43 protein-coding genes (2 of these 43 cut by a window edge) are annotated in these 57,671 nt (G+C 61.5%); 22 read left to right on the top strand and 21 right to left on the bottom strand.

The window, feature by feature from the left end:
• Positions 1 to 494 carry the 3' portion of a peroxiredoxin gene (locus tag FYJ85_RS14980; RefSeq protein ID WP_106054719.1) on the top strand. 97 nt of this gene lie to the left of the window's left edge, so the window shows 494 of its 591 coding nt (coding positions 98-591); the start codon falls outside the window, past its left edge; the stop codon is at positions 492 to 494.
• A 50-nt stretch (positions 495 to 544) separates the two neighbouring features.
• Here FYJ85_RS14980 and FYJ85_RS14975 read toward each other — a convergent pair whose 3' ends face one another.
• The 5 genes from FYJ85_RS14975 to FYJ85_RS14955 are packed head-to-tail and all read right to left on the bottom strand — an operon-like array spanning position 545 to position 6,391.
• Positions 545 to 2,113 carry a hypothetical protein gene (locus tag FYJ85_RS14975; RefSeq protein ID WP_106054718.1) on the bottom strand — a complete coding sequence of 523 codons (1,569 nt, stop codon included), beginning with the start codon at positions 2,111 to 2,113 and terminating at the stop codon, positions 545 to 547.
• A gap of 9 nt (positions 2,114 to 2,122) precedes the next feature.
• Positions 2,123 to 2,758, bottom strand: coding sequence for a histidine phosphatase family protein (locus tag FYJ85_RS14970; RefSeq protein WP_154419369.1), 636 nt, complete (start codon positions 2,756 to 2,758; stop codon positions 2,123 to 2,125).
• A 56-nt stretch (positions 2,759 to 2,814) separates the two neighbouring features.
• On the bottom strand, positions 2,815 to 3,270 hold the full coding sequence (locus FYJ85_RS14965; protein ID WP_177996432.1) for a V-type ATP synthase subunit K: 456 nt from the start codon (positions 3,268 to 3,270) through the stop codon (positions 2,815 to 2,817).
• Between the two features lie 2 nt (positions 3,271 to 3,272).
• A complete protein-coding gene (locus tag FYJ85_RS14960; RefSeq protein ID WP_154419368.1) occupies positions 3,273 to 5,087 on the bottom strand; it encodes a V-type ATP synthase subunit I in 1,815 nt (604 codons plus the stop codon).
• 26 nt (positions 5,088 to 5,113) lie between these two features.
• Positions 5,114 to 6,391 carry a glutamate-5-semialdehyde dehydrogenase gene (locus FYJ85_RS14955; RefSeq protein WP_206213220.1) on the bottom strand — a complete coding sequence of 426 codons (1,278 nt, stop codon included), beginning with the start codon at positions 6,389 to 6,391 and terminating at the stop codon, positions 5,114 to 5,116.
• Positions 6,392 to 6,687: 296 nt separating this feature from the next.
• Here FYJ85_RS14955 and FYJ85_RS14950 point away from each other — a divergent pair, with 296 nt between their 5' ends.
• The 11 genes from FYJ85_RS14950 to FYJ85_RS14900 all read left to right on the top strand — a co-directional run bounded on the left by FYJ85_RS14950 (position 6,688) and on the right by FYJ85_RS14900 (position 22,522).
• A complete protein-coding gene (locus FYJ85_RS14950; protein ID WP_106054715.1) occupies positions 6,688 to 7,956 on the top strand; it encodes an adenylosuccinate synthase in 1,269 nt (422 codons plus the stop codon).
• Positions 7,957 to 8,034: 78 nt separating this feature from the next.
• Positions 8,035 to 9,222 (top strand): FtsW/RodA/SpoVE family cell cycle protein, encoded by a 1,188-nt coding sequence (locus FYJ85_RS14945; RefSeq protein ID WP_106054714.1) that lies wholly within the window; start codon positions 8,035 to 8,037, stop codon positions 9,220 to 9,222.
• Positions 9,223 to 9,802: 580 nt separating this feature from the next.
• Entirely contained in the window at positions 9,803 to 10,180 is a 378-nt protein-coding gene (locus FYJ85_RS14940; protein WP_106054713.1) for a hotdog domain-containing protein, read from the top strand.
• Positions 10,177 to 11,628 (top strand): metallophosphoesterase, encoded by a 1,452-nt coding sequence (locus FYJ85_RS14935; protein ID WP_206213219.1) that lies wholly within the window; start codon positions 10,177 to 10,179, stop codon positions 11,626 to 11,628. Before FYJ85_RS14940 ends, FYJ85_RS14935 begins: the two co-directional genes overlap by 4 nt.
• Before the next feature lie 76 nt (positions 11,629 to 11,704).
• Positions 11,705 to 11,950: a hypothetical protein gene (locus FYJ85_RS14930; RefSeq protein ID WP_106054711.1), complete on the top strand. Its 246-nt coding sequence runs from the start codon at positions 11,705 to 11,707 to the stop codon at positions 11,948 to 11,950.
• Between the two features lie 295 nt (positions 11,951 to 12,245).
• Positions 12,246 to 13,370: a GntR family transcriptional regulator gene (locus FYJ85_RS14925; protein WP_106054710.1), complete on the top strand. Its 1,125-nt coding sequence runs from the start codon at positions 12,246 to 12,248 to the stop codon at positions 13,368 to 13,370.
• Between the two features lie 674 nt (positions 13,371 to 14,044).
• Complete coding sequence (locus tag FYJ85_RS14920; RefSeq protein ID WP_106055776.1) at positions 14,045 to 14,806, top strand: prepilin-type N-terminal cleavage/methylation domain-containing protein; 762 nt, start codon at positions 14,045 to 14,047, stop codon at positions 14,804 to 14,806.
• Between the two features lie 70 nt (positions 14,807 to 14,876).
• Positions 14,877 to 17,990 carry a beta-galactosidase gene (locus tag FYJ85_RS14915; RefSeq protein ID WP_154419366.1) on the top strand — a complete coding sequence of 1,038 codons (3,114 nt, stop codon included), beginning with the start codon at positions 14,877 to 14,879 and terminating at the stop codon, positions 17,988 to 17,990.
• On the top strand, positions 17,987 to 20,470 hold the full coding sequence (locus tag FYJ85_RS14910; RefSeq protein WP_154419365.1) for a glycoside hydrolase family protein: 2,484 nt from the start codon (positions 17,987 to 17,989) through the stop codon (positions 20,468 to 20,470). Before FYJ85_RS14915 ends, FYJ85_RS14910 begins: the two co-directional genes overlap by 4 nt.
• A 136-nt stretch (positions 20,471 to 20,606) precedes the next feature.
• Positions 20,607 to 21,476 (top strand): peptide chain release factor N(5)-glutamine methyltransferase, encoded by an 870-nt coding sequence (gene prmC, locus FYJ85_RS14905; RefSeq protein WP_106054707.1) that lies wholly within the window; start codon positions 20,607 to 20,609, stop codon positions 21,474 to 21,476.
• Complete coding sequence (locus FYJ85_RS14900) at positions 21,473 to 22,522, top strand: LacI family DNA-binding transcriptional regulator (protein WP_206213218.1); 1,050 nt, start codon at positions 21,473 to 21,475, stop codon at positions 22,520 to 22,522. Before prmC ends, FYJ85_RS14900 begins: the two co-directional genes overlap by 4 nt.
• On the opposite strand, the gene FYJ85_RS14895 is transcribed toward FYJ85_RS14900, so the two are convergent.
• Together FYJ85_RS14895 and FYJ85_RS14890 are read right to left on the bottom strand one after the other, a co-directional pair.
• Entirely contained in the window at positions 22,512 to 23,162 is a 651-nt protein-coding gene (locus FYJ85_RS14895) for a prepilin-type N-terminal cleavage/methylation domain-containing protein (RefSeq protein ID WP_206213217.1), read from the bottom strand. The genes FYJ85_RS14900 and FYJ85_RS14895 overlap by 11 nt on opposite strands.
• The gene (locus FYJ85_RS14890; RefSeq protein ID WP_154419363.1) at positions 23,159 to 25,978 is read right to left on the bottom strand and encodes a hypothetical protein; all 2,820 of its coding nucleotides are present in this window, start codon (positions 25,976 to 25,978) and stop codon (positions 23,159 to 23,161) included. The genes FYJ85_RS14895 and FYJ85_RS14890 overlap by 4 nt, the downstream gene beginning before the upstream one ends.
• A 118-nt stretch (positions 25,979 to 26,096) precedes the next feature.
• On the opposite strand from FYJ85_RS14890, the gene FYJ85_RS14885 reads away from it, so the two are divergent.
• Complete coding sequence (locus tag FYJ85_RS14885; protein ID WP_154419362.1) at positions 26,097 to 27,029, top strand: helix-turn-helix domain-containing protein; 933 nt, start codon at positions 26,097 to 26,099, stop codon at positions 27,027 to 27,029.
• 33 nt (positions 27,030 to 27,062) lie between these two features.
• Positions 27,063 to 27,971, top strand: coding sequence for a DUF4886 domain-containing protein (locus FYJ85_RS14880; protein ID WP_154419361.1), 909 nt, complete (start codon positions 27,063 to 27,065; stop codon positions 27,969 to 27,971).
• Positions 27,972 to 28,037: 66 nt separating this feature from the next.
• Here the strand turns inward: FYJ85_RS14880 and FYJ85_RS14875 are convergent, their stop codons facing one another.
• The 5 genes from FYJ85_RS14875 to FYJ85_RS14855 all read right to left on the bottom strand — a co-directional run bounded on the left by FYJ85_RS14875 (position 28,038) and on the right by FYJ85_RS14855 (position 36,519).
• Positions 28,038 to 29,399 (bottom strand): glycoside hydrolase family 1 protein, encoded by a 1,362-nt coding sequence (locus FYJ85_RS14875; protein ID WP_158704202.1) that lies wholly within the window; start codon positions 29,397 to 29,399, stop codon positions 28,038 to 28,040.
• A gap of 13 nt (positions 29,400 to 29,412) precedes the next feature.
• Positions 29,413 to 30,285, bottom strand: coding sequence for a D-psicose 3-epimerase (locus FYJ85_RS14870; protein WP_106054700.1), 873 nt, complete (start codon positions 30,283 to 30,285; stop codon positions 29,413 to 29,415).
• 755 nt (positions 30,286 to 31,040) lie between these two features.
• Positions 31,041 to 31,982 (bottom strand): hypothetical protein, encoded by a 942-nt coding sequence (locus FYJ85_RS14865; RefSeq protein WP_106054699.1) that lies wholly within the window; start codon positions 31,980 to 31,982, stop codon positions 31,041 to 31,043.
• A 39-nt stretch (positions 31,983 to 32,021) separates the two neighbouring features.
• A complete protein-coding gene (locus FYJ85_RS14860; protein ID WP_154419360.1) occupies positions 32,022 to 35,801 on the bottom strand; it encodes a glycoside hydrolase family 2 protein in 3,780 nt (1,259 codons plus the stop codon).
• 13 nt (positions 35,802 to 35,814) lie between these two features.
• A complete protein-coding gene (locus FYJ85_RS14855) occupies positions 35,815 to 36,519 on the bottom strand; it encodes a type II secretion system protein (protein ID WP_106055775.1) in 705 nt (234 codons plus the stop codon).
• Positions 36,520 to 36,735: 216 nt separating this feature from the next.
• On the opposite strand from FYJ85_RS14855, the gene FYJ85_RS14850 reads away from it, so the two are divergent.
• Positions 36,736 to 37,893: a substrate-binding domain-containing protein gene (locus tag FYJ85_RS14850; protein ID WP_154419359.1), complete on the top strand. Its 1,158-nt coding sequence runs from the start codon at positions 36,736 to 36,738 to the stop codon at positions 37,891 to 37,893.
• A 141-nt stretch (positions 37,894 to 38,034) separates the two neighbouring features.
• Positions 38,035 to 39,831: a glycoside hydrolase family 2 protein gene (locus FYJ85_RS14845; protein WP_154419358.1), complete on the top strand. Its 1,797-nt coding sequence runs from the start codon at positions 38,035 to 38,037 to the stop codon at positions 39,829 to 39,831.
• 131 nt (positions 39,832 to 39,962) lie between these two features.
• On the opposite strand, the gene FYJ85_RS14840 is transcribed toward FYJ85_RS14845, so the two are convergent.
• Positions 39,963 to 40,982 carry a LacI family DNA-binding transcriptional regulator gene (locus FYJ85_RS14840; RefSeq protein WP_154419357.1) on the bottom strand — a complete coding sequence of 340 codons (1,020 nt, stop codon included), beginning with the start codon at positions 40,980 to 40,982 and terminating at the stop codon, positions 39,963 to 39,965.
• Between the two features lie 165 nt (positions 40,983 to 41,147).
• Between FYJ85_RS14840 and FYJ85_RS14835 the strand changes: the two genes are divergently transcribed.
• The 4 genes from FYJ85_RS14835 (at position 41,148) to FYJ85_RS14820 (ending at position 46,526) form a co-directional block, all read left to right on the top strand.
• A complete protein-coding gene (locus tag FYJ85_RS14835) occupies positions 41,148 to 43,433 on the top strand; it encodes a glycoside hydrolase family 2 protein (protein WP_154419356.1) in 2,286 nt (761 codons plus the stop codon).
• 74 nt (positions 43,434 to 43,507) lie between these two features.
• Positions 43,508 to 44,266, top strand: a complete 759-nt coding sequence (locus tag FYJ85_RS14830; RefSeq protein WP_106054693.1) for a prepilin-type N-terminal cleavage/methylation domain-containing protein — start codon at positions 43,508 to 43,510, stop codon at positions 44,264 to 44,266.
• A gap of 12 nt (positions 44,267 to 44,278) precedes the next feature.
• Complete coding sequence (locus FYJ85_RS14825; RefSeq protein ID WP_154419355.1) at positions 44,279 to 45,340, top strand: metallophosphoesterase family protein; 1,062 nt, start codon at positions 44,279 to 44,281, stop codon at positions 45,338 to 45,340.
• 1 nt (position 45,341) lies between these two features.
• A complete protein-coding gene (locus FYJ85_RS14820) occupies positions 45,342 to 46,526 on the top strand; it encodes a glycoside hydrolase family 99 protein (protein ID WP_154419354.1) in 1,185 nt (394 codons plus the stop codon).
• An 18-nt stretch (positions 46,527 to 46,544) separates the two neighbouring features.
• On the opposite strand, the gene FYJ85_RS14815 is transcribed toward FYJ85_RS14820, so the two are convergent.
• On the bottom strand, positions 46,545 to 48,050 hold the full coding sequence (locus FYJ85_RS14815) for a glycoside hydrolase family 5 protein (protein ID WP_154419353.1): 1,506 nt from the start codon (positions 48,048 to 48,050) through the stop codon (positions 46,545 to 46,547).
• A 12-nt stretch (positions 48,051 to 48,062) separates the two neighbouring features.
• Positions 48,063 to 48,782: a prepilin-type N-terminal cleavage/methylation domain-containing protein gene (locus FYJ85_RS23205; protein WP_235903208.1), complete on the bottom strand. Its 720-nt coding sequence runs from the start codon at positions 48,780 to 48,782 to the stop codon at positions 48,063 to 48,065.
• A gap of 63 nt (positions 48,783 to 48,845) precedes the next feature.
• Here FYJ85_RS23205 and FYJ85_RS14805 point away from each other — a divergent pair, with 63 nt between their 5' ends.
• Positions 48,846 to 49,010 (top strand): hypothetical protein, encoded by a 165-nt coding sequence (locus FYJ85_RS14805; RefSeq protein WP_154419352.1) that lies wholly within the window; start codon positions 48,846 to 48,848, stop codon positions 49,008 to 49,010.
• A 317-nt stretch (positions 49,011 to 49,327) separates the two neighbouring features.
• On the opposite strand, the gene FYJ85_RS14800 is transcribed toward FYJ85_RS14805, so the two are convergent.
• From FYJ85_RS14800 to FYJ85_RS14775, 6 genes are all read right to left on the bottom strand, one after another.
• Positions 49,328 to 51,331, bottom strand: coding sequence for a hypothetical protein (locus FYJ85_RS14800; RefSeq protein ID WP_154419351.1), 2,004 nt, complete (start codon positions 51,329 to 51,331; stop codon positions 49,328 to 49,330).
• Positions 51,328 to 52,077, bottom strand: coding sequence for a hypothetical protein (locus tag FYJ85_RS14795; protein WP_154419350.1), 750 nt, complete (start codon positions 52,075 to 52,077; stop codon positions 51,328 to 51,330). The genes FYJ85_RS14800 and FYJ85_RS14795 overlap by 4 nt, the downstream gene beginning before the upstream one ends.
• 28 nt (positions 52,078 to 52,105) lie before the next feature.
• Positions 52,106 to 54,793: a glycoside hydrolase family 2 TIM barrel-domain containing protein gene (locus FYJ85_RS14790; RefSeq protein ID WP_154419349.1), complete on the bottom strand. Its 2,688-nt coding sequence runs from the start codon at positions 54,791 to 54,793 to the stop codon at positions 52,106 to 52,108.
• 30 nt (positions 54,794 to 54,823) lie between these two features.
• Positions 54,824 to 55,555: a type II secretion system protein gene (locus FYJ85_RS23200; protein ID WP_177996025.1), complete on the bottom strand. Its 732-nt coding sequence runs from the start codon at positions 55,553 to 55,555 to the stop codon at positions 54,824 to 54,826.
• A 27-nt stretch (positions 55,556 to 55,582) separates the two neighbouring features.
• Positions 55,583 to 56,659, bottom strand: coding sequence for a LacI family DNA-binding transcriptional regulator (locus tag FYJ85_RS14780; RefSeq protein ID WP_106054685.1), 1,077 nt, complete (start codon positions 56,657 to 56,659; stop codon positions 55,583 to 55,585).
• Positions 56,660 to 56,811: 152 nt separating this feature from the next.
• Positions 56,812 to 57,249, bottom strand: a complete 438-nt coding sequence (locus tag FYJ85_RS14775) for a hypothetical protein (protein ID WP_154419348.1) — start codon at positions 57,247 to 57,249, stop codon at positions 56,812 to 56,814.
• A 282-nt stretch (positions 57,250 to 57,531) separates the two neighbouring features.
• Here FYJ85_RS14775 and FYJ85_RS14770 point away from each other — a divergent pair, with 282 nt between their 5' ends.
• A protein-coding gene (locus FYJ85_RS14770) for a hypothetical protein (RefSeq protein ID WP_154419347.1) crosses the window boundary here: on the top strand, positions 57,532 to 57,671 show its beginning. The gene runs 655 nt beyond the window's last position; 140 of the gene's 795 nt are visible here — the first part of the coding sequence; its start codon is at positions 57,532 to 57,534; the stop codon falls past the right edge of the window.

Below are 57,671 nucleotides of genomic sequence, written 5' to 3'. Positions count from 1 at the left end.
GCAGATACATCGTGCTGTTCTTCTACCCGATGGACTTTACGTTCGTCTGCCCGACCGAACTCATCGCATTCGACAACGCAATCCGGAAATTCGAAGAACTCAACACACAGCTCGTCTCCGTCTCGGTCGATTCGGAGTACAGCCATTTCGCCTGGAAGCAGACCGAGCGCAGCAAAGGCGGCGTCGGCAAGCTCCGCTATCCGATGGTCGCCGACTTCACGAAGCAGATCTCGCGCGACTACGGCGTCCTGATCGACGAAGCCGTTGCCCTCCGCGGACTCTTCATCATCGACAAAGAGGGCATCGTCCGTCACGAGACGATCAATGACCTCCCGCTCGGACGAAATGTCGAAGAGGCGCTTCGCGTGCTCAAAGCGCTGCAGTTCACCGAAAAATACGGCGAAGTCTGCCCGGCCAACTGGAGCGACGGCTCCGAAGGACTGAAGCCGACCGCCGAAGGAATCTCGTCTTATCTCACCAAACACGAGAAATAAGAGGTTCCGTAGCCGAAAAGGTCTCCGCGGTTCGTCGCGGAGACCTTTTTTCATGGTTCAACCGGCGCTTCCAGCCGCGGAATTCCGTCCGGTTTTCCGGCATGGAGCGGCTCATCGAGCTTGAACAGCCACCCTTCGTCACTCTGCCAGGCGATCACGTAACCGTACAGATAAAGACGCTTCGCCGCGACCTCTCCGACCCGGGAAACCCAAAGCCAGCGACTCCCGATCAACTCCGCCAACCGGTCCGGCTTCGTAAATTTCGTTCCCCGGCGCAGCCCCTCAAGAAGCAGCATTGTCTTCCGCTTCTCCCCGGCCGCAAACATCGGGTCCAGTCCGCAGAGGAAACGATAGTCCGGCATCGCATAGAACAGTTGCGGGAAATCTCCCCAACTCAGATGCCCGATCACAGTACCCGGCGGAATCCCTTTCTCATGCAGCCAGTCAGCAAGTCCCCAATACGGATACAACGTCTGTTTCGGAGCCCGGGCAAAATATGCCGCACTCCATAAAAACGCCAGAAGCACCCATATCATGCAAACCCGGCGGACCGCTGGATCGCACTCCGTCCGACGCTCCCAGACCGCGAATGCCGCAACAATCGCGGGAACTCCATATTCCGCCATACGGTAGTAAAAGCACATTCCGATTCCGGTCCCAAGCGCAAGCAGACATAAAAACAGCTGTTCCCGATTCATCCGGAGACCTGCAATCCGGCGACGGCGACAGGTCACCCAGGTCGCCAGAAGCGGCAGGAAGAGCAGAAACGGCGACTCCAGCAGGCCCTCCCATCCGCTGCTCAACAGCTCCTCCCCCACCCGCAGACCGGACCCCAGCCCCAACATGCCGAGCACGACATCCACTCCCTGAAGCTTCCAGATCAGAAAGCTGTTCGGAAACTGCGGATGCAGCAGCAGAGCGACAAAAACGCCCCCCAACGCAACCAATGGATACCCGAGCGCCTTCCAGTCGCGATCTTTCCAGAGCACTGCCAGCGCATACGCCCCGACCGGCATCAGAATGAAGTGCGGATTGCTGTAGCAATAACCGAACGCCAGACCCGCAAGCGCCAAAACACCCCAGCGCCGGTTCCCCTTCATCAGCCGCGGCGAGCAGAAGCACCAGGCAGCCAATACGAACAAGGTTATCGCCAGCAGATGCGGACGCAGCGCCGTCAGGCGCAGCGTGAACGTCGACGACACCGTCACCAGAAGCAGCGTCCAACGCCACAGATTCCTGATCCGGAAGCGGTGCAGCAGCAGTGCGAACGCCGCAAGCAGCAGCGCACATAAAACCAGACTCGGCAGATGAAACGGAGGCGCATTGCCGAAACCAAGCCAGTCATTGACCCGGAACATCCCCCAGAGAAGCAGGTGGAACCCGAGCTCCTTATCGCTGAACCGCTCCTGCCAGACCGACAACGTCACATTCGGGAACTCTTTCGCGGCAAAAAACTCCGGCCCGAATTCCGCCATCGCCGCATGATAGAACGAATCGGAATCATACTCTCCATCCGGACACAGAACATAAACACGGACAAAAAGCAGAAAGGCCAGCGGAATCACAATCGCCGCCGTCAATTCCAGCAATCGCAACACATGCGGTTCCAGCCGTTTCATTTTTTCCTCTCAGTATCCGCCCGCCGGGGCGGAGGGCATTGTCAGGTGGCTGAGATCGTTCCAGGTGCCGAGCTGCCAGCGACCGTCGAAACAGATCAGCCGGGAGAGCGACGTATTGCCGACCTCCGGCACACACGGAAACGAGTGTACGCCGCCGAGCGCAAACCGCAGCATGGCCCGGATCACACCGCAATGGGTGACCACCAGAACCCGCCTGCCCTCCTCCCGTTCCGCCAGCTCTGCCAGACAACGGGAAACCCGGTCGTACACCTGACGCTTCGACTCGCCGCCGGAAATCTGAAAATCCGCCCGGTCCTCACGAAGCGCCGCCACTTCGTCCGGATAGCGGCGCTCGACCTCCCCGAACGGGAGGCCGACCCAGTCGCCGAGATTCCACTCCCGCAATTCCGGGAGCGGAACGACCGCCGCACCGGGAGCAATAATCCGTGCGGTCCGCATCGCCCGGCTGAGATCGCTCGCATAAACCGCGTCGAAATGCACCGCCTTCAGCCGCTCCGCCAGCCGGGCGGCCTGCGCCAGCCCGGTTTCGTTCAGAGGAACATCGTTCTGCCCCTGCACGACGTTCCGGCTGTTCGCAGCCGTCTCGCCGTGGCGGACAATATAAAATTCCGTTCTGTTCATCATAAAAAAACACCCTCCGGGTGAGTTCCCGAAGGGTGCCGCTTCCGTCCTGAAAACGTTTACGCCATCACCATGATCGAGAACACGAGCGCGAAAATCGCGCAGGTCTCGACAACACCGAGGATCATCAGGTCGTTTGCAAATCCCTGATTGGTTTCGGCGAACGAGTTGCAGCCGCCCGCAGCCGCCCTGCCCTGGAACAGGGCCGAGAACATCTGGGCCAGACCGCCGAACACACCGACCGCGAGATAAAGCGGCCACATACCCGGCGTCTTGGCGGCGGCGCCGCTGATCAGAATCATCATGATCATACCGTAAATCGTCTGGGAAAGCGGAGCGCCCGCCATGGCAAGCAGCAGGAACGGCGCGGGTTTATCCTGCTGATAGCACTTCTTCCACGCACCGATCGCGGCGGCGCCGGCGATGCCGGTCCCCATCGACGAACCCATGGCGGCCAGACCGACCGCAGCATATCCGCCGACCTTCGCCAACGCCATCATCATTTCCTGTTCCATGCTTATTGTTCCTCCATTTTCTTTCTATTTCCAAAAGGTTTGAATTTCGATCCGGCCCAGGTCAGGCCCACATGATTGGAAAACTCCAGCGTGTTCAACCGCACGCCGTGGACCATCACGCTCATCAGGCAGAGGGCGAGGTTCAGCAGATGTCCGAACAGAATCACGACCGCCGCCGGAATCACCATCAGCCAGGCGGGACCGAGCCCGAACACCGTATTTCCCATATCGTTGAAGCTCGAGGCGATATAATAGCCGGCCAGCCCCACTGCAAACAGCCGGATATACGAGAGCACATCGACGAAGCTGTTGATGATGCTGAACGGGAACTGGAACACCTGCGCCACATCCGTCCACTGGACATCGCAGGCCGCCACCATCAGCAGGCCGACCACGTAACAGACATACATCGCCATCGGGAAATCCCCCGGAAACACGAGCAGCCGGATCGTCAGGATATAGTTGCCGACCAGGAAGAACACCCAGCCCACGTTGCCGATGATGCTGCGCACCGTGCCGTCATGCAGCGCCTTCCAGATCCGCCCCATGGAAAGCTGCAGCAGCGCCAGCGAAAAGCAGATCAGCTGCGTATAGGCATTCTTGAGCGACTCGTCGGTCAGCTGCGGAATCTCCGCCCAATGCAGCCATGACGGGTTCGGCATACCGAAAATATTGCTGGTCATCACCCCCCAGACAATCGTGGCAGCCGACAGCAGCCCGAAAAGACGGACCGGCAGCTTCGCCGCGGGATTGCCGCGGAATTTCCAGGCGGCCAGCAGCGTACCGGCCAGGAAAACGAGACCGTAACCGGCATCGCCGACGATCATCGCATAGAAAATCGTAAAAAAGATGAATACACCCGCCGAAACATCGATCTCATCGTAGCCCGGCTCAATCCCGAGGAATTGGAACAGAGGTTCGATCGTCCGCACCAGTTTCGAGCTTTTGCGCAGCGTCGGCACCCGGTCGCCCGGAGCCGGATCTTCAATCAGGAGCCCCCAGCCGTTCTTCTCCGCCGCTTTTTCAAGTTCCGGAACAGCCGGCTCCGGAACGAAGCCGTTCAGCGAAACCACCTCGCCGTGTTCGGCCAGGGAATCGCTGACGCGCGAAAACTCCAGTTCGCCTCCCAGCAACGCCGCACGGCGCATCGCGGCCGGAATGGACACCAGCAGTTCTTCGATTTCGTCCTGAAGCGCCTGCCGTTCGTTGAGCAGCTCCTCCTCCCTCCGGCGCAGGGCGGGCGGATTGTCGTCAGCCCCGAGCCGGACTTCCGGCAGCACACCCGGCTCGATCTCAACCGTCGAGATGACCGCGAAGAAATAACGCCCGCTTTCGACTGCGATGACCTGAGTATCGGCATTTTCGAGCGCCTCCGCCGCTTCGAGCGCGCTCTCCCGCCCGCTGCAGAGGTAGACGTAAACTCCCTTCGCACGCAGCTCTTCGATCCGGTCCCGGTCGAAATCGCCCCAGATCTCCAGATGGCGCAGCTTCTGCTGAACCGAAGCGAGTTCAGCCTGAACCCGGTCACGGGATTCGAGCAGCTGCGATGCCTGCTCAATCACTTCCGCGCCGGAACGCTTTTTCCCGCCTTCCGGGGGAATACGGCCGCCCTCTTCGCACTCTTTCCGGTATTTCTGCAAAGCCCCGATCACCCGGACCGCCGTGTCATACGACTCGGCCAGCTGCTGGGTGTTGCCGGACTCGTTCCCTTTTGCAAGTTCCACCTGCATCACGCCGAGACGCCGCAAGGCGGTCAGCGCCGAATTCTCTTCGGAACCCAGCGCCAGCAGCGTGACTTTTTTCATCGGTACAATCATGTTTGCCGCTCTTTCTGCCGCTTGTATTATGAACGAATCTGCCCGTCGCCGCGGACGAGATACTTGTAACTGGTCAGCTCGTCCGCACCCATCGGCCCGCGGGCGTGCAGCTTGTCGGTGCTGATGCCGATCTCCGCCCCCATGCCGAACTCACCGCCGTCGGTGAACCGGGTCGAGGCGTTGCTGTAAAGCGTCGATGAATCGACATTTGCGAAAAAATAATCGATATCGGCCTGATTCGAGCTCACGATGCCGTCGCTGTGCCGGGAGCCGTACCGGTTGATATGGGCCACCGCCTCTTCGACCGAACCGACCATCTTCACGGCCAGAACCAGATCGAGATACTCGGCGTACCAATCCTCTTCGGCCGCGGCCTTCGCTTCGGAATCATGCCGCCGGAACTCTTCGTCGCCGCGCAGTTCGACGCCGCACTTCCTCATCTCCGCGATGAACGGCGGCAGGAACTCCGCAGCGATCCCGCGGTGGACCAGCAGCGTCTCAAGCGCATTGCAGGCGCTCGGGCGCTGGCACTTCGCATTCCGCACGATCGCGACCGCCTTCGCCACATCGCACTCCCTGTCGATATAGAGGTGGCAGACGCCTTTATAATGCTTCAGCACCGGCATGGTGGCTTCCGCACAGACCAGCCGGATCAGCTTCTCTCCGCCGCGCGGAATAATGAGATCCAGATAACGATCCATCTTCAGCAGCAGCGAAACCGCCGCACGGTCGGTCCAGGGAACCAGCTGCACCGCGCCGGCCGGCAGCCCGCATTCGACCGCCGCCTCGTCGAGCAGCCGGGAAAGAATCATATTCGAATGGAACGCCTCGCTGCCGCCGCGCAGAATCACGGCATTGCCGGCCTTCAGGCAGATTCCGGCCGCATCGACCGTCACATTCGGGCGCGATTCATAGATGATCCCGATGACGCCGAGCGGCACGCTGACCTTCGTGATGACAAGCCCGTTCGGACGGGTCGTCTGCGACAGGATGCGGCCGACCGGGTCAACCTGGGAAGCGACCACGCGCAGCCCCTCGGCCATCTCAGCGATGCGGCGGTCGTTCAGGGCCAGCCGGTCAATCATCGCTTCGGAGAGGCCGGAGGCGCGGGCCGCGGCGAGATCCTGTCCGTTGGCCGCTTTGATCGAAGCGGCGGAGGATTCGATCCGCTCGGCCATCCGGCACAGGCAGCGGTTCTTCTCTTCCGGCGGAAGGACCGCCAGCGCACGCGACGCAGCGACCGCCTTCTCGCCCATTTCCCGCAAAACCCGTTCCATCGTCTCGATTCCGACCGAATCAGCCACTTGACCCATCTCCCTGTATTCGTCTTTTGCCGCAAATATGTATTAAGATATCCCGCTTTCCGCCAAGTTGCAAATTCCGGCGCCGGAATTTCGGCGGCAAATTGAGATTTTCCCGAAAAAACATGGGCCGGACGGATTCCCCGTCCCGGCGGGAAACCGGTTCTTCCGCTCAGATTCCGCGGAAGCCGGAAAAATCATTCCGAAAACGACGCATCCGATTTGAAATTACGGCAAACGGAGCTATGTTATTCTCCTTGTTTTCACAGGATAACCAAACCTTGATACGGGGGAAAAATATGCCGGTTGACATTTTGGTCGGAACCCAGTGGGGCGACGAAGGGAAAGGCAAGCTCATCGACGTTTTGACGCGCGATGTGGATATGGTGATCCGCTTCCAGGGCGGCAACAACGCGGGGCACACCGTCGAAATCGGCGACGAGCACTATGTGCTGCACCTGATTCCCTCCGGAATCTTCCGTCCGAACGTCGTCAACGTCATCGGCAACGGCCTCGTCGTCGACGTGCTCGGCCTGGTCGAAGAGATGAAGGGCATCGCCGCCAAAGGCTTCCCGGTCGACAACATCCGCCTGTCGAACCGCGCCCAGCTGATTTTCGAATATCACAAGCGCGCCGACGCGCTGAAGGAGTCCAGCGCCGGCACGAAAAAAATCGGCACGACCAAGCGCGGCATCGGCCCCGCCTATGCCGACAAAATGAACCGCACCGGAATCCGCGGCATCGACCTGACCCGGCCGGAGCGGCTCGAAGAGCAGTTCCGCGCCGAAGCGGCCAAATACAACAAGCAGTTCGCCGAACACGGCATCGCGCCGCTCGACATCGATGCCGAATGGGAGCGCGTCCGCGAAGCGGCCGACTACCTGAAGGATTATGTCTGCGACACCGTTTATCTGATCAACGACGCGATCAAATCCGGCAGGAAGATCCTCTGCGAAGGCGCGCAGGCCGCGCTGCTCGACATCGACCACGGCACCTATCCGTTCGTCACGAGCAGCAACACGGTCTCCGGCGGCGCCTGCACCGGAGCCGGCATCGCGCCGCAGAAGATCCGCGATGTCTGGGGCGTCATCAAAGCCTACACGACCCGGGTCGGCGAAGGCCCGTTCCCGACCGAGCTTTTCGACCAGGACGGCGAAACGCTGCGCCAGGTCGGCCATGAGTTCGGAGCCACCACCGGGCGGCCGCGCCGCTGCGGCTGGTTCGATGCGGTCGCCGGACGATACGCCTGCATGGTCGACGGCGTCAACAAGCTCGCGGTGACCAAGCTCGACGTGCTCGACAGCTTCGACAAGATCGGCGTCTGCGTCGCCTATGAGATCGACGGCAAGGTCACGAAGGAGTTCCCCGCATCGGTCGAAGAACTCGCAGCGGCCAGGCCGGTGCTCGAGTGGCTGCCGGGCTGGAAACAGGACATCAGCGGCGTTTCAAGCTACGACGAGCTGCCGGAGAACGCGAAGAAGTACCTTGAACGCATTACCGAGCTGGTCGATTCCGAGCTCGCCATCGTCTCCGTCGGCCCCCGCCGCGACCAGACCTTCGAAATCTGAACGGCAAACTAACGATAACACCGGGGGGCGAAGCGGAATAAATTCCGTTTCGTCCCCCTTTTCAGTGAAAAGCGGTTCATGACTGCGAAAAGGAAACAACAGCCGGATTACGGCCTGCCGATGCGTCTGCTGCACTACCTCGGCAGCTTCGATTTCGTTCAGGTCACGGCGCTGCTGTTTCTGATTGCCGTCGGGCTCGTTTTCATCTACTCCACCGGCGTGCAGATCGGCACGGCGACCGCCCTGCAGGCCTTCAACCGCCAGCTGCTGTGGGTCGGGAGCGGCACGCTGCTCTGGCTCATCGGTTCGATGCTGAACCTGCGGCGGACCGAATACAAGGTTCTTTCGCTGCTCTTCTATCTGTTCACCCTCGTGCTGCTGCTGCTGCTGCCCTTCGTCGGGCAGAAGGTCAACGGGGCGGTCAGCTGGCTGAATATCCCCGGCGTCGGTTTCCGGCTCCAGCCCTCCGAATTCGCGAAGCTCTCGCTGATCATGCTGCTGGCGGCGATGTTCTCAACCGCGGTGTTCTCGGTGAACAAATTCTTCTGCCTGCTGCTCTCCGGCATCACCGTCGCGATTCCGCTTGTGCTGATTCTGAAGGAGCCCGACTTCGGCAGCGCCCTGATCCTGCTGCCGATTTATCTGGCCATCGTGTTCTGCGCGGGGCTCAAGTGGCGGTACATCATTTTCGTCTCCGTCACCTCGACCGTCGGATTCGGCCTCATCGTCGCCAACGAGGTGCTGAAGATACGGCCTTTCCTGAAAGGCTACCAGCTGAACCGCATCCTCGCGTTCCTGCATCCGGAGGACTTTCTCGCCAGCACCGGCTACCAGCCGTGGCAGGCCTACCTTGCGGTCGCCTCGGGCGGACTCACCGGGAAAGGCATCGGCGAAGGGACCCAGAACTCCCTCGGCTTCCTGCCCCAGATGGCGGCCAACAACGACTTCATCTTCTCGATCATCGCAGAAGAGACCGGCTTCATCGGCTGCGCGCTGATTTTCCTCGCCTACCTGCTGCTGCTCTACTCGATCCTGCGGACCGCGTTCCTGACCGATGATCCGTTCGGGCGCTATCTCTGCATCGGCATTGCGGCAATCATCTTCACACACTGCTTCATCAACATCGGCATGAGCATCGGCCTCACGCCGGTGACCGGCCTGTCGCTGCCGTTCGTCAGCTACGGCGGCTCCTTTTTCCTGATGCTGATGGCGGCCTGCGGACTCATCCAGTCCGTGTACCGCCACCGCGACGACGGCAAATCCTGACCGTCTTTCCGGCTTCATTCACCTTACGCGGGAAAAATTTTCCAAAAAAATTAGACAAATCTAATTTGCGTGCTTGCAAACCGCTTTTGCGGTGATATAGTAATGGTGTTCTCCGGAAAAGAAACGGGCACTCTTTTCCCCGCCCTCCCCCGGATGCTTTTTCTGCATTTTCAGCATCCGCGGGAGGGTTCTTCTTACCCAATCCCATTCCCCCGGGCATGGCGGCGGCATATCCGTTCTGCCGCCGCAGCACCCCATGTTCCCGAAATTCCGGGAAGCTTTATCGGCAACCTGCGCAATGCAAACCTGCGCCCGCCATCCGGAAAGAAAGAAGCCGGATGCAGGGAAAACATCCGGCCCGGGAAAAAGGGAATAGGGAACGAAGAATCCAAACCTCCGCGGGAACTGCGGAATATCCGTTCTTCGCTATTCAACATATACTGTCGAACGCAGGTTTTCAAGCCATTTGATAAAAAAATATCTATATTTATATACTTTATCGATATTCCCCCCCTTTCCGGTTTGCCGGCGGCGGCCAATGGAATTATATTGATCCGGCAAACAGGGAGGATGCAGCACCATGAGTCAATCACCGGAACAACTACCGTTCTTTCTCGGTTCCCGGCTGGTAAAAGAGCTCGACCTCGGCGTCGGCGGCAATCTTTACGGCGGCCGGATGCTCGATTTTACAGCCGAACAGGCGGCGATTCACGCGGCCCGGTGTACCGGGGAATCCCATCCGGTCGGCTACCGGTTCTCCGAATTTTACCTGACGCGGCCGGTCAAGGCCGGCGAAATCCTCGATTTTTATGCGGGCAAGCCGGAGTTCGGCCGCAGCAGCGTCACCTTTTCGATCGAAGCCCGGGTCGGCGGTGAGCGAGCGCTCCGCGGCGAATGCACCTTCGTGGCAATCGGTCCCGACGGCCGGAAAAAAGCCCTGAAGGAGCGGAAACCATGAGCATCCGCCTCGCAGTCGTCACCGATATTCATTATTCCGGCGGCCCGAACCGAAGGAATCCCGGCCGGAAGGGAGCTTACGGGGCCCTGCTGCTGAAACGGTTCCTGAAACTGCTTGAAATCGAAGGCTGGCCCGATGCGGTCATTGCGGCCGGCGACCTCATCGACCCGGCAATGGCCGGGGACCGCGCCGCAATCGGCCGCCTGAACGAGCTCGGCGCCCTGCTGCGGGAAGTGCCGGTGCCGGTCATCGCCATTCCCGGCAATCACGATCTTCCGCCCGCCGCATTCTATGAATGCATTCCGAAGCCGCCGGAGTATATTGAGATCAAGCGCACCAGGATCATCCCGTTCCTCGACCCGGAGCGGCCCGGCTGGAACGCCGAGCGGCTGCCGGAGGAGCTGGCGAAATTCGACCGGGCGCGTTCCGGTTTCGACGGACAGCTCGTGGCACTGCAGCACGTACCCGTTTTTCCGGCCGGGACCGGAAACTCTCCTTACGGCTACCGGAACCGGGACGAAATCATCGCAAAAATGCACGCGACCGGCTGCGTGCTCTCCATCTCCGGCCACCATCATGCCGGGAGCGAACCGGTTTTCGACGGGAAGGCCACGTTTCTCTGCGCGCCGGCCCTCTGCGAGTCGCCGTTCTCTTTCGCCCGGATCGAACTTGACGACAACGGAACAGTCAGATACGAAACCGATTCATTCCGGCTTCCGGACGGTTTCGAATGGTTCGACCGCCACACGCACACGCCGTACGCCTACTGCGGGGAAAATATGGATTTCGAGGCGGAAAAGGAGTTGATGGAGATGTTCAATCTCGCGGGCTGCGACGTGACCGAACACAGCGGGCAGCTCTACTTCACCAAGCGCGGATTTTTCGGTTTCGACTGGTTTTTCAACGGGTTGCGCGAACCGTATGCGGTGAACCGGCTCCCGGACTTCCTCGCATATTGCCGCTGTTTCGGCGACGAACGGTTCCGGGCCGGCTTCGAAGTCGATATCACCCGGAAGTGCGAACCGGTCATGACAACCGCACTGCGTGAAAATGCGGCAGCCCTGATCGGGGGAATTCACCATCTTGACCCGAACTGTCCGCCGGGAGAACTCGGGGAGCTCCATCTCCGCATGATCGAAGCGTACGGCCGGGCCGGAATTCCGGTACTGGCCCATCCGCTGCGAATTCTCCGCAAGCGGGGCATCGACCCGGAACCGTATTTCGACCGTATCATCGCGCTGCTGAAAACATACCGCATGGCGGCCGAAGTCAATTTTCACCATAACAGCGCGCACCCGGAATTCACGCGGCGCGCGCTGGCGGCCGGAGTGAAGCTCAGTTTCGGAAGCGATGCGCACCACCTGTCTGATTTCGGTTTTCTGCAGCCGCACATCCGCCTCTTGCGGAGCCTCGGTTTCGACGGCGACTGGCACGATATTCTGTATTGAAACCGGCTGCCGCATCTTTCCGGCTGGATTTTTTGAGAAAAGGTACTATATTAGTGACAGGAAAGGAGCTGTTCGCATGGCTGACGCATCGAAAAACAACACCGCCCTGCTGCTGGGCATGGGCTTGGACGGCCGGGATGAGCATCGCCGCATCACCCGGGGCGACAACTTCTGCCTGGTCGGCGGCTCCGAGGAAACCCATGAGAAAATGACTGAGACCGCCGTCAAATTCAACGAAAAGCTCTCGAAACGCGGCAAGCGACTCGGCGAACTCTCCCGCGAGGAGTTCACCGATCTGATCCGCGAAGCCTCCGGCAAATAAGCGCACGCCGCCCTCCGTGTCCGGCGCTGTTTTCCGAAGTGTATCACTTCATTGTCATACAGTCTTCCGTCAGCGGCCCGCAGTTCCCCCCGCGGCCGGGACATCCACACTCCTCACCGCACATGCCCGATCAATGAATCGCCCTTCTCCCTGGCCAAACCGCACAGCGGCGCGGGGACATCGATTTTTGAATTATTTTTCATTTTCCTATTGACATTCTTTTTATTTCTGGTATAATTAATACAGAAATACACCAAATACAAAGTGTATTACCAATAAAAAGAAAACGAAATTCATGGATAAATACGACAACATCATCAAAGAGTGCCGCGATCTGGTCGAGAGCCTCCCGCCGGGAGCAACGGTGCCTTCCGTACGCCGGCTGATGAAGCGCTTCGGCGTCAGCCAGCTCGTCATCACCCAGGCGATGAACGAGATGAAGAAGGCCGGCCTCATCGTGTCGCAGGTCGGCCGCGGCACCTTCAAAGCGCCTGCCGACAACCGGGAGAACTGTCCGAACGGCGTAGTGTCCCTGCTGCTGCCGGACTGGCAGTCCAGCTTCACGGCCGCAATTCTCACCGAATTCGCCCGCCATTTCACGGCTTCCGGATACACATTGAAACCGTGCTACCACAACTACGGCATCGAACGCGTCACGCCGGAAATGCTGCCGGCGGAAAGCGATGCCCTTATCGTTTACTGGCACTGGGATTTCGACCTCAACACCTGGGAACACCTGGCACGGCTGGACTATCCGGTGGTGCTGATCAACAGCGCACCGCAGGGACTCGGCATCAATGCGGTCAGCACCGATAACGAACTCGGCGGCGCCATGGCGGCCGGCCATTTCCTGAACAACGGCCACACGAAAATCGGCATGATGCTGACCCAGCCGCAGCTCGACAGTACGGTTTCACGCCGGAACGGATTTGCAAAATACCTGATGGTCAATGGAATCACTCCGCTGATCATCGACTGCAACACCCGCCCCGGCGAGCAATCCAGCGCCCGCGCCTACGAAAAAATGATGCAGCTCGGGCGCAGCGGAACCTTCGACTGCACCGCCCTCTTCTGCGACTCCGACCTCGGCGCGCTCGGCGTTATGCGCGCCTGCCATGAACTCGAACTCTCCGTTCCGAACGATCTCTGCATCATCGGTTTCGACAATATCCCGGAATGCGGATTTTTTCACCCGGCACTCTCTTCAATCGACCAGAACCTCGGCGAGTGGGCCGTCGCCGCCGAGAAGATCATCCACGCCTGCCGCAACGACCCGCAGGTACGCCGGACCGGCCGTCAGACTCTGATTGCGCCGTCGCTGGTGCTGCGGGAGAGCACCCGGCGCTCCGCCGCCGGAGAAACGGTCATCCCCTGGAAACGGCCGGAAGGGTTTCCGCACGGAAATATTGCCGCCCGGTAAAACCGGAATCAATCGGTCACCATTTTCCGCGCCGGAAGAACGTGTTCCGCGCACGGGCAGAATATCGAATTGTCCCGAAGTAAAAAAAGCAGGAGAAACAACCAGAAAAAACAAACATCCGGCAGCCGAGTCCACTCGCCGGCTTAACTCTTTTCCATGATACGACATTTAAGGAGGTTTTATAAAGAAGATATATTTCACGTTGATCGAGCTGTTGGTGAATATGTCACATATATAACCGCAATTGCGTATAATACCGGGTATGTGAAACAAAACAGCATTGCCGCCCGGCAAAAAAGCGCGGTATGCGCCGCGCAGCGGATGTGAACGGACTGCACGGTTCGGCGGCAGCCGAAGCGGGCAGCGAGGAGCAGGTGCGACGAAGGTGAATGCAGCGGAGCGAAGGCCCTCTGCCGCAGCCCGTGAAGCGGGCGGTGAAGAGTTGGCCGCCGCAGGCGGACAAGTAAGGAGGACAAAGTCCTCCGCCGCGGGCGGTAAGGGCGCAACCCACGGGAAATGAAAGCCCGGCACAGGGTAAGAAATGGGGGTGCGGGGGAAATGTATTTCCCCCGCGAATCCCGCGACAATGCAGACGGACGAGTCCAGGAAACGAAAACGGAACAATTCTGCCGCCAGAGGCCGAATAAATTCATTCAACAAAAAGGAGTTATATCATGACAGACCGTACAAGGAAACTTCACATACCCGGTATTATGCGCAAACCGTTCACTCTGATCGAATTGCTGGTGGTTATTGCCATCATCGCGATCCTGGCCAGCATGCTGCTGCCGGCCATCAACATGGCCCGCGACGCCGGAAGGGACCTGACCTGCGTCAACAACCAGAAAACGCTCGGGACGTTCATGCATATTTACGCGCAGGATCAGGGCAGATGGTGCCCGCCGCGCGGACGGGGATACAACCACCTGAACCAGCCCAACGAGCAGATTCCGTGGTCCTGGCTCCTGCTCCACAACGGCGGCATGGCCGGCAATCCGGGCTACGTTCCGTCGCCCTCCTCCGGAAAGTCGAATATTTTCAACTGCTACCGGCACGACGCAAGTTACACAGGGAGCGCCAACCGCCAGTACCTGCGCAGCTACGCCTACAACTGCGGCAACGACTATGCGGCGAAAGGCATTCCGCTCGGCACCCGTTTCGACTCCAGCCCGACGCCGGAAAAATTCAAGCATCCGTCGATGACCGTCATGCTCTACGAGCTGATTCCGCCCATGGCGGCCAAGCCGATGAACTCCATTCTGGTCACCTACGACAAAACCGATGCGATCGGCGTGGCGATCGGCGGCGCCGACCAGTTCATGCCGCACGGCGGCGGCAAGCGCGTCAATTTCCTCTTCTTCGACGGCCACGCCGCCTCGGCGCCGCGTCTCAAGACCTGGGGCGACGACAGCGGTTACTACCGCGACTGGGATTGACCGGAAACCGTTCTTTCACTCCGGACGGCGGAATGCCCGCCGTCCGTTTTCCTATCGGAGAATCCAATTGATGACTTTACGAAAACCCCTGCTGCTGTTTCTGGCCGCCGGTTTCGGACTGGCGGCGGCCGCCGCGCCCGAATACCGCAAACTGCGCGAAGCAACCGGCGATGACCGCCACCTGGAAGGGCGCGTCAACTTCTCCCCGGATGCACTGGCTTCGAGCTCCGGCACCTATTCGAATCCGCCCTGGTCAGCGGAGTCGGCGTTGAGCGACGAACCGATTCCGGCTCCCGCCGGACTGGTCAACTCCAGTCCCCGCCGGGGCTGGATGTCGCCGTGCTTCGACGCGGTCGACCCGGAGCAGCCGTATCTGCAGCTTGACTTTCCGTACGCGGAGCCGGTGCAGTTCGATACGATCGCCTTGTTCTACAATTTCAAAAAATCCCCCGCCTACCGTCCTGCTTATGTGATCGAACGACGGCTGGCCGGAAACTGGAGTGAGATTTTCCGGCCGAAAACGCTGGATGAAGCAACCCGGCCGCTGATCCGCTTCTCCGCTCCGCTCGCTGCCGATGCGCTCCGGATCCGCTTTTTCGAACCATCCCCGCAGAACGCCTGGACGGTGGAGCGGTTCTGGGTTTACGGCAGCGCCGCCCCCTCTCCCCGGCTCGGCGGCGGAAAAATTCAATTCGATGCCCCGGGCCTCGCGCTGACGGAGGGCGAAATGGTCTGGCAGCCCGGACAGAAACCGCGGCTGCGGATCAGCTTCACACCGGGCGCCGGAGTTCCCGCGCATCCGGCGAAACTGACGCTGCGCCTCACGGATTACTACCGGCGTCCTCTGTTCACCGAACCGCTGCGGGTTCTGCCGGTCGATCTCGGCAAGCCGTTGCAGGAGACGGTCACGCTCGATGCACTGCCGCCCGGCCCCTACTATCTCACGGCCGAAATCGGCGACGGGGAACGCGTGTTCGCCCGGAACCGCGTTCTTTTCGGCGTGGCCGGAGCCGCTCCGGTCCCGGTGCGCGGCAACCTGCCCGCCCTCGCCCCCCCCGTGGTCGAAATCGCCGGCGCGGTCGGGCAATACGACGGGCTCGGACAGCGGAAATCGCGCCGCACGGTCGATGCCGTATTCAAAAACGGCTTCAACACCATGCAGCTCGAATACTTCTGGGGCGACCTCGAACCGCTGCCCGGCGTCTACAACTTCTCCGACCTCGACGCGATGGTGGATCATGTGCTGGAACAAGGCAAATTCTTCAACATCACGCTCTATTTCGCCGACGACCAGACTCCGGAGTGGCTGCGCTCGCCGGAGTACATCATGCGCGACCAGTACGGCAGCCCGGCGACCGGACGCAACTTCTGGAAGATGAAGTTCTTCAGCCCGCCGTCGGTCTCGTCCCCGCTCTTCCGGCAGCACTTTGCCGCCCTGTGGGGGAAAATCGCCGAACGCTGCGCCGGAACCGGCCGCATGCTGCGCTGCGATATCCGGCCGCCGCTGCTCGAGGTGTTCTTCTTCGACGAATACACGAATCTTTACGTGAACGGCGGCAAAACCGACTTCGTCTGGGATTACAGCCGCTGGGCCGAGCAGGCGTTCCGGGAGTATCTGCGCGACTGCCGCAAGCTCACGCTCGAGGCCGTCAGCCGGCGCTACGGCCGGAAACTGGCAACCTGGGAGGAGCTGAAGCTCCCGCTGCCGCTCCCGAAAGAGCAGCGCGCCGCGGACCGGCGTCCGGAGTGGCTGGATTTTCTGGATTTCAAGCTCGTCCACACCCAGCAGCAGTTCTACCTCGATGCGATCCGCGCGATCCGCAAGCACGCGCCGGATATGAAATTCTTCGCCTCCGAAGCGTGTGCGGACGCGTCTCCGCCCGGCCGTGAGATCGGGAAACTGGCCGAGGCCGGGCAGCTCTTCGCCGGCAACTTCTCCATCGAACAGGGCCGGGAATATTTCCAGTACGACCAATACCGCCACCAGCCGAAGCCGATCTGCTTCGAATGGGGGGAGCCGACCACGTCGTATCTCTCCTACAACGGCGGACTCTTTTCGATCCTGCCGCTGCTGTCGCACGGTTCGCTGCGCTGGGTCGGAGCTCCGGCGCTGGAGGAGGAGGCATATGCGAATCCGGTCACCTGGCGTTCGTGGAACGACCTGCGCGCGCTGGCCCCGAAGCTGGCCGATATTTCCCGGTTCGAACTGATCGACGACTCCGAAATCGCGCTGATCGGGGGCTTCAACCACGACAATGCCCACTACGAAAACTGCCGCCCTGTCCGGCGCATCCGCCGCCCGACGCAGTGGGACCGGCAGGTGGTCAACAACTGGGGCGGGCTCTCCGGCGTACTGAAGGCGGCAAACTATTACAACGGCCTGCCGCCCTACTATGAGCTGACCGCGCAGACACCCGAGTCCAAACTGCGGAACGTCCGGCTCCACATCGACGGCGGCCACCCGGATGTGCCGGAGACGGTGCAGCGCCGCGCGCTCGAATTTGTCCGGAACGGCGGCAAGCTCGTCCTCTGGAACACGAGCTTCCGGCGCGACGGAGAACGCGCGACCGAGGCGGTGAGGCGCGAGCTCGGCATAACATCCGGTTCCGCCTGGACGGAGGAGCCGGTCGATGCGGTCATGACCCTGCCGGGCGGCAGGCCGTTCCGGGCGCAGCTCTACCGTTCAGGAGCCGGAACAACCTGTCGGGGGGAAGTGATCGGCCGCGACGCAGCCGGCAGACCGATAGCCTGGAGAATCCCGTTCGGCCGGGGGGAAGTGCTCTTTTTCAACGGCCTGCCGGTGCTCGATGCCGCCGATCAGTGGACGCCGTGGATGGACGACCTGTTGAAATGGGCCGGAGTCCGTCCGTTCAGCCAGGTCCGCATGAGCACGAAATTCCCGCTGCCGAATCTGCTGACCTACGCGATGCGGGAACCGGAATCCGGACGAATCCTGCTCGTCATGTACAACTACACGAGCGAACCGATGGAGGCGCAGGTCCGCTACCGCGGGCTGCCGGCCGCCCCGGACTGGAATGCCCGGATCTATCACAACAGCAAAGCAGGAACCGGAATCCGAAGCAGCCGCCCGGGAAAGGAGCTGTCGGAAATCGACGTCCGGATCGAACCGCTCGATCTTCTGCTCGTCGAACTCTCCGCACCGGAAACAGGAGGAACCCGTTGAACAGGACATGGAAAAAAATCGCCGCGCTGGCGGCGGCCGCGGCGCTCGGAGTTCCGGCTTCCGCCGAACTGACCACCGGCCGGATCGGCAATATCTTCACCACCGGCGATGAAGTGCGTTTTCACTGCACGGACGCCGGTACGCCCGCGCCGGAATTCGAAGTCCGGAACTGGCGGCAGGAGACGGTGCGGAGCGGAACGCTTTCCGCCGAAATCAGGCTCCACGGGCTGCCGCCCGGCTACTACACCATCGGCGCCGGTACGGAGTGGACGCCGTTCGCCGTCGTCGCCGATCCGGCGGAACTCCGCCGGACCTCCGAAGGCTTTTACGGGATCGATTCGGCCCTGAGCTGGATCGGGTGCGGCGCCCCCGAAGCCGGCGAAAACATGTTCGCCGGCGGAGCCGACCTCGCCCGGCTGCTCGGCGTGTCGATCGTGCGCGACCGGCTCGGCTGGAACGATACGCAGCCGGGACCGGACGGCAAAACCGACTGGAAGCAGTTCCTCGCCTGTGCCCGGCTGCTCCGCGAACGCGGGCTCGAAGTGCTGACCGTCTTTCACGACGCGCCTTCCGCCATGCGCCGGCGGAACCGGACGCTGCCGGACGACCTGCGCGAAGTGTACGCCTACGCCCGGAGCCTCGCCGCCGGACTCGGCCCCGAACTCAACGCGCTGGAGTTCTGGAATGAGCAGAATGCCGACTGGTTCTGTCACGACCCGGTGTGGGAACTCGCCGCGGCGCACAAGGCGGCGGCCCTCGGAATCAGGTCGGTCCGGCCGCAGCTCGCGGTGATCACCGGCGGGCTGACCGAGTGGTTCCCGAAGCCGGTGCGCTATTTCGAGCGGTTTCTTGCCAACGGGACCTACGCCTACTTCGACGCGGCCGCATTCCATCTCTACGGGCCGCTGTCGAGCTATCCGGAATTCGTCTCCGGCCTCAACGCCGCTTATGCGGCCCGCAAGCTCGCCCCGAAACCGCTGTGGATCACCGAAAGCGGCACCCACTGTGAGGGATACGGGCAGGTCGACCCGGTCTTTCAGCGCGGCAAAGCATATCCGTTCGAGGTGAACGAGGCTTTTTTCGACCGCCGGGAACACTCATTCGCCCAGAACCGGCTGCTCGCGGAATTCACGGTCAAGTCGGCGGTCGTCATGCAATCGCTCGGAATCGCCCGGAACTTCCCGTTCGTCCTGCTGCCCTACAACGAACGCGGCAACCGCAAGGTGTGGGGGATGATGACCTGGGATTACCGGGTGACCCCGCAGTTCGCCGCCTATGCGAATCTGTGCGCACAGCTCGGAAATCTCCGCTGCCTCGGCCGGCTCGAAACGCCGCCGGAAGTCGCCGCCTACCTGTACGGAGACGATGCGGGCAGCCAGACCGTCGTCTACTGGCTGCGCTCCGGCACGGTCGACGAACATGCGCTCTGGCACCAATATACGGTCGAAGAGCTCGAAGCGTACGACCGGTCCGCAGCGACCGCCGAATTCACGCTCACTCTGCCCGGACAGGCGAAAGAGTTGCGGCAAACCGATCTCATGGGCGCCGTGACCCGCCTGCCGGGCGGGACCGAACTCAGACTGGCGGCCGAACGCTTTCCGCGCTATCTGTCCGGAGTGCGCGGACTCCGCCCGGCAATCCCGGCTCCGGCCGTCCCGCGGAATGCCGCGCCGGACGCCGCGTCGGACACCTCCATCGTCCTGCAGCTGACCCCGGACGACAACCGCCGGATCACCGACCAGCAGTCGATGACGCTCGAACTGCCCGCCGCCTTCCGGCTCAGCGTCTACAACTTCGGGGAACGCGAACAGACGGGAACCCTCTCGGTCAACGAGGAGATCACGGTTTCCGGGCTGCCCGGGACCGTCACGGTCCCGCCGGGCGGCCGGGTGCAGCTGGAGATTCTCGTCACCGCCTTCCACGGCAGCGCCGCCCACGGAGAACTGCGTTTCGGCGGCAGTTTCGGCGGCAGGCCGATCCCGCCGCTCACAGCTTTCGCACTGTTCCCGGCACGGCTGGCCGAACTCTTCCGGCCGGTGCCGGTCGACCCGGGGAACGGCAGCCGCTGGGTGCCGGAGTCGTCCGGAACATTCACCCGCAAGGAGGACGGCGGCTTCCGGGTCGATTTCACCGGCTGCGGCGATGACAAATGGGTCTACCCGATGCTTCCGCTGACCGGAGAAGAACGGGCGAACGGAGAACTCGCGGCGATCGCATTTTCGGTCAGGGCCGAGCAGCGGGAGGGGAGCGGCTACAACAACGCTTTCGCCGTGCTGCAGGATTCCGGCGGGACGAAAAGCTTCCTGCCCATCCCGAACCCGACGGCGGAATGGCGGCGGATTTACGTCCTCCCGGCCGATCTCCCCGACGCGCTGCGCGGCGACGCCCTCCGCCCGGAACGGCTCTCCATCGGTTTCAATCCGGGTTCGCGGTTTCTCGACTATCAGATCCGCGATCTCGTCCTCTACTATCGGAAATGAGCATTTCCGATGCAAATGCCTCCGGATTTTGAGGCCGGGAGCATTTGCAAAAGCCCGGCGCGACGATATATTATAATATGAACGATGAACTGAAACGTACACTTTTTCGCAAATTCTTCCGGAGGGCGCCGCAGCGATGAGCCGTTATTTTGAACTGCGACGCGAACTTCTGGACAAATTCACCTCGGCCGGCATCGAAAGCGCCGGCGTCGAAGCCGACATCCTGATCTCCGAACTCGCCGGGTTCAACCGGGCGGAACTGTTCCTGCAGTCCGATGCGACGGTTCCGGCCGATCTCGAAAAGCGGATCCGGGCGCTCGGACAGCGCCGGGCCGGACGCGAACCGCTGCAATATCTGCTCGGCTACGCCTACTTCATGAACATCCGGCTCGACGTGTCGCCCGAAGTGCTGATTCCGCGCCCCGAAACCGAGTGTCTGGTCGAATGGGCGGTCGATACGCTGCCGCAGGGCGGTTCGCTGCTCGACCTCGGCACCGGTTCGGGCGCCATCGCTCTCGCCGTGGCCGACGAACGGCCCGACGCCGTGATTACGGCGGTCGACGTCAGCACACCTGCGCTCTCCATCGCTCTGCACAACGCCGAACGGCTCCGGCTGACGCAGGTCCGCTTTCTCGAATCCGACCTCTTCGACGCGGTCGGCGGGGAAAAGTTCGACCTGATCGCCGCCAACCTGCCGTATGTGACCGACGAAGAGTACGCCGCGCTCGAGCCGGAGGTGCGCGTGCACGAACCGCGGCTCGCGCTGACCGCTCCCGACGCCGGTTTCGCCCTGATCCGCCGCGCCGCCGAAGAGGCTGCGCCGCACCTGAATCCCGGCGGCAGAATCATCTTCGAGCTCGCCCCGGCCCAGGTTCCGCGTCTCGCCGGGCTGCTCGCCGCGACCGGCTCGTTCCGGGAGGTCGCCGCCATGCAGGATTACACGCACCGCGAGCGGTTCATCACGGCATGCCGCTCCGAAGAAGCCGGAACGGAGGCGGCGGGATGAACGGAAAAGAATATCCGGCCGGACGCAGCTGCAGCATCCGCGACCTCGCCCGGTACGTCGGCCTCTCGACCTGTACCGTCTCGAAGGTGCTGAACAACCGGGCCGGACGCAAGATTCCCCCGGCGACGCAGGAGCGGGTGCTCGCCGCGGCCAGGGAACTCAACTATGTGCCGAACGTCAACGCGCAGCGGCTGTTCCGCCGCCGCAGCGGCGTGATCGGGCTTCTGGTTCCGGCCCACCCGATGACGCCCGGCAATGTATTCGGGGATTCGCACTTCGTCGATATCTTAAGCGGCATGGAGCCGCGGCTCGAGGAAAGCGACTATCACCTGATGCTGCTGTTCCGCAACGAGGAGAAGCGGCCGGACGAAAGTTACCAGAGGCTCTTCCGCGCCGGGACCATCGACGGGCTGCTGATCTGGGGGGCCTCCCCCGAATGCGGCTATTACCGGGAGCTCGAGGAGAACGGCATGCCGTATCTCTTCATCACCAGTACGCCGGCGGCGGAGGATTCCGTGCAGGTCAATACGGTCGCCAGCGACTACCGCCGGACCGCCGCGGAGGTGACCGGTGCGATGGTCCGCGCCGGCTGCCGGAAGCTGCTCTATCTGGCCGGCCCCGAAAAAAGCTCGGTGACTGCCGCGATGCGGCTCGGCGTCGACGACGCGCTGGCCGGAAGCGGCGTCCGGCTGGTCACCCGGTTTTCGCGCTATGTGCCGGATGAAGCACGCAACGCCGCCTTCGAGGCGCTGAAGCGGGAACAGTTCGACGGCATCCTGAACGTCTCGCGCGACATGACCCCGGGCGTGCTCGAAGCGGCCGAGGCGTTCGGAACCGGCGGAGACATGCTCCGGATGGCGACGCTCGACTGCGCGTCGAACCGGCCGCTGCTGCCGCAGGAGCTCGCGGCGGGACAGGTCGATGACCTGTCAATCGGCCGCGCCGCAATCGACTCCCTCATCGAACTCATCGAACGGAAAACGGCCCGGATCAGCAAACGGATTCCGGGCACGCTGGCGGTCAATCCGCGCTTCTTCACTGATTGACGGGCGATGCGAAGAGCCAGCCGGCATCGAGTCCGGACGGCTGCTCCGGCCGGCGGACCCCTTCGGCATGCCCATCCGGGAACGCGACGTTCATCACGTTGCCGTGCCGGAACGGAGGCCGGAATCTCTCCGCGTAATTGAGATCGCTCCGGAGATAAATGAACGCCATCGGATCGACCGAACCGGAATAATCGGTGATGAGCCAGGTCCGCGACGGCTCGCGCAGCGCTCCGAGCTTGCTGTAGCGATAACCTTCGAGATTCGCCATGCCCATAACCTGCGCGAGCCCGGCATAGCTGAGCTTCCGCTTCACGCCGTCGTCGAACTTGTCCGCCGTGATGAAATCCCCCTCGGTACAGGAGGGACAGATCAGCACCTTCTCACTCCCGCCGAGGCTGGTTTCGAGCAGGCGGTTGAACCACTTTTTCCCCCACTCCGCCCCCTGGCTCGGCACGATGAAATCCTCATTTTCGCCGCCATACATCAACGCGGCGGTTCCGAGCTGCTTCAGATTGCCGGTACACGAGGCGGTTCTCGCCCGTTCCCGCGCCTGGTTCAGCGCCGGCAGAAGCATCGAAGCAAGAATGGCGATGATCGCGATCACGACCAGAAGTTCGATCAGAGTAAAACTCTTTTTCATTTCACGGCTTCCCTTTCCTGATAAAGTTCCAGATTGTCGATCCATATTGCGTCGCCGGGCCTGCCGCCCCGGATGTCGAGAAAGAAAATGGCTCTCGCCTCCGGCGCGTTCAGGATTCCGGCGGGCAGGACGGCTTTCACCGTCGTCCACTCCGCGAGCTCCTCCGGAATCGCAGAGCTCCTGCCCCTGAATGCCTCGCTTGCGATGGAGTTTTCCCCGTGCGCCGCCGGGCTCCAGGTGCCGAGCCACCCTTCCCGGAAGAAGGCGACGTTGAACGACAGCTTCACCCCCGGACTGAGCCGCCCCCGGAGGCGGACCGAAAAGTGCAGCGGCCGGTCGGAGCGGTACGGCGGCCTGCAATGCAGGTGCGTCCGGCTGTCGAAGGGCCCGTTCAACCTCATCGCCCCCTCCGCCGGATCGAACATCTCCGGCCCCGCCAGCTGGTATTCATCGAGCGAACCGTTGTCGAAGGCGCCGTCCTCGACCAGCGTGGTCCGGTCGACCATCACCGGAATCGTCCGGACGACCGCGGGAAGCGACGCATCCGGCAAGGTGACGATACAGCGGATGGCACCCGCGCCGGAACTGTCCCCGGCCCGCAGCTTCAGCCGGAACAAACCGTCCGGAGCCTCCTCCTCCACGGCGGCCGGGAACCCTTCGGGCACGCGGACTTCAACCCGGCTGCCGGCCGGAATCCGGAACGCCGCTTCGGCAGTGGAATTCCGGGTCATGGCAACCGGCCGAACGCGGCCGACCTGCCGTTCGGCCGCCGCAACCCGGCCGCGTTCGGCCATCCATGCGTTCCGCTCCGCAGCGGCGCGGCGGCCGGGCGTCTCGCTGCCGGTCAGAAAAACCGGGCCGCGAGAAAGGTCGATCGTCATGTCCTCTGCCCTGCCGGACGCAACCGGGTTTGCGAAGAGATCGAACACCCCGATCGCTTCGCCAGGCGCGCAGCCGAGCTCAGACGCCTTGACGGAAACACCGGGGACGTCGCTCCAGACCACCGCGCGGCCGCCCGAAAAAGCGACGTAACGGACCGCGTCGTTCACTTCGACCCGGCCGAGACAGGTCCGGCCGTCAAGCAGCTTCGCGGTCGCCGCGAGCGAAGCAAATGCGGTTTTCGGCTGGAGTCCGAGGTAGAGCAGCCCGATGCTGCTGTCCCAGGTGCGGCCGGAGGGATCGCGGCTGTCGCGCGGATCGAGACTGCAGAAGTAGAACACCTTCCCCTCCGCCCCCGCGAAATGCATCGCCTGCGCGTAATTGATCACAAGCTGCTCCGCCTGCCGCTTTTCGCTCGTGCCGGGAAACGCTCCGGAGTACTCCGGGCAGCCGTCGTAGCCGGCCGCGCCGATTTCATTGAAATACTGAGGTTTGCCGAAAAATCCGCCGCAGTCGAGCAGCTTCTGCCGGGCGAGCTCGCGCCGGACGAAATATTCGGCCGGCGCATAGGTGTGAAGCGTGACCACGTCGGTCGATGCCGCGACTCCGGCGTCGCCGGCCGCCTCGAGCCATTCGCGGACATTCGCATGCGACAGGGTGTGGATTTTCGCCGCCGGATTCGCGGCGCGGACCGCCGCGGCCGTCCGCCGGGTGAGCTTTGCATAGAAACCGGCGGAGAAAGCGGGGTTGTGCCCGGCCAGCAGGTCCGGTTCGTTCCAGACCTCGTAATCCGTGACCTGCGGCGAACAGTGGCGGACGATGCGGCCGACATACGCCTCCCAGAGCTTCATCTGCTCCGCATCGAGCGGCGTCATCTCGGTCGACCGGCCCGGCACCAGCCACGGAGCGCAGTTGTAGAAGATATATTCGAGCTTCTGGTCGTGCAGCGCAAGTCTTCTCAGCATCGCATCGAGGGCGGAGGTATCGAACCTGCCGCGCTCGGGCTCCTGCATCTTCCAGGTGTTCTCCCAGTGCAGCCACGGCCGGACCCAGCGGATTCCGGCCGCCGCGAAGAGCGGAAGCTGATAGCTGTAATACCAGTGCTGCTGCTGAAAAACGTTGATGCCCATAAACGATTTTTCGTGCGCGACCTTTTCCGGCGCCGGAATCCGGGTCAGCCGCAGCTTCGCGGAGCATCCGTCCGCAGTCAGCAGCTCCGCCTCGAAACTGCCGAACCGGCCGGGCTCCGCCGGAAGCTTCACGACCCGTCCGGTCAGCTCGACCGGACGGCGGGAAAGCTCAGCGCCGCTGTAATAGTCGCGCAGAATCAGAGTCGCGCGGCGCGGAGCCGGGACGCGGCGGACCGCGATGAGCTCCACCGGTTCCCCGGCTTTGAAAACCGAACCGACCCGGCCGGTCTGGAGCTTGAACGAACCGTTCGGCCCGGTGAGCTCAAGCGACCGATAGCTCCCGCCGACCCGCAGATAGAGCCCGGTGAAATTCCATCTGCCCGCCGGCGCGGGGCCGAGACGAATCTCCGACAGCTCGGCCGGAATCTCGCCGTCCTTTCCCGGCTGCAGCCGGAGCCGCATCGAAAAATTCGGTTCGCGGATCAAAAAGCCGGAGCCGTCCGGTTCCGGCGTAATCTCCTTCCATTCCGCCCGGGAACGGTCGCCCGGGAACTCCGGATTCTCAAGCAGGAGTCCGACCCGGTCGGCGATGCCGGCTCCGGCCGCATAAAGCCCGACCCGGCCCGGATGAGCGAGCTCCTGCCCGACCGGGGATTCAAATTTCCAGCGGCCGCGCTCCTGCGCCAGCAATTCGACGAGGAACGGCTGCGGCGGGCGTTCGATTTCCGGCGGAACGGCCCCCCCCGCCGTCAGGACGGCCAGCACCGCCCAAAGGAATCCGGTCAGACATTTTTGCATCTTGCTCATGAATACTCCTGCTGATGGGTTGTTTCTGTACATATTATGTCACGATTTTCCCCGGCAGACCTTGACGATCTGTTCACAAAGAGGTATAATATGGTCAAAATAACCCCGGAGAGTGGCGATGGAGCTGAAACAGTACAACTTCGTCCGCGGCGACAAGCTGTTTTCGTCGGAGAAGATGAGCGTCTGCCTCGTGAACTGGAACTACGGCCAGATCAGCGAATTCATGCACTATCACGATTTCCACGAGCTCGTCTACGTCCGCAGCGGTTCCGGCATTCACATCACCGAGGAGGGGCGCTGCCCGATCCACCGCGGCGACGTGTTCCTGATCAAGCCGTACAGCCCGCACACCTATGAGGAGCTGAAGAACCTGGAGCTCGCCAACTTCATCTACCGGCACGACTCGCTCGAGCCGCAGCTGCTGGATCTGCGTGAATCGGCCGGCTACCGCAGCTTTTTCGAGAGCGAACCGGTGAAGCCCGGCAGACTGCGGAGCTGCAGCCGGGCGGTCCTCAGCAACGAGCAGCTGCAGCGGACCGAAGAGATCATCCTTCAGATCCTGCGCGAAGAAGAGCTGCGGCAGGAGGGCTGGATGTGCATGGTCGCGGCGCTGTTCCTGCAGTTCGCCGGAATCGTCTGCCGCGCCTGCCCGGCCTCCCGCCGGGAAGAGAACGACCGCAGCCTGAAATTCCGCCGGATTCTGAATTACCTCGACGAGCACAGCGGCCGGACCATCCGGCTCGACACCCTCGCCGCCGACTTCGGGCTCTCGAAATCCTCCCTCCTGCGAATGTTCCGCGAGATGCTCGGAACGAGCCCGATCGACCACCTGCTGAATCTCCGGCTCGAAAAAGGGGCGCGCAGACTGCGCGACGGCAGCGAGAGCATCATCGAAATCGCCGTCGGCTGCGGCTTCGGCGACGGAAATTATTTCAGCAAGATGTTCCGCCGCAAGTTCGGCGTATCGCCGCGCGACTACCGCAAACGGTTCATCGCGGCGGAGTCCATGCAAAATTTGCACAAGCAGTTTGCATTTCCATTCGACCGGTGATACTGTATACAATTCATCAACAGGAGGGATACCATGACTGGAAAGCTCACACTTTCGATTCTGGCGGCGGCGACGCTCACGTTCGGGGCGGCGGCGAAGGAGGTCAAGCTTCTGACCATCGGCAACAGCTTTGCCGACAGCGCGTTCAAGTTTCTGCCGAAAGTCGCGGAGTCTGCCGGCGACAAGGTGATCATGGACCGCGCCAACATCGGCGGCTGTCCGCTCGACAAGCACTGGAAGCTCGTCGAAAAGTCCGAACAGGACCCGGCGGTGAAGCCGTATTACAGGAAATACACGCTCCGCGACAAACTCGAAGCGCAGAAGTGGGATTTCGTCACGATCCAGCAGGCGAGCCACCTTTCCTGGAAACCCGAGAGCTACATGCCCTACGCGAAAAACCTGCAGGAGTATGTGAAAAAGTACGCCCCGCAGGCCGAGCTGGTCATCCAGCAGACCTGGGCCTACCGTTTCGACGACAACCGGCTGAAGTCGTGGAAGATGAGTCAGCGGGAAATGTTCGACAAGCTCGTCGATGCGTATGACCAGGCGGCGGCCGGACTCGGCATCCGGCTGATTCCGACCGGAGAGGCAGTCCAGCTCGCCCGCGAAACCCAGCCGGTCAAGTATGTCGAGTATGATCGCGAGGCGCTGAAGAGCCTGAAATATCCCGACCCGCTTCCGTCCGAAGCCGGTTCGTTCGCCGTCGGCATGAGCTGGGGCAGCCGGAAAAACAAGGCCACCGGAGAAAACGAGCGGTACATCTACAACGACCCGGCCCACCTGAACGACCGCGGCCGTTATCTGCAGGCGTGCGTCTGGTACGGTTTCTTCTTCGACAAGCCGACCTCCGAAATCAAGTTCGTCCCGGAGGGAATCACCGAAGAGGATGCCGCCTTCCTCCGCGCCACCGCGCAGAAGGTCCTCGACGCCCGTAAGAAATAGCACATATTCTCCAGATACCGAGACGGCGCCGGAATCAATTCCGGCGCCGTTTTGTTCCGCGCGGAATCAGTTGGCGGCGATGATGTCGCGGTAGGTGCGGAAGCCCCCCTTGCGGATGCGGGTCAGGTCCGACGGCGTGCAGCGGACCAGGCCGAAGTGACGGGCGTAACCGCTGGTCCATTCGAAATTGTCGAGCAGCGTCCAGCAGAAATAACCGCGCACATCGACGCCATCCTCATCCCGGGCCGCGAGACAGGACGCGGTGTACGCTTTGAGATACTCCTGGCGCATGGTGTCGTTGAGCGCGCTCTCCACGTCCGGTTCCGGGCAGGAACAGCCGTTTTCGGTCACATACACCGGAATCCCCGGATAGCGTTCGCCGACCCAGTTCAGCATTTTGCGCAACCCCCACGGCACGATGCTCCAGACCATGTCGGTCTGCACCCACGCCGGGTCGACAGACAGGAACACATCCTGGTCGGCGATCATGCCTCCGTTGCCGTTCGGCCCGATGTCGCAGCCGACCGCCGGAGGCTCGGCGGAGGCGTAGAGCGTGGTATAATGGTTGAGCCCGAGAAAGTCCACGCTGCCCGCGACGAATTTCCGTTCGTCCGAAGTGAACTCCGGCAGCCGGCAGCCGAGTTTTTCACGCATCATCTCCGGATACTCGCCGAATACGAGCGGGTCCGTAAACCAGCCGTAGAAGAACTGCAGCGCCCGTTCAGCCGCCTGCCGGTCCGCCTCCGCCCCGGTCAGCGGCTCCCGCCAGTCGCAGTTGTTGGCGATGCCGATCTGCCCGTCGAAGCCCCCCTCGCGGAAGGTTCGCGCCGCCATGGCGTGCGCGAGCAGGAGATTGTGGGCGGCCAGATACGGCTGCTCCGAATCCCGGCGTCCCGGCGGGAACGCGCCGAGCCCGTAGCCGATGACCGCCGAACACCACGATTCATTCAGCGTGATCCAGTGCCTGACCCGGTCGCCGAAAGCCTCGAAGCAGATTCCGGCATAACGGGCGAACGCCTCCGCCGTCTGCCGCGAAAGCCAGCCGTCGGCGACGAACTGATTGATGACCGGCAAATCCCAGTGGTAGAGCGTCGGATACGGCTGAATGCCGTACTCGAGCAGCGTATCGATCAGATCGCTGTAAAAGGCGATGCCGGCCGGATTGGGCGCTCCGACGCCGTCCGGAACGATCCGCGGCCATGCGATCGAGAAACGGTAGCCGGTAACGCCGAGCTCCGCCATGAGCTTGACGTCCTCCCGGTAACGGTGATAGTGGTCGCAGGCGATGTCGGCGGTGTCGCCGTTCAGGATTTTGCCGGGCGTGCGCGTGTAGACATCCCAGGTCGAGAGCCCGCGGCCCCCTTCGGAGGTGGCGCCTTCGATCTGAAATGCGGAACTGGAGACGCCCCATACGAATTCATTCTTCATAGCAGTCCATCCTTCAGAGAGTTTCAAACATATAACGTTCAAATTCGAGTGCGGACGCCGCATCGGCATCGAGCCGCGCTTCATCGGCGCCGCAGCTGATGTCGCGCCAGATTTTGATATCGCTGCCGACGGTGCCGCCCATGCGGACGAAAGGTTCCATGACCACACTGCCCCGGTAGTCGATGTCGCGGAGCGCGCAGGCGATTTCATGCCACGGGGTGCGCCCTTTGCCGGGAACCCGTCGGTTGCATTCGCCGGTGTGAAAATGCCCGAGCACGCCCTTCGCGGAGCGGATCGCGCCGCCGATGTCGTCCTCTTCGATATTCATATGGAAGGTGTCGAGCATGACCTTGACGGCCGGCACATCGACTTCGCGCACGAACGCCACTCCCTCGGCGGCGGTGTTGAGCAAATACCCCTCGAAGCGGTTCAGGACCTCGAGACAGTAATCCACGCCGCAATCGCGGGCGACCCTGCCGACTTCGCGGACGTTTGCGACGCTGCGGGCCCAGTCTCCGGCCTTGTCGACCGGCCTGGAGTAATCGACCGGCCAGTAGCTGTAAATGCCGCCGCCGATGGTGTGGATATCGAGGATCTCAAGTTTCCTGAGCAGATCGACATAGAACTTTTTCGCGCCGGCAGCTACGGCCGGATCGGCGCTGGCGAGGTTCTGAGAGGCGTTCGGGCCGTGTCCGGCAGTCAGGAAAATGCCGTGGTCGGCGGCGCATTTCCTGAGGTCGGCGAGTTTTGACGCGGAGTACTCCGGCAGCGGGGTGCAGGCAATCTCGAGACAATCGAACCCGAGCCGGGCCGCCTTTTCAATATACTTGAAATAGTCGGCGGTCCACTCCTGTTCCCAGTAGGCGTAATAAATTCCGTATTTCATGCGCTTCATCCTCCCTGAATGGATTCGGATTCAGCAATAGTATAACATCGTTTTCCGTTTTTTTCATGGACCGAACGACAGAATAAAGAAAAATTTCGATTTTCCTTCCGCTGAGAGCGGCGCAACGAAAAACCGCCGCCCGGCACGGCGACCGGACGGCGGCGAATGCGGCGATGCTCACCAGCGGTAGTAACGATACGGATCGTCCGAGGCGACCGGCACATCGGTATAGAACGCGCGTGCGGCTGCGGAATTCTGAGGTGCTGCGTACCGGGGATGCCGCCGAGAAGGCAGATATCGTTGCAACGAACGACCAGAACGTTTTTCCCGGATTTCAGCACTCCGGGAGCAATCCGATGCGTCCGGGGGAACTCCCGGTAATCCTTCGGATTCGACTGTCTGGTGACCTCTCCAGCCGACCGGCCGTTAAACCACGTCCACGATTCATCGTCGATCGGGCCGAACTGCAATTCGCACTCCACACCGGCCCCCCCCTTCGGCAGCTCAAATTCAAGCCGGTACCAGAACAGCCCGCCGAAACCGGCCAGGTCGGCAAACTGCGCGCCGAAATTACCGGGGACCCACCCGGACGCCGCGCCATTCGATGCCGGGCCGGGACTCCGGCTTCATGAATCCGCGTTTCCGGCCTTTATCTTCCGGATCGGCGAGGCCGATCCAGCGACCGTCCGGCAACTCATAGTTCAGGTTGCCGCGATTGCCGTCGAGACAGCAGACCTGCCGCCGGAAGCAACGGTCTATTTCATTTCGTCAAGTTCGAGAGTGAGTTTTTTGAACTCGACCTTGCCGGAGGAGCCGAAGTTGGCCGGTTCGAATGCGAGGCTCGTCGCCCCCTCCGGGATTTCATAGACGCGGCTGCATTCAATCCAACCGGTGGTTCCCGTTCCGGCAAAGATTGCCGGCCAATCACCGACTCCGCCTTTCGGACCGTAGAAACGCATGGCGACACGCGCGTTTTTCCAATCGGCATCGCCAGGCTTTACATCGGTAAGTTTCCATTGCATGGTGAATTTCAGCGATTTCCACTCCGGCGCGACTGGGATGCTCAAGCGACAGTTGCCGGTTCCATTGATCGTTATGCAGAGTTCGCCGTCCTGCACGGTCGCTCTGACTGCGCCTTTATCAAACCCCTCTCCCGGGATTCCATTCGGATTTGGCGACAGCAGCAGATTCCGTGGCGCTTCTTCAAGCATGAGGTTGCGAAACACGGCTTTTCCGGAGACGCCGAAATGGGCCGGCTCAACCAGCAGCAGGACCGCTCCCGCCGGAACGTTGTAGACGCGGCTGCACTTCTGCGTGCCGTTTCCCGAAACCGCGAAGACGGCGGGCCAGGCGCCGGCCTGTTTCCCGGCGCTGTCTAGAAAGCGCATGGCAATACGCCCGTTCTGCCACCCCTCCTGACCGGGTACGAGATTTTCGCCCGCGAGCTCCCCGGAGAGCAGCAGACGGCGATGGTCCGGCGTAATGTAAACGCTGTACTGGAGGGAACCCGGCTTTGTGAAATCGACGTTGAGCTTTCCGTCACTGACAGCGACAGTCGCGCCTTCCGGCGCCCTGCGTCCGTCAGGAAGCCCGTTCGGGAGCGTGTGGGCGAGCAACAGGTTTTCCGCAGAAGCGGCAAAGACAGTTCCGCCGAACAGTAACGCGAAAACAACAATTTTCAGACGATGGTAATTCATATGGGGCATGTCCTTATATGATATGTTGATTTTGTCAGCTTACCAATGATAATAACGGTACGGGTCATCTCCGGCGATCGGATTCTGCAGATAATAGCTGCCGAGCCAGGGATCTTTTACCGGTTGGGAGCTGAAACGCTCGAGCAGCGCAGAACCGGAAGCGATTCCGGCGTTCCGCAGGATTTGTGATACGAGGAACGTGCGCCTCCGAAAGCTGGAGCGCAGCCGGAAAAATTCTTCCGGGTTCAGCATCGAGGGAATCACTCCCACAATAACCGCCGTTCCTTTGCCGATTTTTTTGACCGTGAGTTCCCTGCCGTCGACCGTCGCGTAGTCGAGGCGGGTCTGGAACGCAGTGTCGAGGTTCGAGATCCCGCGCAGCTCGGGGGCGGAAAGATCGGCCATCTGTGACGGGCGGTTCTTCGCCGTTGCGATGTCCAGTTGCGGCAACAATTGCCCAAGCTCCGCTTCAGAGAGTCCGAATGCAAGCACGGTCTTTCCGGATTCAACAGAGCCGGTGAGGTCGGGATACGACTTTGCACCGGGGCCCGCGACGATAACATCCGCGTCGGGCTGCTCACCTTCGAGTTTCAGCGATGAGAGAAAAGCCTGGAATTCCGGCCCCGCGATGATCCGGAATGAACGGTAGTGCGGTATCTCTGCCCGGCGGATATAGTCAAGCAGGTTCGCCGCGAGGCGCTTTGCAGCGGGCTCCGGTTCGGTGCGGCCGGTTACCTCCACCTGGCAGAAAAGAATGCGCCCCCTGCCTTCCTTGTATTCGAGCAACGGCGCATACTGCAGCGCAAAGCCGCCGTCCGCGAGCGGCGTGAAGTTGCCGATGGAGGGTTTCTCGATCAGGGCCTGCGCGACGGTCCCACGGTTGCGGCAACGCCAGACCCGGGTATTTTTGAAGCCGCACCATTGCCACTCCGGACAGAAAAACTGGTCGTAGTCGAGGTATGGGGCGAGCAGCGTCGCTTCGCCACGCCAGTCTGCGAGCAGTTCCCCCGGAAGTCCCGCGAGCGCCGGATGCGCGGCATCGCGCGGGAAGAGCCGCCGCAACCCGTATTCGTTGTAACGGAACCCGAGGCGTTCAAGTACCGCCGTCGGCTGTTCGAAAACCAGTACGTTGAGCCCGTCGCGGACCGCATCGAGGTTCGGCAGCGGCTCTGCCGCTGTGAGCGCTTCGCGTCCGATCACAAGGGTTTTGACTCCTTTCAGGCTCGTGGAGCGCGAGATCCGGCGATACGGGATTTTCAGCTCATCGAGCAGTTTTGCGGTCATCCCTTTCGGATCGTACAGCGCGACCGGCTGTGCGGCGGCGGGAGATGGAGGGAGCGGCGACATCACATCGATTCGAAACGCGTGGCGGCGGCGTTCGCCGTTGTCGAAACGGAAATTTGCAGCAAGTTCATATGAGCCCGGGGCGAGTGAAGCGGGCAGGAAAGTTTTCACAGGAATAACGGCTTTCCGTCCCGGCCCGATAGTGACTTTACCGCGGATGGCGGGAGCATTGACCTTGCGGATCCACAGCTCATAGGAGCATTCGGCCGGCTTTCGGGTGTCGTTCAGGATCACAAGCTGCTTTTCGACTGTTTCGCCGGGGAGATAGACATGCTCCTTTGTCGTGAAACTTTTTCCCCCGCCAATCCAGGCGATAAGCGGCTGATTCCACTCTTTGATGGCTTCACCGAGCGGGCTCAGGCGGAATTGCCCTTTGTGGGCGGTGAGAATATAGTCGCCCCAGTTGAAAAAGTCGGGAACGAGGCCGGGACGGTTCAGCCGCTCCAGCCGGCCGGGATTTTCCACCGCGCCGAACGTGCCGGGATTCGGGGCGTAAAACGCGTAATCGTCCCACGGCAGCAGAAGCCCGATGTTCCACGCTCGCATTGCCGGGAGGTTGTCGCGGAAATAGTCGGCCTGCAGCCGGATCACGCCCGGCAGCCGCCCCGCAATGGAAGAGAGCGTATGCCAGCTTGTCGGTCTGTCGCCGAGCGCGACAAGCTTATCGAGCAGCTTTTCGCGTTCCGGTGTCCACTCCGCAGCGGAATCGCCGTAGAGGTCCGCCGCGTATTCCGCGTCCCAGACCGTCATGACGTCGTTCGCGGCCCAGATGAACTTCGGCCAGCGGTAGCTCGAAAACGACGCGATGTGCGGAAGCCCCCATTCGACGAATGAGAGCGGATATTTTCCTTTTGCACAGAATGTTTCGAGCCAGTCGCTGCGCTCCTGTGCCGGTGCCCAGTTCAAATAGCAGTTCAGCGAATAGTGGCCGCCGAGACTGCCGGAGGCATGGCTGTAGACCGGACGGGTGGGGTCGAGTTTCGCAACCCGTTCCTGCGCCGCGAGGAAGTTGCGGCGGCTCGGCTCCTTCATCCTGACTTCGCCTTCACTGTCCGCACGCTTGTATTCGCCGCCGAGACGCAGCGGATTCTGATCGCCCCACGCGCCGCCGTGGTTGTGATTCGTAACCCAGAGGATGATCGACGGATGGTTGCGGTATTTGCGGATCAGATATCCGGCCATCGCTTCAAAACGGTCGGCGTTCTCCTTTACGGTCAGGTCGCCGAACTGCCACGGATGCGGCAGCGAAACGCTGTGCAGGTGGCCGGATTCATCCGCGGCTTCGAAGCTGCCGCGCAGATAATTCGTTTCGCCCTCCGCGAAGTTGTAGTTGCGGCTGATCGAGAAGTTGAAGCCGAGCTCGCGCAGGCGCCGGTACGCTTCAAGCGCGCTCTCTTTCGACGCCTTGTCGGGCATCCAGAATGCGCTGTAATTCGGCAGGTGGTAGGCGCGCAGGTGGATGACCGAGCCGTTCAGCATGTAGTTCTGCCCGTCGATGCCGAATTCGCGGAAGCCGAACCGTTCGGGGAGCGTCTCATCGACGGTTTCCCCGCCGGAACGCAACGTGAGCTTCGCCGTGTAGAGATTCTGCGGAGTGTCGAGGTCCCAGAGCTGCGGATCGGGCCATGCGGCGGTGAATGCGAAGCGTCCTCCCTTCAGCTCCTTCGCCGTGAACGGCGGGCTGTCGAAGCTCCGGACCGCTTTCCCGTCGCGGTCGAAGATCTCGGCCCTGACCGTGTAGGTGCGCCCCGGGACGAGCCCCGCGTATTCGCTCGCGAAAGTGATGCTTCTGCTGCGAACGCTCGTGATGAAGTGCGTGCCGTCGATACGGGCGGCGGGAACGGTTTCGAGGAACACATCGCCTGTGATTCCCTTGTTTTTGACCTTGGCCGCGACCTTCGTCACGTTGTTGCCGTCCATCACGACATAATGCTCTTCCGCAAGCGGCACGGCGCTGAGCCGGATTTCGAGCGTCTGCTCATTGCCGGGTGCGACGTATGGCGTCAGTTCGAGTTTTCCGCCCGGAAAAACGATCTCCCCGGCTTTTTTCCCGTCGACATAGACTGTCGCCCTCGTCTGGAGCTGCTCGATATCGAGCAGGACCTGTTTCCCCTGTGCGCCGGCGGGAACAGTGAAACTGCGGCGGTACCAGGCTGTGTGCCAGCTGGCCGCATTTTTCATCATCTCCGGCGGCAGCAGCGGCTGAAATGAATTGGTCCGGCCGCCGCCCTGCGGCCAGACGCCGGGAACCTTGAAGTAGCCCCAGCCGGTTCCGGCTGCGGGCGGCGCGTCGGAGAGCTTCTCGTCCGGGGAAAGCGGACGGAAACGCCAGAGCCCGTTCAGGCACTGCCGTTCGCGTGTCGTGCTGTGTTCGGTGAAGGGGGCGTCGAGTCCGAGGCTGAAATCCGCCGCGGCAAGCAGAGATGAAAGGGAAATCGCCGCGAGCGCAGCGGCAAGGCAGAAGAAGAAGCGCATGAGGAGGACTCCGTCAGAAATTGGCTTTGTTCGGGTTGAAGGGCTGGATCAGCTCCCACCAGCCGGGGGTGCCGGGCAGATAGCGGTGTTCTCCGACATGGCCGTCCGCGAAGGCGATGTTGCTGCTCATCCCGGGGTGGCGGAAACTGATGACGGTGACTTTCCCGGAGGGGCTGACATTGTATTCGCCGGGCTGGTCGCCGCTGATGTCGGAGGTTACCCACCAGAACGACTGGCTGTTGCCGTCGGTCCAGACAATCTGCTTCGATGGAAAGAAAAGCCGGTCGAGCTTGTAGGGAGGCTTCCGCCCGCCGTGCGCGAAATTCGTCGTTTCCGGAATCGTCAGGTAATTGTTGACAGCGTAACTGAATTCCCACTTGCGCCAGTCGGCGGGGACTCCATTCCAGTCAAGATTGAACGGTTTGATATTGGCCGGACAGATCCATGCTTTTGCATCCCGCATATAGCCGCCGTCCCGCAGTCGCCCTTGAATGATGACCCGTTCCTGGCCGCTTCCGTCCCGGTGGATCATATATCCGCTGTTGTCGTTCGCATAAAAGACCGTACCGAGCATAATCTGCTTTATATTTGACTTGCAGGAGGTTGCGCGGGCCCGGTCCCGTGCACGGTTCAGAGCGGGCAACAGCATGGATGCGAGGATTGCGATGATCGCAATTACGACCAGCAGCTCGATCAGGGTAAATGAATTCCGTCTCATCACTAATGACTCCTTTTTGATTCGGGGTTCTCTGAGTATCCATGTTTAATTATACCGGATCAGTATAAATTAGTCAATATATTGATTTATCGATAAGGTATATTATTTGTTCCGAAAACGGTAAAATTTCCTGCCGGCACACTTGATATCCTTCCGGATCTTCAATATATTAAACGGTGCGGGCCGGAGAAATCGCCGGCAGAAGGGAGACCGCCGGTGAAAAATATTCTCTGCGCCCTGATGGAGCCGAACGAGGAACTTCTGAAGCGGATTTACGAATACGGCCGGAAGCACGACTGGCAGATCGAACGCTGCGGGCGGCAGGTCCCTGACCGCTGGTCCGGCGACGGGATCATATCGGACTATCTCGAACTTCCGGATTTTGCTCCGATCGAACGCTTTCAATCGACTCCCGCCGTATCGCGGCTGCTGCCGCCGCGCGGAAACATCCGGACAATCCGGCCCGATACGATGCGGATCGCGGAGATGATCGTCGATTATTTCATGAACAAAGGCTTCACCAGGTTCGCCACCGCCGTGCCGCGAATTTTACAGGAAGACCTCGACGGCAAGCCGCGCGACGTGCTGGAGGCCGTACGGCGCGTACTGGAGTCGCGCGGACTGCAGTTCCGCTGCTGTCTCTGGGAAGAAGAGCTGCCGAAAGCCGACTGGAACGACTACCGCAAACGGCGGAAGCTGCTGCAGCGTTTTTTCATGGAAATTCCCCGGCCGTTCGCATTCATCCTCTCTTCAAGCAGCGTACTGCCGATCATTTACCGCGTCCTGCACGACGCCGGGCTGCGGGTCCCGGAGGAGGTCGCCGTACTCAGCAACACCGATGACTGGAGCGTGACGGAAAACGCATTCGTGCCGACGTCCTACATCAGCGGCGAATTTCCGGAACTCGGCCGCAAACTGGTCGAACTGCTGGCCCGGATGATGGATGGAGAAGCCGTGCCGGAGACGCCGATCTACGCAACGCCTTCTTCGATCATCTCGCGCCGCAGCACCGACACGCTTGCCGTGGCGGACATCCGGCTGGCGAAGGCGGTCGGCTTCTTTCTCCAGAATTATATGAATTTCATCAGCGTCGAGGATGCCGTGCGGGTCGCAGGCGTCTCGCGCGGACTGCTCACCCGGCTGTTCCAGCGGCAGTTCGGCAAAAGTCCGCGCCGCTTTCTGCAGGAGATCCGCATGAACCAGATCCGGCATCTGCTCGACGGAACAGAGCTGCCGCTCGCCGAGGTTGCGCGCCAGACGGGGTACGGCTCCGACATGGCGCTGTCGCTCGCCTTCAAGCGCGAGACCGGCATTACGCCCGGCCGTTACCGCGAATCCCGCCGCCGGATGCCGCAAGGAGAGCCCAAGCCATGAAAATATCGCGAGAAAAGCAATTTTACGCATCGAATTGACGATTTTTCACATTCACAAAATCATTTGCGGGAGTATATTGATTCATGACATCGTGGAATTATTTCGGCAGGAAACGATTTTAATACAGGAGGCCCGAGTGCTATGAGTTCCATTCCGCGTCCCGAATACCCCCGGATGCAGTTCCGCCGGGAGGATTCCTGGCTCAATTTGAACGGCGAATGGCGTTGCCGGTTCGACTTCGGCAAAACCGGCGTCGAACGGAGCTGGCAGGAGAAAACCGATGCGTACGACCGCACCATTCTCGTGCCGTTCTGCCCGGAGAGCACGCTCTCCGGCATCGGTTACACCGACTTCATCGAGTCGATTTTCTATGCGCGGCGCTTCACCATCCCCGCGGAATGGGCCGGGAAAACCGTCCTGCTGCATTTCGGCGCAGTCGACTATGCGGCAACCGTCTGGATCGACGGCCGGGAGGCCGGACGGCATCAGGGCGGTTCGGCGAGCTTCACCTTCGACATCACCGCGTTCGCCAGGCCCGGCGTCGAACAGACCGTCGTGGTTCACGCACTGGACGAACTGCGCTCGGGCTGCCAGGGCGGCGGCAAGCAGTCGTACGGCCCGTATTCGGCCGGCTGCCACTACACGCGGGTGACCGGCATCTGGCAGACGGTATGGCTCGAAGCGGTCGATCCGGCCGCGCTGGCGTCGTGCCGGATCACGCCGGGCGCCGATGCGGGAGTCTTTGCGCTCGAGCCGCGCTTCCGGCTCGACCGGCGCGGCTTCACCTTCACTGCCATTCTTTCGGCGGAAGGCAGGGAGCTGACCCGGGTGACGGTTCCGGCCGCAACCGGAGTGCCGGTCACCGTCCCGGTGCCGTCGCCGCGCCTCTGGTGTCCCTCTGACCCGTTCCTGTACGATTTCGTCTTTGAAGTGCGGAATGAAAACGGCGGACTGATCGACCGGGTCGAGAGCTATGCGGGGCTCCGGAAGGTCCATATCGAAGGAAACATGGTGTACCTGAACAACGAACCGGTGTTCCAGCGGCTCGTGCTCGACCAGGGCTTCTATCCGGACGGAATCTGGACTGCCCCCTCCGACGCGGCCCTGAAGCGGGATATCGAGCTCTCGCTCGAAGCCGGCTTCAACGGCGCGCGCCTGCACCAGAAGGTGTTCGAAGAACGCTACTTCTACTGGGCGGACAAGCTCGGCTACCTGACCTGGGGCGAATATCCGAGCTGGGGGCTGGACTGGCACCTCCCGGAAGCGCGCTACCGCTACCTCGAAGAGTGGCTTGAGGTCATCTCCCGCGATGTGAACCACCCGTCCATCGTCGCCTGGAGCCCGCTCAACGAATCGGCGCACCCGTCGCCGGAAACGCTGGCCATCGCCTACCCCGACCAGGCGACGCTCGAACGCTACCGCACCTTCGTGCGGAACATCTACGACCGCACGAAATGTTTCGATCCGACCCGGCCGGTCAACGATTCGAGCGGCTATATCCATGCCAAGACCGATCTCTGGACCGTCCACCCGTACCGGGCGACCGCCGCGGAGCTGAAGGCCGCGCTGCGCCCGGCCGATTCGGAAGTCATGACCCACGCTCCGAAACACGAATGCGCCTACACCGGGCAGCCGTACATCGTCGACGAGTGGGGCGGCTTCAAGTTCATCCCCGAATCGCACCGGAAAACGGCGCAGGCCGGATGGGGCTATCACGGACTCGACCTCAAGACGCCGGAGGAACTCTGCGCGAAAATCGAGGAACAGGTGGATGTCATGATCGCCGATCCCGGCATCGCCGGTTACTGCTACACGCAGCTGACCGATGTGGAACAGGAGGAAAACGGCGTCTACTGCTACGACCGCACGCCGAAAGTGCCGGGCGGCGACCTGAAACGGATTTTCGGCAAAAAACCCGCCTGGGACAAGACGAAATAGCGGACGATCCGGCGGCGGCCGTATTGATTCCGGCCGCCGCAGCAGCACCTGCCCGCAGAAAAGTCCCGGCAGCCCCGCAGCCCGATATGAAAAAATGCGGGAACCGCCGATGCCGGGACCGGCCAGTTCGGTTACTCCCTCCCCTGCCGCGGCGCTCTGCAGGAGCTGCGGACGACCAGCCGGGTCGGCAGGATTTCGCGGGGGAGCGGCTTGCCGGACTGCAGATACTCGTCCACGGCCCGCGCGGCGAGGAATCCGGCCTGTTCCGCATCGTGGCGGACGGTGGTGAGCGGCGGATCGATGAAAGCCGAAAAAGCGTTGTCGTCGAAACCGATGACCGACAAATCCGCGGGAATCCGGAGCCCCGCCTCCCGCGCGGCGGAGATGGCGCCGAGCGCGATCTCATCGTTGGTGGCCATCAATGCGGTGAACGGCTTTCCGCGCGACAGCAGTTTCCGCATGGCCCGGAAGCCGAACTCCATTTCTCCGCCGCCCTCGATGCCGGAAACCGCCAGCGCGGGGTCGAAACCGATGCCGGCTTCGGCCAGCGCCTCCCGGTAAGCGTCGAACCGTTCGCGGTGATTCGAGGTGGCGGAACGGCTGACGATATAGCCGATCCGGCGGTGGCCGAGACCGATCAGGTAGCGGGCCGCCTCAAGCGAACCCGTGCGTGAATCGTTGTCGATGTAGCCCGATCCCGGAAAGACGACCGTCTCGTCAACCAGCATGACCGGAAGTCCGGAAGCCGAAAGAACCGGGAAATCGGCCGCAAAGCAGGCCGGTACAATCAGGATGACGGCCGAACACTGCTGATCACGAACAAGGTCGAGCAGCCTGCCGCGTCCGCTCTCGGGAACGACGAGCGCCGCGGCCGAAATCGTCCCGCCGCAGACATAACGGCAGATGCCGGAGAGCACCGAGGCCGAATAAGGGGCGAGGTGCGCGCTGCCGGTCACCACCGCCACCCGCGGCAGCCGGCTCGCCGGATAGGCCGGGCGGAAGCGGTATTTTTCGAGCAGGACGCCGACCCGCCGCCGCGTCTCTTCACTCACGCCGGCACGGTTGTTGATCGCACGCGAAACCGCCGACGGCGAAACGCCGAGTTCCGCCGCAATGCTCGAGATGCTGACCGGTTTTATCTTTCTTGCCATGCCATACAATAGACCCGGAATGCCGCATTGCAATTATTTTGCGCAAAATAATCGTTTAAAAGTTCCGTTCCCGGCTTGATTAACGGTTTTGCCGGGATATACTATGGAAAGACGATATTTTGCGCAAAATAAAAACACGACCATTTGCAACAGGCGGAGGCGGCGATGAGACAGGTACTGGAACGGGGTTGGACCCTCACTTTCACACACCCGGAGTCCGGGGAGACGATGACGATTCCGGCGCAGGTTCCGGGCAATGTGATCGCGGACCTGCACCGGGCCGGAGTCGTGCCGGACCCATATTTCGGACTCAATTCCGCCGGGCTGCGGATCTGGGAGTTCGTCGACTTCGAGTACCGGACCGGCTTCCGCGCGCCGGAGACGGAGCCGGGCGAACGGCTCGAACTTGTGCTCGAAGGCGCCGACACGGTCGGCGAGGTACGGTTGAACGGCGACCTGCTCGGCGAACTCGACAACATGTTCATCGAACACCGGTTCGACGTGACCGGCCGGGCCGCCGCCGGGACGGAGAACCGCCTTGCGGTCCTCATCCGCAGCGCAGTCAACGCGGCGCGGAAATTCCACCGCACGCCGGACACCTTCACGCTGGCCTACAATTATGAGGGGCTCTACCTGCGCAAGGCCGGCCACTCCTACGGCTGGGACATCGCGCCGCGCATCGTGGGCGGCGGCCTCTGGCGCGGCGTGTTCCTCGAACAGGTCCCGGCCGACCGCTGGACCGGCGTGCTGCTCTACACGACCCATGCGTCGAAACAATTGGCAAAGCTTGTGCTGGACTGGAACTTCGAGACCGCCGCGGAACGGCTGACCGGCTTCGGGGCGCGCCTTGTGATGAAACATGGAGAGAGCCGGTTCGAGAAGCAGTTCCGCATCGATTTCACCAGCGGCCGGACCGCGTTCGAAATCGCCGATCCGCATCTCTGGAACGTGCGCGGCCACGGCGATCCGGCGCTTTACGACGTGACGCTTGAACTGCTGCATGACGGGGAAACGGTCGCTGTCCGGCGCTTCCGCACCGGAATCCGCACCGTCCGGCTCGACCGGACCGAATCGCTGTCCCCGGGCGGCGACGGAGAGTTCCGCTTCCTGCTGAACGGCGAGCCGCTGTTCGTCCACGGCTCGAACTGGGTTCCGGCCGAGGCGATGCACGGCGAGGCGCGCGACCGCATCCGCAGGGGCCTCGAACTCTTCGCGGACCTCGGCTGCAACATGGTCCGCTGCTGGGGCGGCGGCGTCTACGAGGATCACGACTTTTTCGACTACTGCGACGAGCACGGCATGCTGGTCTGGCAGGATTTCATGCTGGCCTGCCAGCTTCCGCCGCAGGACGACGATTTCGCCCGGAGAATCGAAGCTGAGGCGACGGCGGTCATCCGGAAACTGCGCAATCACCCGTCGCTCGCGCTCTGGTGCGGCGACAACGAGTGCGACGAAGCCGCGCTCTGGTCCGGCGGCGGCGAGAGATTCCCCTCCGCAAACCGGATCACGCGCGAAGTGCTGAAACGCGCCGTGCTCGCCAACGATCCGGACCGGGACTACCTGCCGAGCTCCCCGTACCTGACCGATTCGGCCGTGCGGCTCGGCAACACCGGCAACGCGCCGGAACAGCATCTCTGGGGACCGCGCGACGAATACAAGGGCGACTTCTACCGGTTGAACACGGCGCGGTTCGCGAGCGAAACCGGTTATCACGGCATGCCGTGCGTCGAAAGCCTGAAAAAATTCCTGTCTCCGGACCACCTGTTCCCGAAAACGGACGATCCGGAATACCTGATTCACGCCGCGCAGCCGTACGGAGACCCGTCCGGCCCCTATGCGTACCGGATCAAGCTGCTGCTTGACCAGGTCGAAAACACATTCGGCAGCGTGCCCCGGGAGCTCGATAAGCTCGTCGCCGCATCGCAGGCCGTACAGGCCGAAGCGGTCAAGTTCTTCATCGAGAACTTCCGGTTCCGCAAATGGAACAAGACCGGCATTCTCTGGTGGAACGTCATCGACTGCTGGCCGCAGATTTCGGATGCGGTGGTCGATTACTATTATGAGAAAAAGCTCGCCTATTACTATATCCGTAACGTCCAGCAGCCGGTGCTGCTGATGATGGGGGAGCCCGCCTCGTGGCACTGCGAGCTGCGGCTCGACAACAACCTGCCCGGGCCGGCCGCGGGCCGTTACCGGGTGAGCGACCTGCTGACCGGGGAGGAGATCGCCGCGGGCCGCTACGAATGCGGCGCAAACTGCTGCACCGGACTCGGCGCCATCCGGGTTTCATCCGGAAAACACCGGATGCACCTGCTCGAATGGGAGGTGAACGGCGAATGGAAATGCAGCCACTACCTGCTCGGCCATACTCCGTACGACCTCGACTACTACCTGAAGTGCCGGGATGCGATCTTATCGAAATTGAATATTCCCCTAGCCGGCGCTGAATAGACCGGAGCTATTTTATCAGCCATTCAAACCAGAATTCCCGGGAATGGGTTCCGGGAATCAATCGGAGGAATGGCATGAAGAAGAATTTCACGTTGATAGAGCTCCTCGTCGTCATTGCGATCATCGCGATTCTGGCGGGGATGCTGCTGCCCGCCCTCGGCAAAGCGAGGGCCAGGGGACAGGCGTCCGCCTGCCTCAGCAATGCGAAGCAGATCGGGCTGGCGCTTTCGATGTACACGAATGACAACGGGGATTTCCTGCCGAATTTCAGCGACGGGAATCCCGGCAGCAACCCGATGAAGTTCACGAATCCGTGGCATCAGGCGCTGTCCGGATATATCGCTCCGGAATCGGTCTACAAGGACCCCGATGACCGGATCAGCCCCGAAAAGGGAGTCTGGCGCTGTCCCGGCATCACGCCCGGCGAGATGGAAGGCACCTACTGGGGCGGCGGATACGGCGCGAACCGCACGCTCATGCGGTATGCGTACAGAAACGGCTCCGCCGAGAAACAGGGCTCGACGAAGGTCGGCCGGATCGCCCGGCCGTCCATTACCGCCGCAATCGGCGACTCCGGGCGTCCGGTGGACGTCGCTGGCGGGCAGCCGCTGAATTATGTCGCCTGGATGACCTGGACCACCGGGCCGCAGTCCGGAAGCAACTGGAAAATGCCGTCGGGCGGCGGCCCGAAGTCCGGAACCGAACAGCCCGCCGCACGACACAGCGGCCGGGCCAATATCGTGTTCGCCGACGGCCACGCCGAGTCGGTCGCCTTCGCCGCGTTGAACTCGCTGGACAACAAAGACAGCTATTTCTGCAACTACCTTTACTGAAAGAGTGGAATCATGATAAAAAAACTGTTGTCCGCCGCCCTTCTCTCTGCGGCCGCGCTGCTCGCGGCGGAGGAACCGCTTTACTCCGTCCCGGTGCTCGGAGACTTTCACTACGACCGCCTGGAACTGCATGACGAGGCGTTCATCCGGGAAAAATACCCGCGCGACAGATCGCAGATCATCAATTACACGAAAGCCTCGACCGAATTCGCCCCTCTGCTGCTCGATGCGGTGGCCGGGCAGGTGAACGCCGGAACGCCGTTCGTCATCCAGCTCGGAGATTTCACCGAAGGGCTGTGCGGCAGCCGCGAGCTTCAGGACAGGATGTTCCGCGGCGCGATCGAACAGGTCAAGGCGAAAATCAAAGTTCCGTTTCTCGTGACGAAGGGAAATCACGACATCACCGGCCCGGGAGCGAAGGAATCGTACCGGGAGACGCTGCTGCCGTTTCTGTCCCGGGAACTCGGACGCCCCGTCGGCCGGGCCGATTTCGTGGTGAGGCACGACCGCGACGCATATATTTTCTTCGACTCGATGGAACCCGAACTCGACTGGCTTGAAGAGCAGCTCGCTGCAAACCGCGAAGCCCGCCATCTCTTCGTCGTGACCCATTATCCGGTCATCCCGTTCGAATACCGCGCCGACTGGAGCCTGTTCGCCAAACCGGGCCGGGAAGCGCAGCGCGCGCGGCTCTTCGCGATGCTCGAAAAAGCGGATGCAACCGTGCTGTGCGGCCACCTGCACATGGCGGCGATGATCGAGTACGAAGGCGCGAACGGGACCTTCCGGCAACTGGCCGAAAACAGCGTCATGCGGTCCGCCGAACCGCGGTTCCGCAACGTGCTCGAGGGGGCCGGACACTACACGCCGGAACTGGCGGAGTCGAAACGCTCGACCGGCGCGCAGCTCGAACACCGCAAACGGCTTTTCGCGGCGGCCGCCCCCGGAGTCAGGCGCTTTTTCCGGGCCGGCAGCGAGGGTTACCTGCTGCTGAAGGTATACGCGGACCGGGTGGACGCCGAGTATTACAACGGAACGAACGCGGCTCCGGACAAAGTGATCCGGGTGCGCTGAAATGAAACGGCTGCTGTTCACCCTGCTCCTGCTGGGCGCCTCGCTCCAGGCCCGGCCGCCGGAGACGATCCCGAACGACACTCCGGAAGGGCTGCTGCTCTGCGGTTATCAGGGGTGGTTCAACACGCCCGGCGACGGTTCCGGGCGCGGCTGGCGGCATTACCGCGGCACGGACGGCAGGTTCGACGCGGACTCCGCCGGTATCGACTGCTGGCCGGATATGAGCGAAGCATCGCCGCAGGAGCGGTACGAAACGCCGCTCCGGAAACCGGACGGTTCGCCCGCCTTCGTCTTCAGCTCGAGGAATTCCGCGACGGTCGACCGTCACTTCCGCTGGATGCGGGAATACGGCATCTCCGGCGTATTTTTCCAGCGTTTCCTGCAGGAGATCCGCACACCGGGCGGCCGGGAGAACAGCGATACGGTCATGGCGAACGTGCGCAGTGCGGCCCGGAAGCACGGCCGGGTCTGGGCTTTGATGTACGACGCCTCCGGCTGCGAGGAGTTCACCGTCTTCGAGCGGGATTTCCGCCGTTTTGCTGCGGAGGGAACGGCGGGGGAGCCTGCTTATCTCCGGTACCGCGGGCGCCCGCTGGTCGCCGTCTGGGGACTCTTCGCGAACCGCCCCGGCTCCATTCCGTTCTTCGAAAAAGCGGTTGCGCTGGCGCATGAGCTCGGATACTCCGTCATGGCCGGGGCCGATTCGCACTGGCGGACGGCGAAGGGAGAAGCCGCCGGCCGCGTCAGGGCGGTTCTGGAACAGGTCGAACTCGTTTCGCCATGGATGGTCGGGCGTTTTTCCGGCACGGAAGCGGAACGTTATTACCGGGAGACGGTGCGGCCGGATGCCGAATGGTGCCGTTCCCGCGGCATCGGCTTCCTGCCGGTCGTTTTCCCGGGCTTCTCGTGGGGAAACCTGAAAGGGAAAGGCTTCGACCTGATCCCGCGCGAAAACGGCGCATTTTTCCGCCGCCAGCTTGAACTGGCGGAGAAATGCGGCGCCGGAATGATCTATGTCGCCATGTTCGACGAAATGGACGAAGGCACGGCGATCTTCAAGCTGGACTCCGTCCCGCCGTCCGGCGGCCGGAATCGTTTCCTCGCTCCTCCCCCGCCCTCCGATCTTTATCTGAGGCTGGCCGGAGAGGCGGCCGAACGGCTGCGCCGCCGGACGGCCGCTCCGTGATCCTGCTCACCGGAACGGTCAGCGTTTTTTCCGGAACGCTTCCAGAAGGACCTGCTTGCGGTCGTTGCCGGCGGAGGGAACGAGCTTGCCGGGAAGCCCCTCGTGCTCGACACTCCAGCCGTCCCACTCGCGGAAGGCGTGATAACTCCAGTCCCAGCCGTACTCCTCGAAGATTTCGATGCAGTCGCGGATGTAGTCGGCCGCGCCCGGCGCCCAGGCGACGGCGGAAAATTCGCCGACATAAATCCGGGCGTTGTGCCGGAGCTGGAAGTCGCGCACGGGCTGCAGGGATTTCTTCAGCATCGCTTTATCCCACATTTCACCGCCGGTCCTCCCGGGATAACGGATGAAATTTTTGCTGCCCTGTTCGCCGAAGGCATTGTGGACAAACTGATGCGTGAACTGGCCCGGAACGTACATATGAACCTGATAGATCACGTTGTCCATCTCGAGCGGCGGTAAGTAGGCGAAGGCCGACGGTGAATCCCATTCGTTTGATTCGATCATGATCGGAGTATCCGGGTCGATCCGGCGGACCGCTTCGGCGGCCATGCGCTGGATGTTCCAGTAATCGTACCTGGCCGGCCCGTTCTGTACCGGTTCGTTGACAAGATCATAAGCCCAGACGGATGGATTCCCCTTGAAACGTCCGGCGATGCGCCGCCACACTTCCACAAAGTGATCGGCATATTTTTTATCGGAAAACATAACCAGGTTCTTTCCTGCATCACGTCCGCCCGGAGGCGTGTGCAAGTCGATAACGAACCGGAGCCCGTACTTCGGAGCGAGAGTGAGCAGCCACTCCAGATGGTCCAGCTTACCGTTCAGCCAACTGTCGTACTCCGCAAGATCCTGTTCGGTCCCGCTTTTACCCCAGTTGCGGCAGATCTGATAACGGACGAGATTCGCTCCCCACTTCTGCAGCACCGCAAGGTCGTCCTCCGTGATGGATCGGGTCGGGGACATGACGCCGCGGAGCGGCGGCGTTTTGGCAACCCGTTCGGGATAATCGATTCGGTAATTGCTTTCCGGCTTCGGAAAGACGGGGCTGAGCTGCAGACTGTTCAGATCGAACTCCACAGTTCCGCAGCTGTCCTGCAGTCCGAGCATCAGCGTACCTTCGGCGGCTGTTTCCGGAACGGAGGCGATAAAATGGCTCTCCCGCCAGTCGAATGTACCGGCAAGACCGGACACATTGCGATAGAATTCCCCACCGGATTTATCCCGGAAGCGGAACATGAATTTCACACCGTTCCAGTTCCGGCGGGGTTTGGATACCCCGTCGGCGCGCAGCCGGATCGAAAACGTGAACACTCCTTTGCCCCGGTAAGGCGCAAGATCGATTTCAGCCTCGGAGCAATTCATTGCCGATTGGTCCGGCCCGGGCGGAACCGCGATCCGGAGGATTCCGTCGCGTATGGTTCCGTAACGGCCCGGCGACCAGGCCGGTTTCAGCGTCTCCGCCGCACAGGCTGTACACGCGGCAACCAGAAAAAGCATCATGCAGATTCGTGACAGTTTCATTTTGGTCCTTTTCTAATAGGTTCGATCCAGGTACATATTTTCGTCGGAACTTCCCCAGAAGTACCCGTTGTCCGCATCGTCGATCGTCTCGGGAATCTCCGGCGACCGTCGCGCCTCCACGTGGCCGTCCGCAAAGCAGACGTTCGCACCGGAGCGGCCCTGATGACGGTAACCGGTTCCGGAAATATTGTTCAAATCGCCACGTGACTTGGCGGCCGGGTCCGGCCAGCTTCCGACCCGGTCGATATCGAGCAGCATCGCCCGGCCGGAAGGCCTTCGGATTTTCCGCAGACTCCGAATCGGCGCTCCTGACCAGAAAGGCGAGGAAAGTGAAAAATTGAATCCGTAACCGCGGGAAAACTGCATGATATCCCAGGCGGAATCACCGGACGGACACGCGAAAAGACCGCGCATACGGCGAGTCTGGCCCGGCCCGGAAATTTGTACGGAGGAACAGTTATCTGAAACCGACGCTCCCGTTTCGATACAGAAAAGAAGATCGATCCATTTGACGTATTTTGTGCCGTAATTGTTGTTCACGGCGGGGAAAATCCCCCGATTGCCGTCGAGATACAGGAACATGTAGGTTCCGAGCTGCTTCAGGTTGCTTGCACATTTGATGTCACGGGATTTCGAACGCGCCTGATTCAGCGCCGGCAGCAGCATGGCTGCCAGAATCGCGATGATGGCTATCACGATTAGAAGCTCGATCAAGGTAAAGTGCAACCGCATAATGCGCAATATGTAATGATGCACAGGCAAAGGCCGGCACCGCCGAATGGCGGAAAAGACGGAATGCACCGAGAAACGGATCTGAACGAACTTATGCAGGGAGGCGAGAAGGACGGTAATGCAAATGAGCCCGATACAGCGAAGTCCGCAAAACGGCCGGTGGAAGTCGGCCGCAACAAAGGAGAAAAAGAAGAGACCCGGTTGCCGAAGGGCGTACAATCATCTTAAGCCGAAAGGAGTTGAATCATGAAAAATCAAATTCGAAAACATCACATATTGCGCATTATGCGCTGTTAGTTTCCGCACCCTTTTATTTTATTATACAGAAAAACCATAGTGGAACCAAATGAGAATTCGAAAAAAGCAGGAATTTTTTCAGCAGATATTCGAATACGGCGGGACTTCGGAATGCATGATTCCATGCGTACGGGTATTTCGCGGAACGTTCAGGACGGGAAGCAGAACTCTCCCGGGCGCCTGCCGGTGCGACTGAGACGGAAGCATTTCCGCTCCCGCGGCATACGCCGCGGGAGCGGAAACGGCGGTCACTCGAAAACCAGCGTGCAGCGGAGCCGATGCATCCGCGTCATGGTTCCGGGCGTGACTTCAAAACGCAACTGCATCGTCGGATGCGGCGAAAATGCGTTGACGCCGCCCGGATTGCCCGGCGTTTCGGGCAGCGGCACGGCTTTGACCTCCAGCCGGTCGCCGTCGTGTTCCGAGAGCCGGATATCGCGGACGACGCACTTCCGCCTGCCGCCCCAGCGGAGCGAGGCCGGAAGCGCATCGATTCCGGCCAGCGGCCGGAAGGTCGCGCCGTCCGCCGAAAACTCCGCATTCAGCAGCGGCACCGGCAGCACGAAGGTCACTCTGTCGCAGTAGTGTCCCGCCATGTGCCGCATGCCGAATTCGAGCTCGATACGGTCGGCATAATAACGGTTGTGGACGTGGAATTCGAGCTTGTTCCGCCGTTCGTTCCGCTGCCAGCACGCTTCGAGACAGCCGTCCGGTCCGGGGAACAGGTTGCACGGCGGGTCGTACGGATCGAAATCGGCGGCGGAAAGGATATCCCCCTCCGAACTGCGCACGGTCAGGACCGAATCGTCCTCGGGGGAAGTCGAGCAGCTGACGAAGCGCCGGCCGTTGTGGTCGTCAACCTCAATATGCCAGAGCGAAGAGACCGGAAAGCTCGCAGCGTACAGCAGTTCCCCGTCCGAGAAAAGCGTCGCCAGCGGCGCGCCGCCGATCAGCGTCCCGAGATTCGGGTCGCCGTAACGCGGCACGACCGGAATGTTCCGCAGGCAGGTATGCCCCGCGAACGAGGTCTCATAAACAGGCGTGCTGACTCTGAGCCAGGCCGCCTCCCACGCATAGGAGCCGAAGAACGGCGGTTCGATGCTCTCCAGCCGGTCGACCTCGCCGAATTCGACGAGGGCGCGCGCGATGGATGCGTAAAACCGGGCCGATGCAAGCTGCGAAAACTGCGCCTCGATATTGATCTTCTGCCCGAACGGCTGGCCCTCGGGCAGACCGCTTTCGGCATAAGTCGGGCGGCTCCTGACAAAATCGACGTAACGGTCGACGTACCAGCGGCAGTAGCCGGCCAGGACCGGTTCACCGAGCTCGGCGGCCAGCGCGGCCGATTCGAGCGGCAGCCCCTCGACCAGCACCGGGCCGTACCAGGCGCGGTGGATGCCGTAGCCGTCGAGGTCGCTGGCGAGATGGCCGCCGCGGCCCAGGTTGCGCAGGAGCCCGGCGATATAGTTCCGGCAGAATGCATCGAGTTCCGGCCGGCGGCCGAATACGTCGTTCCGCAGCGCGTGCAGGTAGACGAACATAAAGCCGTTCGGCTCGGTGCAGTAGTAGGCGGGCGTATGCGTATTCGTCGAATGCTGGTCGGTGAGGCCGCCGCCGCCGACATAGTTCCACGTCCAGTCCGGATTCAGGCTCGGCTGGATCAGCGGCCCGTCGATCGCGGCGGGCGTGACGTAGTTCCTCAACCCGTTCGCAAGCAAAGTTTCGAACCGCTCTTTCCAGACCGGATCGCCGGAGAGCAGCGCCATCCAGTAGTAGACGCGCAGCTCGAAACGAAGCTGCTGGGTCTTGCCCTGCGCCCCCTCCGGAAAACGCAGCCGCGGGTGGCGCTCCGCCATCCGGACGAGCGCGGCCAGCACGGTTCCGCGCTCCGGTTCCGACAGTCCGATGACGTCGGCGTACCGGACGGCGGTTCCGAGCGCATCCCCGACGGTCGATGCATAGGCGGGATGGTCGGTGATCCCGTCGCCGGTCCGGCAGAGGCCGTCCTCGCGGACCAGCCCCGACAGCCAGACGGCCAGCTTCGCCGCCCGGCCCGGAACGACACCGCGGAGCTTCAGCTTCTCCGCATAGACCAGATAGAGAAGCACCTGCGCGTTGACGCCGCCCGGATCGCATCCGGTCAGTCCGGACGCGATCGGAAATTCCTCATAGTGACCGCCGTTCCGGCAAGTCTCGAGATAATCCGCGAAAGGGCTCTCTTCGAGAAAACGGAGCAGATCGACACGCTTCATTTCCGAGCCTCAACCGCCGGGAACGGATCGGAGCTGAAGGCCGCCTCGGAAACCAGCACCGGCAGCGCGGCCCCCGCTTCGATATCATAACGGTAGGCGCGGTCCTTCAGGTTCTCGGCCCACATGGTGCCGACCCACTGGGCGGCGTGGCGGAAGTTCTTGTTTGTCTCCCAGTTGCGGCCGTCGACCGACACATCGAAGGTCTTCTTGTTGAAATCGAGCTTGACGTCGACGGTGAACCATGCACCGGGTTCGACCCGCCCGGCTTTCTGCCAGCGGATGCCGCCCTTGCCGTCGCCGTCGCCGGCCAGCACGTCGAACGCGGCGCCCTTCGGTTCGAAGCCGATGAAGGCGGCGGTCCGGTTATTGGCCTGCTGGAGACGCAGCGAACCCGTGATGCCCTTCCCGGCCAGCTCCGGCAGCAGGAAGCGGAAGCGGCAGTAGACGACGCTCTGCTGCGCATCGTTGTCGGACATGCTCCACTCCGCCGAATTGATCTGGAATCCGGGCTGGATTTCGAGCGCCTTGACGCCGTCGCGTTCAACGACCTTCGCACCGGCCTTATCCGGTGTGCGCGGCCACATGCCCCAGGTCGGACGCAGCGTGACGGGCTTTCCGGAAGCGTCGGTTCTGACCAGAACGGTTCCGGGCGCGAATTCCGCAAGATCAAGCCGGTAGAATTCACCGGCCGCGACGACCGTCGCCAAGGTGGCAGTGAGCAGTCCGCAGAGGATTATTTTTTTCATGTCGACAATTCTCCTGTTGCAGTATTTCTTATCTGGTTTCTTCCAGCCGGTTCACCATGCGGGTGTATTTCTGTTTGAGCCCGCGGTGGGTCTCAAAGCTGATCTCGACCCGCAGCGCATCGCGGTTCTCTGCCGGACAGGCGATGCGGAGCGACCGCCCCGGCTTGAGTTCATCGAGCCATTCGCTCTCGATGACGTTGTCGGGGGAAACGACCTGGAGCAGCACCTTGCGCAGCGTCGCAACGTCCTGATTTTCAAACTTCAGCGTGTCTCCTTCGCGGGTCAGCCGGAATGGCGACATGACCTTCTGGAGCCACTCGCGGCCGCTCACATCGAGAAGCTCGCCGTGGTGCGCGTAAAGGAAGCCGCCGACGCAGCCGGGGGCGTTGCGCATGGTATCGAGCTTCGCGCCCATATCTTTCTCCCACTGGGCGACGTCCTGCTTGCGCAGCGCAGTTCCCTTCGTCTCGTTTTCGAGCAGTCCCCACTCGCAGAAGACGAGCGGCATCTTCGTTTCCTCGTAGATTTCGGCCATCATCTTCCGGAAGTCGTCCGGAAAGCGGTAGCTGTTGTAACCGAGCACCCCCTGCCCCGCCGTGAAGAACCAACTGGTTCCGAAGGTGTCGAGGTTCGCGTAGGTAACCGGGCGGCGGCTCGGGTCGTACAGATGCAGGTATTTCTCGGCGGCGGTCAGGTACTCGTCCATCAGCACTTTGTCGTTGTATCCGGCGGTGTGGTGGTTCTCGTTGCCGGAGTTCCAGAACAGGATGTTCGGGTACTTGGCGAGCTCAAGCGCCATCTCCTTGTGCGCATCGGTGTTGAACTCATGATCCGGCGCGACGAGATTGCCGAGCGCGACCTCGGTCGTGTTGCAGGAGCCGGAGGCGTATACCGGCATGACGAGAAAACCGTAGTCGAGCGCGTCCCTGAGCTGCTGCTCGGTCACGCCCTCGATGCGGAGCGCATTGAAACCGAGCTGCTTGTAGGTTCCGAGCATCTTGAGCCAGCGGCGGCGCGTCTGGCGGCGGTCGTTGTCCCACTCGATGCCGGTCTCGGAGTTGATGCCGCGGATCACGAACTGATCGCCGTTCACATAGAGCTTGCCGTCGCGCAGCTCGATGACCGAACCGTTGAGCTCGACGTTGCGGCTGTCGAAAGCGCGGTTTTCCGCATCGAAAGCGGTCAGCGTGAAGGCGTAGCGGTTGAAGTCGGCCGGAAGCGTCAGCGCCCCCCTGAAGTTGCCCTCCGCGTCAAGCGGGAGCTCCACGCTGCGGCCGTGGCCGGAAAGCACGACCTTCTTCGCACCGGGAACCGTTTTGCCGGAAAAGGTGCGTTCGGCCATGCCGTTATCATCAACCCGGCCCGCCGCCGGAGCATCGACCCGGACGAAGGCCGGACGCGCTTCGGTCAGCAGCTCGACATCGCCGAAGATGCCGAATTCGTTGCGGTAGGTGCGGTCCTCGGTATGGCGGTAGATCCACCATCCCCTGACCGGATTGCCGTACAGCCGCACGGCGAGCGTGTTCTCGCCCGGCTTGAGCGCGTCGGTCACGTCGTAGACATAGTTCCAGGCGTATTCGCCGTTGTAGATCGGCAGCATCATGACTTCGGCGTCGGGCAGATCGGCCGGGTTGAACGGGCACGGAATGGCCATGCGTTCGAAGTGCTGGAACTTGACGACCTCCCTGACCGGCTTTCCCCAGGTGTTGGTCTGGCGCGAGCCGTTTTCGAGCACCCACTCATGCCGCTTGCGGACACTCGACTGCGTGCCGATCCGCTTGCCGTTCAAATAGATTTCGGCGCTGTCGGCAAGGTCGCCGATCTTCAGGTAAACCGCCTCCCCCGCCTTCGGATCGAAACGGAAGTTTCTGCGGTAGACGTAGTAACCGCCCTTCTGGTCGGCAACCGGTTTTTCGGGGACGGTCACTTCAGTGGAACCGGCGAGCTTCGCGCCGGGCTGCGCAAAACTTTCGTCGGCAAGCCTGTCGTATTTCCAGGTGATATCGCCCAGATAGGCTTTCTCGTACTTGCCGTTCAGGCTGCTGCGGGTCACGAACGGATTGCTTTCGACCGCTTCGGCCGGGACGAGCCGGTCGTACTTGCCGCGGTAGAACTTGCCGAGCTCCGGATAGCTGCGCCAGTTGTACTGCTCCCGGTAGCAGTCGCTTTTCTGTTTCTGGAAATCCGGCGCGCTCTTCACAAGCTTCGTGCCGTGGACGATGACCTTCGCCTTGCCGCGCGCCTCTCCGCCGATATCGTGGAAGAACAGATACAGATGATCCTTCTTTTCGGCGATCCGCTTCGGTGGAAGCGTATCGAAGTAGAAGCGGTAGGTGCGGCGTCCCGGCTTCATCGTGGCTTCCTGTTCGACGAAGAGGCGGGTCGGCCAGAAACGGGCCGGGGCGGCCAGCGACGGACTGAGCCGCAGGATCGGCGTGTCGATCTCGGCGTCGACTTCGAGATAACCGCCCGGCAGATACGGTGTCAGATCGAGATTGCCGAGGTCGATATGCAGATAGTTGTCGGCATTGGCCTGATCGGTGAAATCGATTTCGATCCGGTCGCTGTCGACCCTGACCGGCTGAAACACCTTCGTGTCGGAGCCGTTGTCGGAAGGCTTGAACACGAGTTTGTCGACATTATAAACCTGCGCGCCGGAAGCGGCAAGCGAACAGGCGGCACAAAATGCGGCCGCAATGACAGTGCTTTTCTTCATGTGAAAAATCTCTTTTTACAGTTTATTGCATTACCAGCTGGTGACGCCGTGGAGATCGTAATTCCGGGTGCCGGGGCTCGCGCCGGGACCGAAACTCGTATTCAGCGTATTGAACCAGTTGACGTGCCCGTCGGCATAAAGAATATTCACACCGGAGTTGCGGTGAATCCAGCGCCCCTCGAAAGCGCCCCAGTTTTTGTTGTTGAGCACCTTGTCCCAGCGTCGGATTTCGGGAGTGCCGGACCAGTCGACATACGAATCGGTCTGCACATAGCGCAGACTCGGCTTCGTGATGCTGCCGAATTTCGGCCAGATCGAATCCACGAGCTTCATGCTGCCGGTAGGACCTTCCACCGTCCCGTCATCCTTCACGAACGGAAGCACCCACTGATTCGAGGTGTAGGTCATGCCGTTCTTCACTTCCGGATAGGCTTTGGCGTTGTCCCCGGTGCGGATCGGATATTTCGAGAGAATCGGACAGGCCACCGTAGCGCGGTCGGGAAGGTAACGCCCCTGGTACAGCAGGTATGCAAAGCCGCGTTCCTCGCCGTCAACCCGGGCGCGGCACGGCGGCGTGAAATCGCGGTAGTCCGCCGAATAAAGCAGAAACGACTGACCGTTCTGCCGCATATTGTTAACGCATTTGGTGGTACTGGCCTTATCGCGCGCCTGATTCAGCGCCGGCAGCAGCATCGAAGCGAGAATCGCGATGATCGCGATTACGACCAGAAGCTCGATGAGGGTAAAAGATTTGCGTTTCATGATCTTTCTCCGTGAGGTTGGTGTTGTTTATATGGTTCGGATCGAATCGCGTTGTTTCAGGGAACCGGGAATGCGGACCACCGAAGAGGTGTTCCGCTGGTGAACGCCGACGCCGTCGATCAGGTCGCAGAGCGTGCAGGCCGCGAAGTGCGATACCCGGTTGAACGGCATGGCCACCGACGAGAGCGTCGGCTTGAGCAGCGTGCAGAGGTTGCCGGAGTCGTCCATGCCGATGATGCTGAATTCATCCGGAATCCGCACGCCGCGAATCGCGCACGCCTGCAGAAAGCCGAATGCGGCCCAGTCGTTGGCGAGGATCACGGCGGTCGGACGCTCCGGAAGAACAAGGAGCCGGTCGAGAACGCCGGTCATATCCGGCGGCGTCTGTTCCGGTTCGACCGCCAGCTTCGTTTTGGCCCGGGCGGAAAATTCGATCAGGTATTCCGGGCGGAAGCTTCCTTCGGACTTCATGACCTCGAGATAGCCGTTCGAACGGGCGATGAAGATTTCGTTGCACGCCTCATGGTTCACGAAAGCGATCCGGCGGTGTCCGCGCTTCAGCAGCTCCTCCGCCGCAATGACTCCGCCGGCGTTGTTGTCGACGATGACCTGCGGCAGCGGGTCGAAATTGTGGGCCGCGCCGAAGCCGACGGCGGGGAGCAGCGTGATGAGCTCCTTCACGTAATCAGGGAGCGTATCCTCCATCTTGACGAGAATGCCGTCCGCATTCCGGACGATTTCGCGGACGATATCCTCCTGCTTCGAGTCGGCCATATACATGGTCAGGCGGCTGCGGCGCTCCTGGCAGGCGGTTTCGATTCCGGCCATGTAGCTGGCCCATAGCTCATTGCTTTTCCAGGCGGAGCCCATGCCGGGAGAGATGAGCGCGATGCTGCGGGTCCGTTCCGGAACCGACGGCGCCGTGCCGCGCTGTTCGGCGCGCCTGCCGCGCCGGCCCGACCGGTAGTTGACCTGCCGGATCACCTCCATGGTGCGCCGCCGGATACCTTCGTCAACGTTTTCCGCGTTGTTCAGAATCCGGCTCACGGTCCCGACGGAGACGCCCGCCATCCGGGCGATGTCGCGTATCGAATAATCAGCCATATTCTTCCGTTATGCTCGAGTGTTCATCAGGTGTTGTTCATTGATCATCGATATTAATTATACCAAACTGAGCATAAAATGTCAAGAGCGGAACCGATTATTTTTGAATTTTGTTGAACTTTGATCGATCTTTTAATGAACTTTAAAGTTCATCAAAAGACATGATTCATCCTCCCCGGAAAGGTATTTGGAATCAACCCGGAAAGCCGGCGGGAAGAAGCGGTCAGCTTCCGGTATCGGTATTGAGAGTCATGGAAAAGGTGCAGAGTGCCGTCAATCAGATACAGAGTCAAAGCGCCGGCTTGCGAAACCTTGCCCGGAATGATCTGCGGTTTACACCAACTCCGACCGCCGTCAAAACTGCATGCATAGAAAATCCCGCATGAGAAGAACTCATCCCGGCAGACTCCACGCTTAAGACCGATCCAGACGGCTGCGACAGTATTCCCTTCTGCGGCGACAGCGGCGTCAAATACATATTTGCATCCGGCGGAAAGCTTGATTTCGCGGTTCCACTGCGTCGTATCAGCATCGAAGCTGCGATACCACAGATCATCGTTATACCTTGCCTGAAAGAGAAAACGGCTCATTGGAAAATGCAGATAATTGTTGCGCCCGTCCTGCCATAAGAAGTGGAGCTTTCTATTTCCGGCGGCAACGTTTTTCCGGGACGGCAACTCCCATGCAGCACCCTTCGTCAGCCTCTCCGGACGGCTCCAGACTCCGCCGGAACGGCAGCAGATGGATATATCCGGATTTTCCGGAGACCGAAAGGCGGTCCAGATGATTCCGCCTGCAGAGCCGACCCGGAGTGGAGCGGCCAGAAACACGCGAACGGCAGAAACAGAGGCAGTCCCCGCCACCCGATCGAGATGAAGATCGCCTACCGCCGTAATTGCGATTCGCTCACAGACATCGAGTATTCCGGCTTTATCCGGCGCCGGAAGCCGCCGCAGAATCTGCGCTCTCCAGCTCAAGCTGAACTTCGGGCCGGCCATACTCCCGCTATTTT

It is taken from the genome of Victivallis lenta (assembly GCF_009695545.1).
GTDB lineage: Bacteria > Verrucomicrobiota > Lentisphaeria > Victivallales > Victivallaceae > Victivallis > Victivallis lenta.
This window is presented reverse-complemented; position numbering and strand designations above follow the sequence as displayed.

Coding starts and splice junctions, on each gene's coding strand:
- FYJ85_RS14855 (WP_106055775.1), bottom strand. CDS start 36,519: ATGAGACGGAATTCATTTACCCTGATCGAGCTGCTGGTCGTAATTGCG.
- FYJ85_RS14800 (WP_154419351.1), bottom strand. CDS start 51,331: ATGAAGCGTGTCGATCTGCTCCGTTTTCTCGAAGAGAGCCCTTTCGCG.
- FYJ85_RS14870 (WP_106054700.1), bottom strand. CDS start 30,285: ATGAAATACGGAATTTATTACGCCTACTGGGAACAGGAGTGGACCGCC.
- FYJ85_RS14835 (WP_154419356.1), top strand. CDS start 41,148: ATGAGACAGGTACTGGAACGGGGTTGGACCCTCACTTTCACACACCCG.
- prmC (WP_106054707.1), top strand. CDS start 20,607: ATGAGCCGTTATTTTGAACTGCGACGCGAACTTCTGGACAAATTCACC.
- FYJ85_RS14940 (WP_106054713.1), top strand. CDS start 9,803: ATGAGTCAATCACCGGAACAACTACCGTTCTTTCTCGGTTCCCGGCTG.
- FYJ85_RS14895 (WP_206213217.1), bottom strand. CDS start 23,162: ATGAAAAAGAGTTTTACTCTGATCGAACTTCTGGTCGTGATCGCGATC.
- FYJ85_RS14875 (WP_158704202.1), bottom strand. CDS start 29,399: ATGAAGAATGAATTCGTATGGGGCGTCTCCAGTTCCGCATTTCAGATC.
- FYJ85_RS14780 (WP_106054685.1), bottom strand. CDS start 56,659: ATGGCTGATTATTCGATACGCGACATCGCCCGGATGGCGGGCGTCTCC.
- FYJ85_RS14860 (WP_154419360.1), bottom strand. CDS start 35,801: ATGCGCTTCTTCTTCTGCCTTGCCGCTGCGCTCGCGGCGATTTCCCTT.
- FYJ85_RS14970 (WP_154419369.1), bottom strand. CDS start 2,758: ATGATGAACAGAACGGAATTTTATATTGTCCGCCACGGCGAGACGGCT.
- FYJ85_RS14830 (WP_106054693.1), top strand. CDS start 43,508: ATGAAGAAGAATTTCACGTTGATAGAGCTCCTCGTCGTCATTGCGATC.
- FYJ85_RS14930 (WP_106054711.1), top strand. CDS start 11,705: ATGGCTGACGCATCGAAAAACAACACCGCCCTGCTGCTGGGCATGGGC.
- FYJ85_RS14965 (WP_177996432.1), bottom strand. CDS start 3,270: ATGGAACAGGAAATGATGATGGCGTTGGCGAAGGTCGGCGGATATGCT.
- FYJ85_RS14815 (WP_154419353.1), bottom strand. CDS start 48,050: ATGAAACTGTCACGAATCTGCATGATGCTTTTTCTGGTTGCCGCGTGT.
- FYJ85_RS14880 (WP_154419361.1), top strand. CDS start 27,063: ATGACTGGAAAGCTCACACTTTCGATTCTGGCGGCGGCGACGCTCACG.
- FYJ85_RS14900 (WP_206213218.1), top strand. CDS start 21,473: ATGAACGGAAAAGAATATCCGGCCGGACGCAGCTGCAGCATCCGCGAC.
- FYJ85_RS14825 (WP_154419355.1), top strand. CDS start 44,279: ATGATAAAAAAACTGTTGTCCGCCGCCCTTCTCTCTGCGGCCGCGCTG.
- FYJ85_RS14885 (WP_154419362.1), top strand. CDS start 26,097: ATGGAGCTGAAACAGTACAACTTCGTCCGCGGCGACAAGCTGTTTTCG.
- FYJ85_RS14975 (WP_106054718.1), bottom strand. CDS start 2,113: ATGAAACGGCTGGAACCGCATGTGTTGCGATTGCTGGAATTGACGGCG.
- FYJ85_RS14795 (WP_154419350.1), bottom strand. CDS start 52,077: ATGAAAAAAATAATCCTCTGCGGACTGCTCACTGCCACCTTGGCGACG.
- FYJ85_RS14805 (WP_154419352.1), top strand. CDS start 48,846: ATGCACCGAGAAACGGATCTGAACGAACTTATGCAGGGAGGCGAGAAG.
- FYJ85_RS23200 (WP_177996025.1), bottom strand. CDS start 55,555: ATGAAACGCAAATCTTTTACCCTCATCGAGCTTCTGGTCGTAATCGCG.
- FYJ85_RS14775 (WP_154419348.1), bottom strand. CDS start 57,249: ATGAGCCGTTTTCTCTTTCAGGCAAGGTATAACGATGATCTGTGGTAT.
- FYJ85_RS14945 (WP_106054714.1), top strand. CDS start 8,035: ATGACTGCGAAAAGGAAACAACAGCCGGATTACGGCCTGCCGATGCGT.
- FYJ85_RS14865 (WP_106054699.1), bottom strand. CDS start 31,982: ATGAATTACCATCGTCTGAAAATTGTTGTTTTCGCGTTACTGTTCGGC.
- FYJ85_RS14820 (WP_154419354.1), top strand. CDS start 45,342: ATGAAACGGCTGCTGTTCACCCTGCTCCTGCTGGGCGCCTCGCTCCAG.
- FYJ85_RS14925 (WP_106054710.1), top strand. CDS start 12,246: ATGGATAAATACGACAACATCATCAAAGAGTGCCGCGATCTGGTCGAG.
- FYJ85_RS23205 (WP_235903208.1), bottom strand. CDS start 48,782: ATGCGGTTGCACTTTACCTTGATCGAGCTTCTAATCGTGATAGCCATC.
- FYJ85_RS14920 (WP_106055776.1), top strand. CDS start 14,045: ATGACAGACCGTACAAGGAAACTTCACATACCCGGTATTATGCGCAAA.
- FYJ85_RS14915 (WP_154419366.1), top strand. CDS start 14,877: ATGACTTTACGAAAACCCCTGCTGCTGTTTCTGGCCGCCGGTTTCGGA.
- FYJ85_RS14960 (WP_154419368.1), bottom strand. CDS start 5,087: ATGATTGTACCGATGAAAAAAGTCACGCTGCTGGCGCTGGGTTCCGAA.
- FYJ85_RS14845 (WP_154419358.1), top strand. CDS start 38,035: ATGAGTTCCATTCCGCGTCCCGAATACCCCCGGATGCAGTTCCGCCGG.
- FYJ85_RS14790 (WP_154419349.1), bottom strand. CDS start 54,793: ATGAAGAAAAGCACTGTCATTGCGGCCGCATTTTGTGCCGCCTGTTCG.
- FYJ85_RS14935 (WP_206213219.1), top strand. CDS start 10,177: ATGAGCATCCGCCTCGCAGTCGTCACCGATATTCATTATTCCGGCGGC.
- FYJ85_RS14950 (WP_106054715.1), top strand. CDS start 6,688: ATGCCGGTTGACATTTTGGTCGGAACCCAGTGGGGCGACGAAGGGAAA.
- FYJ85_RS14840 (WP_154419357.1), bottom strand. CDS start 40,982: ATGGCAAGAAAGATAAAACCGGTCAGCATCTCGAGCATTGCGGCGGAA.
- FYJ85_RS14890 (WP_154419363.1), bottom strand. CDS start 25,978: ATGAGCAAGATGCAAAAATGTCTGACCGGATTCCTTTGGGCGGTGCTG.